A 57,671-nucleotide genomic window follows, 5' to 3' on the forward strand; every position below is an offset into this window, starting at 1 on the left:
TGCCAGATCTGCGAATCCGAGGCATTCGACAAACGTGACCGGCGCAGGAGAGACCAACTGAGTAGAATTGACAGAGACAGCAGGACGGCGAGCCCTTCTCCATGATGAGACGTCCACTGCGGATAAATCCAGATCCATGTGGGGATCTGTTTTTGCGGTTGCCGGTTCCAGACGGCCAGCGCGAGAAATGGATTCTCATCAGCCACGGAAATATCACCGCCGAACCAGGTTTGTATTTCTGCAGGATTCAGTGAGCCTCGGAAGACCATAGAACCGGCGGGAACGATCAATAGAGTGACCAGGAAAACGAGACCACAGACAGTCAACTTGCGACGTGCAGACCACCCGGGGGAACATAAAAAACGAATCACGATGAAGACCGCCGTTCCATAAAGAACGGCGAGCAGCAGTGAAACCGGGATGAACAATGCAAGGGAAGCGTGTAGCCAGGACTGTTCCACAATTGTCTGCAGGGGTCTATATTGAAAACAGATCAGGACAGGAATCAAGAGAACCAGCAGCAGCGAAATTAATGGGATCCAGGTAATCTTTCCTCGCTTACGGATCATTCGTAGAGAAAAGGTTAATATCAGAATCAGACTGACCCAACCGAGCGTCAGCAGCAGGATGTTCCAGACACGTTCCGGAAGGGCATCCGCCGGGATTACTCCCCAGAGAAACAGGCTCAGGCCCACTCCAGAAAACCAGGCAACCAGGGTTCGCCACCAGCCCGGTCGAGACGCGGTACCTGTTTCACACCAGCCAGCCCAACGAGCAGTCAACACCAGCAACAGTGAGAGTAGAAACAACAAGAGAATAAAAGGTTGACTGAGTTCAGTCAGCGTTGTTGCGAGGGGCGCCTCGAATGCGGGTTGTGTGTCCTGCTGGGCATGATAACGGTCCAGGGCTTCCATAAAGATATTTCGCTGCAGCCACGCCTGATGCAGATCCTGCTTCAGTTTAACAGCTTCCTCAGGAGTGAACGACTCCGGATGTGTCTGCAACACCTGGAATGAATGTCCCAGTCCCAAAGTGCGGAAGCTGTATTTAAAGAATGTCAGTTCATACAGATTGTCACGGCCCTGCAACTGCTCTGCGATTCGCAATTCACGGTCTGCATTCCGTATCACTGAGGCGTACTTTTTTTGCAGCAGATCGGATTTGCAGGAATTGTCCAACCAGCGTAGCAGTCGAATGGCAATCATTTCAGCGGGATAAATGGCATTCCGCCCTTCTGCAGCTTTGATCTGCTCGCCCCGCGGGAGTGATGTCTGTTCTAAAAAGGCCAGGGTCGCCGACCAGGTAATCGCCCCCACGTTCAGGCTTGTTTTTTTCTGTCCTGCCTCCAGTCGTTGTTCAGCCTGTGCATAGATTTTGGGGTTCGTGATTTTCAGAGTCAGACGATATTCGTCATCCCAGACCGGTTCGGCGGACTGCTGATAGAACCTGATCGCTGCCAGGTAGTCGTAGAGTGCATTCTCCGGATCATGGGCCGCACACTCCTCCAGCAGCGACAGCCAGTCCTCGGTGGACGGTTCCCACTCTGATTCATCGCTCAGCACAAACAGCAGTAACGCGCGCTGTCTCCAGAAATCGACATCTTCCGGGGCAAGTTGTGTGGCGATCGCAGCCTGTTTCAGACAGGCAGCGCGACACAGAGCCTGATATTCTGCTTCTGCCCGATCTCTGAGTTCAAACAGGTTTCCAGAAAGTTCCCTCGCGTCTTCAGTCGTTAAGATGTCCCGCTTGAGGAACTCATACTGCGGCTCGGTGAGCATCCAGGCTGCCCCCAGCGCGACCTGGGCGTCGGTCCGGGTTGCGGGGATTTGCTCAACCTGCTGCAACCAGTATTGCGCCTGTTCCTCGGGAAGTTCCTCGCTGACTGACGTCGTTTGCCCCAGCAGACGCCAGGCTTCCGCTTTCCAGTCATGCCACAGCGAATGCCAACCTGAAGGGGACCCGCTGACGACAATAGCCAGACGCAGGCCGAGCACCACGATGACCAGGCACAAGATCAGCCGGGGCCACTTTGATTTTCCTTGCCGGTCTGTTTCCACTGAAACGCTTTGCATATCGAAAGACTAACGTCTGCAATAGCAGAGAGGATCAACGGGTTCTTACTGTTTTCCCCGTGATTTCAGGATTTCTTCAATCAATGTCAGTTTCTGCTGCTGGTATTTAAGCACGCGCCCATCACCATAAAGACTGAGCAGTGAAATAGGAAACGCAATCAGAGCACAGACGGCCATCCAGAGTGGAACCCAACCCGGAAACAGATGCAGGCTGAAAATGCCTGCAGACACGAATGCCATGATCAGGTGACTGCGGACGCGTAGTTGCTGAATGCGAATCTGCTTCCGAACCTGTGGTGCCACTCGTGCCGGGTTCTTTCCGGCCAGTTTCTGTTCAATGTCAATTTCCATCCGGATCACTTCATCCTTCCTGGAAGAGTCCATTTAAGTCCAGGCTTCAGCCTGTTCCCTACGCTGACATCGATACTGCATGCCCAGCAGGACAAAACCGATGATGGGCAGCACGATGTCCGTGTAAAAAATCAGCCCGGCATTTCCGGGGGCGAAGTTATGGGCTGTGATCATCTGGTAGATATGGCCACCCGCAGCGCCCAGTAGAAACATCGACGGCCCGACCACCGCGGCGGCCCGCATGCCCAGACTGCCACGGAATGCCAGAAAGCCCACCACAGCATAACCCAGGCTGGCGGTCCCCACTTCAAACTGAAACGGACTCTGGGACCACCCGATGAAACTGGCTGCCATCTCGCCGAAGAACGAATGCATGATGAAGTTATAGAAGAAAGAACAGCCTATGGAAAAGAATAGAAACCAGGCAAACAGGGACTCAACAATGTTCGCTCGTGACAATGGTCGCGGTTTTCTCAAGAGAGAAAATCCGGAAACGATCAGCCCCAGGATCAGAAAGGTGAGAGTAAAATTTTCCATGACAAATTGAATCAGCTTACCCATAGATCACTCTCTGTTGGAGAAAGTTGTGATAATCACATTAGTTTACATCGTCTCAGCATTTATACAGTTGTTATCTATCGGCTATTCTATTAGGGTTGCTAAGCATCAGCCCGGTTTTTGAGAAATCAAAAGCGATTTCGCAGGATTCAGGCACAGAGGAATGTAACTGATAATGCGAACTAAGCATAAAGATCACAGTTACTTAAGAAAAATTTATTCAATCTGGTTGAAAAACGAAGAGGAAGCCACGAGGAAGCCCCCCGAGTTTGTTAACCGCGTGCAGGCTGCATTGAAGCCCGCCGGGTGAGAACTCATAAAACAGGGGGGAACATACAATATGACAAACAGTGTAGTCTGTAAATTTGGTGGAAGTTCCGTAGCGAACGCTACTCAAATCGAAAAAGTCCGTCGCATTGTCGCCGACAATCCCCAACGACGGTTTGTGGTGGTCTCGGCTCCGGGGCGAGTCCAGAAAAACGAAGAAAAGATCACCGATCATCTGCTCAATATCGCGACCCGGGGGCAGCATTTTCGCGACTCCCGCAAGTCGATCTCCGCAACCGAGAGCAAACAGGCGGTCATCGATCGTTTCAGTGGCATCATCTCTGATCTGGAGATCGAAGGCAAAGACCTGATCGAGTCGCTGAAAACCGATCTGGAGCCCAACCTGGATGGCGACAAACGGATCGCGTTCCTTGCTTCGCGGGGCGAGCACTACAATGCCCGCATCATCGCGCGGTATTTTCAGAGAAAAGGCATGGAAGCCCGCGCCTGTCTGCCGGAAGAATTTGGCTTCCTGGTGACCGACAGTTACCTGGATGCCAAAGTCGAAGAGCCCGCCTACGATAACATTGCGGTTCTCGATCAGGAAGAGACTGACATGGTCACCGTCATCCCCGGTTTCTACGGCGTGACCGAAGCAGGAGAGATCGCTGTCTTCTCCCGAGGCGGTTCCGATCTGACCGGAGGCGAAATTGCCTACGCGATCGATGGCGACAAGTACGAGAACTGGACCGACGTGAGCGGCGTGCTCGAGTCTGACCCTCGCATCATCTCTGCCGCCCGGGCGATTCCCCGCCTGACGTTCAAAGAAATTCGTCTGCTCTCCTCCAAGGGAGTCAACGTTTTTCACCTGGACGCGATGCTCAACTGCCGGAAACGCAAAATCCCGATTCATGTTCGCAATACAAATCAGCCCGAAGCCGCTGGTACGCAGATTCTCAACGAGCGTGTGCCGGAAGAGGGCGTGGTCGGCATCGCCCGGCTGGACAACATGGCTTATATCTACCTGGAAAAGGACATGCTCTGCGAAGAGGTTGGCTTCACCGCGACATTATTAAAGATCTTCCAGAGCTACGGGATCAACACCTACCATTATCCGACGGATAAAGACGACATCGCTGTTCTGGTCAAACAGGATGACCTGAAAGGAAGCATCAACGACTTGCGGCGGGCAATTGAAAAACAGCTCAAGCCCGATTTTATGGACGTGGTCTACAATCTGTCGGTCATCACACCGGTCGGCCTGGGGCTCAAACGCAACTCCTATCCGCTGGTCGATGCGATCAACGCGCTGGGTGAGCACCATATCCCGATCGAAATGATCGATCAGAGTCCCTCACAGATCTGTTTCCATATCGGCGTCAGTCAGGCCGTCGCCGACGATGCCTTGAACATTCTGTATCGGGTCCTGATTAACGACACCCGCGCCTGAGTCTGAGGCCGGTCTGCCTGCTTCAATATCCCGGAGGGAACTGGCCCTTCAGGGCTTCCGCCACCATTCATTCAGCACCTGATCGTTAAACTCGTAGCGCACACGGCCTGCAAAGGCCCGCGCTTCGGGACTGCGATCGTTGTGGATCAGCAGAGCAATGAGAACAGCGGCGTGCTGATAGAAGGATCGATTAAAGTCGCTGTTATACCAGAAGCGGGACTGTTGATGGAGATGCCGAGGCAGATTCGTATGAGAGGGACGCTGGTGCAGGAAGTTCAGTGCCGACAAATGGATTTCCAGTGTGTGCTCGGGATCAATATATTTCCCGCACACCTGATATTCACCCGCGCGAATTAATGACGATTCAGCATAGGGATAACATTTGAAAGCCAGATCCGGGTCTTGCTCGTCCAGTGTGAAAAACAGGGAGGCCGTCTGTTGTACTTCGTCCAGTTTGCGATTGATTTTAGTAAACTCAGCAAACTCGTTAACGTCACCCTCTCCGTTCAGCAGTTTTGCTTTTGCCAGATCACGGAAATCCTTGAGCTTCTGCAGAGCAGGGGGATATTTTGCTCCCAGTTCGATCCATTTTCTCAATACGGATGATCGACGAATCTCAGGTAACGATTCATTCTGATGAAACCAGACATGCTTGGCCAGTGCTGCCGCATAGCGACCCGCACGCCGGTCAGCCTGGGCTTCTCTGAGAACTTTCCGCGACGACCAATCGTCGGGAGGCTGCCAGTTCTCGAAATCATCTGCGGAAGTGTCGGTCATGCTCACGTTCCTCGCAATACAGGTCAGGGTTCTACCTGGATCAGTTTACCATAAATGGACTGAAAGTACTCCACCGGATATCCCCGAAGGCAATTCGGGATCCTCCAGGGCGACAGGAAATTGTCAGGGCAGACAGATAAATCAGCAAGACAAATCAAACCCTTTAGAAGTAGAGAGGCCATATGTTGGCCTGCCTGATGAGTAATGAAACAGTTTTTCGTTACTGGAACTTTTGTTTATGTTACACTTACAGCCAAGCCATAGTGACCTTTCTCTGTCCACTTCGATAATTCAAGAGTCAGAACATGATCTTCTCACGAAATCTAATTCTTTTAACCTTCATGTTTGTATTACTTGCAGCGCCTGCAATCGAGTCGAGTGAGCAGAAGGAGAATGCACAGAAGGACAAGCCCTTTAGTATCCCGGATAAAATTAAAAAGAAACAGGTTGGTAAGTGGGAAGCTTCGAAAGCCATGTTACTTCGGTCTGGTAAGCAGCCGGCGGTTGTTATCAATGCGAAAAGAACGAATTACGAATTAAGTGATGGTTCAGAAAAATTTACGACACCAGTGAAAGTATTCTCCGATTCAGAATCAGGGAGTGTCTGGGCGGGACGCGAACAGGTTGGATACCTGGAAACTGATAATAAAATTCTGGGTTTTCAGATCATCGAATATATGATTTTTTGGTCTGAAAGTAGCCTGAATCATGACCCGAAATCGACTTCACCTGATATTACCAATCGTTTCGAGAAAGATATCACGGGCGGCTCTTTTTACCTGGATATGGACGCAGCTAATGAAGGACAGACAAATCTGAAAGATGTGATCAAAAACCCAGAAATGTGTTCCAGGGGTTCTGGAGGTTCGACCCCCATTGTGACAGGATTTCAATGGGACAAAAATTTATTAAAGCTTAGGTTAATAGACCAGACAAAACAGTATGAAGCGACTGTATGGATTGACATGAAGTCCCGAAAGGCTAAGAAAGCCGAGGAGAAACGGACTAAGTATGGTGAAAAGATATTCCAGGAGCAAGTAGAGGCAGCAAGAGTGAGAGCGGACAAAATGGCAAAAGAGAAAAATAATCAATAACAGAGTTCAGCATGCCTGTCGTTCACAAGCATCCCTGATTCGAAAATGATTAATGTGAGTTTCTGGTTCCGCACGTAGCAGGTCAGGGTTCTACCTGGATCAGTTTACCATAAATGGACTGAAACGTAATCCAGCCGTTGATCCGGCCGATGTTATTGCCGATCTGGAAGCGTTTGCCCTGTATGGCTTTGATCAGATGCAGGTACTGACTGCCATTCACTTTACAGAGCACGATGTCTCCCTTCTGGAGCTCATCTTCCAGAACGGGGGCGACCGTGCAGAGTTGCCCGGATTCGATTTTCCCTTTCATGGAATTACCCCGTGGACGGAAAGAGACGGTCTCACCTGCCTGCAGTTGTTCAATGTAGTGTGTGGCCCAGCCGATGGGAGGCTCTCCTTTATTACAGCCTGGTCTGCAGGTCAGACACCGCTTACAGGTGGAACTGTGATTGATCTGCTTTTTCTGATACGTCCCCGGTCCGGTATCCCGAGATCATTAATCCATTGGACAATTTTAATGAGCTCTGGTTCGCTCAGACAATGAAAATCAAACTGCACCCGGATGTAGAGGTGGTCTCGCCACTGTGAGCGGAGATAGTGTATGCGTGCTGCAGGCTGACTTTCCAGCGTGATCAGCAGCAGGTCGGTCCCATTGTGTACCCAGAAATCAAACTCGTCGCCGGTTTCAATCTGGTCCGGAATCTGATGCACCGGTTCGATTCTCAAGCGTCCCGCCTGAAATTCTCCCGCGCCATAAACGTGGCTGAATCTCCACCATTCTTTTTTTCGGATCCGCGCTCGCACGCTCATCTGTTTCTCTGTGAATTATGTTGCATGTTGCCGGTTTCAAAAGACCGGTTGCACATTCTCTGCGATTTCAATGCCGCCATCAGAAATGATGGTAACGTCGGCCTCTGCGTCATAGATGACGTAGTGACCGTCGGCATTGAGTTTCACCTCCAGGTTTGCAGGAGACCATTCCACTGGACCACAGATATGGACCGGGCTGAATGTGAGTTGCAGATTCCCTATTACATCTGTCTTTTCCACTCGGATAGTGAGACTGCGGTGGCTGTCCGTGAGATTGTAAAGACGGGCACGACCGCCGTGCCAGCGATGCAGCAGGGTCGGAAAGTGCCGCAGTATAGGATGGGATCTGAGCGATTCATTGTCGTATTTCGTATCAGGAAGTGTCATGGATCCCGCTGCTAATACGGCCACGAAGGTGGCACTGTTCCGGCCAGGGCGGAATCGAGGGCTTTGTGGAAGTCGGCATTATCCCACTCTTTGCGGGCCTTTTCTGCGATGCTCCGCGCTTCTTCCCGACGGTCATTGACTACCAGCAGGGCGACCAGGATGGCGGTCTGGTTCGAGAAATGCTTATCGGAGAACTCCAGAATGCCAGGGCCGATCTGTGGGTTTTTAGCTAACTGCTGATTGGCTTCTCTTGTGCGAACCAGTAGCTGGTAAGATTTTTCCGGTTCCAGATACTCGCCACAGATTTTGTACTCTTTCGCTTTGAGCAGTGCCGGCTGAGCCAGCCTGTATGCAAGTTTTACCTTTTCGGGATGCTCTTTGTGGAGCAGTAAAAACGTATCGACCGTCATGTTGTTTTGATCGAGCGTGCGGTTCAGAGCTTCCAGTTCCTGGAATGAAGTCGCGACATCCTTTCCATCCAGCACCTGTTTTGTAGTCTGGTCACGTATCTCTTTCAGTTTTTCCAGTGCGGGGGGATAGACCTGAGTCAATTGATCCCAGTAAGCCAGAGCAAAAGAGAGCCGGACCCCTGTGAGCGCGGAATTATGTTTGAGTGCGTTCTCATGGAACCAGACGTGTTTGGCGAGAGCGGTCTGGTAGTCTTTCGCCTGCACATCACTGCGGATGCTTTGCAGAATCTCCTGCGGATTGGGATTCTGCGGTGGCTGCCAGTCCGCTGCGGGGACCGTTACGGGAATCAGGCACATTAATACGAAAAGCATCAGTTTCATGGGACTAAACCTGTTTTAAAGAAAAGTGCGGAGTGCCTGCACGTTTTTGATTATACAGCTTATGATTGAAATTGATACCGCTAACGCAAGTACATGCCCGTTTCACGGTGCGACGGTAAACTTCTGAATGCGGTGGTTATAGGCATCGACCACATACAGGTTACCCTGACTGTCGAACGCCATGCCGTGCGGGGCGTAGAATTCGCCTGCAGCGGTCCCCTGTTTTTCACCACAGCCGCGGAGATACTTTCCTGCTGACGAAAACTGCTGCACGCGGCCGCTGACGGCGGAAATCCAGAGACGATCTTTCTGATCGATACAGACGGCGATCGGGCCGGTGAGACTTTTCACCGGCTGACCACCAAAGCCGCTGAAATAACCACCCAGCCCGCCCGGGGTGTCGGCGTCGGTCCCCCAGTGCTGGAGCAGCATTCCTTCCGCAGTAAACTGCTGGACGCGGCAGTTGGCTCCTTCGGTCGTCCAGAGGTTCCCTTCGGAATCGAAGGCCAGGAACTGTGGACCGCCGACCCGCGAGTTGGGCGTCGCCTTGCCTCCGAATTCGCCCGGCTGACTGCCGTGCTTGCCCCACTCAAACAGGAACTGGCCCGTGGGATCAAAAACCTGTACCCGGTGGTTGGTCTGGTCGGCGACATAGATGCGACCATTGTCCGCCACCGCGATGCCTCCCGGGCAGTTAAATTCTCCTGGTCCTTTCCCCGGCTTCCCCCAACGGCGAATGAGCTTACCTTGAGGGGAATAGATCGAAATCCGATCGCCGATTTTATGCTTGCTCGATCCCGAAGCCACGATGTGCGAGATCACCAGATTCCCCTGCTTGTCGAGCGCGAGCCCACCCGGATTGGGAAGTACGGGAAACTGTGCCAATAATTTGCCTGTTCGATCGAATTTCTGCACGCGGTCATTCAGGTGATCGGTCACATAAATTTCATCGTGAGCATTAATCACAATATCGATCGGAAAATGGAATTCGCCCGGCTGCTCTCCCTGCTGTCCCCAGGTTTTCAGAAACTGAATGGGAGCGGGTTCTGCGGCGTTGATAATCGGTGGATGTATCAGAGCGTGCGCTGCCAGAAGACACAGGCAACAGAGCAGGCCATTTCTCAAAATCTGATTTTTCAATGAGCCAGGCAATTCAAATACCTTTTAGATCGGGAAAGGGATGGGGCAACACTCGATCATAGTCGACTTGCTGATCCCAGGCAAAGAGATTCGGGGACCACTGAATATCCTGTAAATAATTCTGCAGCGCGGTGGCCTGCCTGTATAGAATAGAGACAGACCTGAATTTCCATGAAAATTAGCATCACCAATGTCAATGCGCGAATTTGAATCACCGTCCGAACCCGAATTGTCCCGTCGCGGAGTGCTGGGGGCAGCACTTGGTAGCGCCCTGGCGTTCCTGCGCCACTGGTGGCGTGATACTCCGCTGCAGGCAGGTCTACCTGCGTCTCCAGAGCATGTCACTCCGCAGACTCAGGCAACCATTGAAGGCGGCTTGAAATGGCTCGCTGACCGGCAGGTGGCAGATGGTGGATTTGGCAGCCGGGGTTCGTATGCGCGGAACGTGGGAGTCTGCGCATTGGCGGGGACCGCATTTCTGGCACACCGCGGTATGACCGGCCCGTATCGTCGTGCGATTCAGGAATGCATTCGTTATCTGCTCGGCAGAGCACAGGAGAATGGTTTCATCGTGGAACAGGAGGTCCGCACGCATGCGACGCTGTATGGTCATGGATTTGCAACGATGTTCCTGGGACAGGTCTTTGGGGAATCGTTCAATCCGAACGTCCGCGGCAAATTGAAAGCGGCGACAGAGTTGATTCTGAATCGGCAGGACGGGCAGGGGGGCTGGAGTTATACTTCCGATCCGAAAGACGCGGATGTGTCGATCACCACCTGCCAGCTGCTGGCATTGTTCTCGGCCCGCCAGGCTGGTATCGGCGTGCCGCGGGAATCGATTGAGCGGAGTGTCGAATTTCTCAAGCGGGCGCAGAACGAGGACGGCGGATTCCGTTATCGGCTGGATGATCCCCCCGAATCGCTGTTTCCCCGCTCCGCAGCCGCGGTGGTGGCACTCACCTGTGCCGGGTTGGGAGAGGATCCCGCAGTACAGCGCGGACGGGAATACTTACAGCAGCCACATCCTCCGCTGGAGCTCTCCCCGGGACAACTGGCCGAGTACCATTTCTACGGGCGTTTCTACGCGACGCACGCCGCCTGGCAGGTAGGACAAAAGGAATGGGATCGCTGGTATCCCTCAGTCCGCGACGAGTTGCTCGCACAGCAGTCAACCAGCGGTGTCTGGCACGACGCCAACATCGGCGATGAATACGCGACCGCGATGTCGCTGATCGTACTGCAGTTTCCCTATGGTAATGTGCCCCTGTTGGCGATGCGCTGAATGACAATATTTCGAGATCACAGTGCGAAAGGAAACCATCTTTAAAAGAGATGGGCACGCAGATTGACGCTGTGCTCCGGAGCCTGGGTCAGAAACAGGTTATCGTGAAAGCGATCGACGAATCCCAGATTGACAGAATGGGATGCATAATGCTGGCCCTGATCTGAAGAAAAGCGGCCATTGATTGAGAACGCTCCGGTCTGGTTCTGCTTCAGATTAAACAACGGGCGTGTGTAGGATCCCCGGTCAGGCGCACCATGCTCGGTCCAGCTGAAAGTAAACCAGACCTCCAGCTGATCCGCCTGCTGTTGAAACTGGAATGACCAGTACTGGGCCTCTGAGGTGGGGATCAGCGTTGTCTGTTGCAATTGAAAGTCAGTTTGTTCTTCAGCGCTGACTTGATGCACGAATATCGAGGGCTGGGGACGCGGCTCAGCAGGTAAGAGCAGCCTGTGCGGAACGGCGTTCCTTTTCGCCGCGGCAGGCATCCCTCGCGATTTTTTCGTCCAGAGAGTCGTGATGTGTTGGATGATGATCATGGTCAGTCAGGCTGGGAAAAAATCAATTGAGAGAATCGCCGTCTTCCGCTTCCTCCGTGAGCTCCGCATACGCTTCCTGGAACTCTTCGATCTCATTCCGCAACTGGTCAAAAATAGATTTGAGCTGTGCATTCTGTTCCAGTTCGGGTAGCAGGGGCTGCATGCAATACAGTTGTGCCTCGTAGCGGATCTGAGGGAAGTTGGTTTTGATTTCTGCGAGAATTTCTTCGGTCCGGATGCCCTCTGCGGCAAAGCGGAGCAGGAGTTCGATCGCGTTTCCCTGCGTCCAGTCATATTCGCCCCAGGCGATTTCTCTAATGAAGGGAAGGGCGTCTGCACCCAGGTTATAGATCAATTCGAAAATCGCGAACTGACACGCACTTAACCAGCCACCCAGGCCATGCTGTTGTACGTCGTAGGCATCAGACTGTGGCGGCGGATCATGAAACATTGTTCTGAGCTGATCTAGTTGAGCAACAGAGACTTGTTGTGACTCCTCGCGGGCCAGTTCACGAAACCGGTCATCGATTCCCTGCGTGAGCAGATGCTCGGCCAGTCGGGAAATGATCGCGTTCAGTTCATTCGGTGTCATCGAGTGGTTCGAATTCATGCTTGGCTTTTTAAAGAGAGCGGTAAGTAGATTTTTATTTCAGGACAGTGAATGGAGCCAGAAGGTTCCTGCCCACAGTTAGCGGGCGCCCAGATTCACCGGCGAAGAGGAAGACCGGTCAGAATAAAACGAGGATAACTCATTCAGTCTGATTCCGGTGTTTTTTGCAGGGGAGAGCGGACGCAGATCATAGTCCTGTCTCTGCAGCCGGCCAGCATTCTTAAACTGCGGGTTCGCGCGAATATCCCCCGTTCCCCGGACCGCTGGTTCAGGAACACCGCCGTACCAGAGATTGTGATCGAACTCGATCTGGTCCACCGGGCCTGCGACGTCTGTCAGTGAGGCACGTCCGGTCTGCTGAAAGATGTTATTGACAATTCGCGACTGCCGATGTCCCGTGTCGGCATCAATGTGGAGCAGGGGACCGGTCGAACCACAGGCCGTGTTATGGGCAATCAGGGTCTGCTTCAGTCCGCCTCCCCGCTGATAGTTGCCGGAATAAATGGCATAGTAATTATTCACCAGGATATTGCCGACGATGGTATTATCAGCACTGGGATTTTGATAACCGCCATAATTTTCATTGGCGATCTGGATTCCAGATGCAGGCTGATTGAACCGATAGAATTCCCGCTTACCGGTAGAATAGACCAGGTTGCGACTGACAATTGTATTTGTCGTGTTATCGAGATAGATATTAACAGAAAAATTGTTTGAGACGGTGTTCCCCTCAATGGTCCCTTTATCTGATAGATAAAGACCGATGCCTTCCCCATAGCAGCGTGAAACGGTGTTGTTTCTGATCGTCACATTCTTCGACAGCCCGGCACCAACGCCGAAACTCCACCGCTGATGTGGTTCTCTTTGATTCGACAGCACACAGTCAGTGACGGTGTTGTCTTCAAACAGTAGATCATGAACGGGATCATCCAGGCGATTATAACCGGCGTAGATCCCACTGCTTTGACAGTTTTGAATCTGGTTGCCTGAGACCGTGCCATGATGAATTCGACTCCCCGGCCCCCAGATTGAGATACCGATTTTCTGTGCGTTCTTGATTGTCAGTCCCTGAATCCGGACATGATGCGCGAGGACATTGATCAGACTGGAGTCAGCAGGAGTGCCGCGACCGTCAATCACAGCCGTTTCACCCTGCATCGCACGTACGGTGATCGGGTTCCCCTGAGTCCCGGATGAAATCAGATTTAAAGGGCGGGACTGCGGGTAATTGCCTGCGCGGAGAATTAGAGAATCCCCCGGTTGGCGGGCGGAGTTCAAACCGCGGGCGATACTGCGAAAAGGCTGATTCAGCGTGCCGAGGTTCTGATCGTTGCCATTTGGCGCGACATAGTATTCGGCAGCAGTCAGCTTTCCGGCAGACAGCATCAACAGCAGGATCGCAATCGACGGTAAGCGGGCGAATGAATACACGGCAGAACCTGTTTTGAGAAGGGAGTCAGAGAGGGTGACGGCTTTACTCTCAGATTAGTCTCCCCTTGTCAGAAATACAAACAAATAATCGATCAACTGTTCCTGAATTGTGCGCCCGGGGTGTTCTGGTATGCTGTATGATAAACGTGTCTGTTAGACTTTTGACCGGGGCATCGTCATTCCTTGATACGAGAACACTCTCGATGAAAATATTATCTGATCAGCACACCGCTTTTGAACTGGAAGCACACCAGCCGGAGCTGGCGTTTCTTCCCATCGGGGCAACAGAGCAACACTCACGGCACCTCCCACTTGCCACGGATACGATCCTCGCCGATCAGCTTTCGACAGCCATCCTGGAACAGCTCGACTGGCCCGGACATGTCTTCCTACTGCCGACATTGCCTGTCTCTTCCTCCGAGGAAAATACCGGCTATCGCGGGACGATCAGTTTTACCCCGCTGACCATGCGAAGTATTGTGCGAGATATCTGGGATTCACTTACACGGGTCGGCATTCAGAAGTTAATTGTCTGCCCCTGGCATGGCGGTAATTTTATTCTCAAACCCATCATCCGGGAATTGAATTGTGAGAAACAGCAGTGCCACCTGTTTTATCTCAATCCCTGGGAACAGGTGCCCGCTGCTGTATACGATCAGTTCGCACACGGGTTTGAAGTGCACTGCGGCGATGTGGAAACGTCATTGATGTTGGCACTCTGTCCCGAACATGTGAAAGCGGAGCGGGTCGATAACCCGACGCCCCACTTCAAGGCACCGTTGCAGGACATGTGGTCGATGAAAACGCTTTCCGGCGGAGAAGGACATACGGGGCATCCGACACAGGCGACTGCAGCTAAGGGGGAGATATTCAAACAGGCGGTTATTGAGAACTCGGTGCGTTATCTCCAGGAATTATTAGAACTGTCGCAGCAGTATCCTGAGTATTGATTGATATCGATCGTCGCCTTTGTCACATTTCTCCAAAAATCAAAATGATTTCAAAAAGTTCACAATTCGAAGAAATAAATCGCGTTCCTGGCGCATCTGAAAAGATATAGAGATTTCTCAAAAAACTGCGAACCGTTTTTAGGGAAACGTCTCTTAGTTAACAGTCAGTACAACTGACAGACACGTTGGCATATTTTTAATCACATTCAAAAACGGAAATTTACTCCGATGGTTTCTTATCTGTGGACAATCAGTTTCAAAGGCAAACCCGCAGGCAATCTCGAAGCCGGCCTCCCGGCTGAAGATACGCTCGCGCTGAATTTACGCTGTTGACATCTGGTTGATCCTCAGGTCTCTGAAATCACCCGGTGTCGTCAGGCAGCGGGTTTTTTTGTGTCTTCACCAAATCCAATGACTAATTTACTGCAGTCAGGTGTCGCCCTGTTGGCCTCGCGCTCAGGGTACGCACTTTACTTTGGCCCGTTCAACTTCTGGTGAGGTTACCGGTCTTTCAAGCCGGGCAGGTCGGGTTCGAATCCCACACGGGTCATTTATCTAATATTGAAGGAGCTTTGATCATGGTGAGTTTAACTCGTTCTAAACGCACGGCCCCCGTTTCTATTCGGGGTCGTAGTGTAACGGTCGCATTGCTGGCTTTTAACCAGGCAGGTGGGGGTTCGAATCCCTCCGGCCCCATTTTTGAATAAGAATCAATGGTATCTCACTAATCGTGACAGATCAGACATACCGACGACGAGCAATGAATTTAGCGAGCGCCATTATCCAAAGGGCAAATGCCAGTTGGAGGCCATATGGACGCTATTGTTTACTGATCAGGGGTGTGCCTCCGATTCCCAAACCGACATCGCTTGAAGGGAAAGGACTGATCCTGTCGGCAATTAAATTTCTCGACAAAACTGAAGGGACTGAGAAACAGGTAAGTGAGGAACTCATGCATTGTGAAGTGGGTTCGATCCTGATTCAGAATAAGTATCAGAAATATGATCGACGAAAAATCGTCGTTCTGTTTCTGGATGAAGAAAATTCAAACGCACCGGTCGTCTAACCTGGTAAGTCACTGCCTTTGTAACGCGGAGATGTGGGTTCAAATCCCACCTGGTGCTCTGAGAACGGAAATCACAGAAGCATAAATAACAGCAAACACGCGCCCATGATGTAACGGTAGCCTACTGTCTTGCCATGGCGGAAGTGCGGGTTCGATCCCCGCTGGGTGCTCTTTTTAAACAGGGTGTGGGGAAGTCTGGTCTAACCCGCGTGCCTTGGAAGCACGAGATCGCTGGTTCAAATCCAGCCACCCTGACTTCTTATAAAGAGGATGAGGAAAGAAAAATAATAATGCGGTGGTACTCGTGCTGGTACGGGTGGGCGGCTGTTAACCGTCTTGACGCAGGTTCGATTCCTGCCACCGCAGCTTGAGTGGAAGGCATCGTCTTCTTTCTCAAAACAGACGCCTCTGGTGTAACGGCAGCATGACCGGTTCCAACCCGGTCGATCGGGGTTCAAATCCCTGGGGGCGTGCTTAATCTAATCTGGCTCGGTAGGCAACTGGCAGACCACTTTGGCTTAGAACCAGAGATGCTGTGGGTTCGAATCCCACCCGAGCTACTGAAATTCATTATGTCCTCGCGGAGCAGTCCGGAGTGCTCACCTGGTTGTCAACCAGGAGATCGTGGGTTCAAATCCCATCGGGGACGCTTAAGTCAAGGCACGGTATGCAAACTGGTAAAGCAACGAAACTTAAAATTTCGTGATTGTCTGCGGGTTCGACTCCCGCCCGTGCTACTGGATAGAAGACACACGCGTTGGCTGGGCATTGGCGAGCCCAAGTGGCTGTAACCCACCCGCTTCCTGCTGTGGCGGTTCGACTCCGTCCCAACGCACTTTTTTAAACCACCCGGCCAGGTGGCGGAACTGGTAGACGCGCGACTCTCAGAAAGTCGTTCCTTCAAGGAGTGCGAGTTCGACTCTCGCTCTGGCCACTTTTACTTTACTGCTGACATTACTTTATCCGAGTCCAGGTAACGATGAGGATCATAAGCCGGCAGGTAATAGATCCAGTCAGCCGCTTCATAGAGAATCACTTCTTTAATCGATTCCTGCTTGAGTAAATCGTCGATGATCTCTTCCCGTCGACGTGTGGCCTCTGTTTTATCCCGGGCACGCAACGATTCCTGTGCCTCGTAGAAAAAACTCTTCGCTCCCCGATAGGTCGATCCATGATTGTCGGACTGATCTGCCAGATACGTCTCCAGTTGCAGCCTCGCAGGACCCGAGTCAGGCAACAGTCGAAATCCCAGCAGGGCCGGTTCCACACGCAAACCATGTAAATCGAGCAGCGCAGTGCCCTCGGTAATGGAAGGAATCTGATTCAGCCCGCTGGTCAGATAGCGGTAGTAGCTCGCATCATAAGCTTCCCCTTCCGGTTGTTTCAGTCCGGGAAGTGCAGCGGTTACCTGCTGTTCAACGGCAGCCCTGGGAGGAATCACGGCACGGATTCGTGTTTCCGGAAACGTGTTTTCCAGATCCTGCAACAGGGCACGCAGTCCTTTGGCGACAGTAACGTTCCGGGCGTACCGCCAGACATATTCCGTATCGGGACTCTGACAGGTCTCTGTCCATTCTCCGGCTGGCCAGGTGGTAATCTTTTCAACCAGTTTGGGATCATCCGATTTAAGCAATGGTTGCAAAGCATCCAGCTGCGCTGCTGAGACGGGGGCATAAGCACGATCGAGAGTGAGCCGCCGGAACGATTTGCCTTTCCGCCGATAGTGTCCAGTGGTCTGCACGCCAGACTCACCATCGCCTGAAGTCCCGGCCAGATGCGTGTGCGAACGGGTATTGAGCATGATTTCGTCAAAGGCGGGTTGCTGGAGAATCGTCTGCAGTTGCTTGACGAACATCGCCCGCGTCGCACTCCGGTTCAGGTCCATGATCTCGGGGAGCCAGTCCGGTCCATAATCGATGACAATTTGATCCTGGCCCAGGGGACGCACCGCAGGTCCCTTACCCACAATGCGAAAGCTGTTCTCGATCGTCTGGAAGTCAGTGCGGTATCCGCCCGCGGGAGTGATGCCGGCAATGCGGGTCGTCGCGTTTTCCGGACTGGTTTCCTCCAGTGCCCAGTACGCATTGAAACGACCCACACGGTTGCCTGCTTTCGCATGCGCCGAGATCGGTAACTCTGCCGGTAACTGGACCTTTCCGGAAAACGGACTTCCCGACTCAATCACCAGGTAGCGGCTGCTCGGCGGTCGCTGAAGGCCGTCGATCTGAATCGCACCATCTTTTAATACGTTTAGCGTCCAACCCTCAAGCTCCCGCCGTTGCGCTGTCACCCGCTCAGCGATGGTGGCGTAGGTCTGCAATTGGAATTCACCTTTCGCATTCCGCACGAGCACAAACGAATCGTTCGCGATTGGCGGCGCGTCAGTTGCAAAAATCTTCAAATCGCCTTTCGTCAATTCCTGCGGCTTCGATTCGGGAACACTCTCGAAGGTCAGACTCACGAATTCAGCTTTGTCCGCATTCCCTGCCGCTTCAAACAGTTTGCGGTAATGCGCGAATGCCGTTGTTTCGGTACTGAAATTGGCGGTCGGTGTCGCGTAGGGTAGAAAGTTCCAGAGAAACGCGCCCTGCTCATCGAAGGCAGGGATGACCAGATATTTCATGAGTCCCTGCTCAAAGGGCCTGAAGGTCGCGGTCAGGGAGATCCCGTGGTCCGCAGCGCTCTGGGCATACCAGTTTCCCCACTCGGGATGCAGCCGAAACTGCATGATGAAACCGTGCCATTGATACGCCACCCGATGCCCGCGGCGTCCATACATGACCCGGTTCAACGCTTCACTGTTCAGGATGGCCCGCGCCTGTTTCGCATGCAGCTCCCAGTCGGCGGCTCGATAATTGTCAGGGTTTTCAATGACAGGGTAAGCACCGAGCCAGACAATCAGCCGAGAGACTCCGTGTGCCTGCAGGCGGCGGAAGTATTGATCAAAGGCACTTTTATCGACAGGTTTCCACTGATTCGTCTCATTGTCCCAGAAGATGCGAATCAGATCATCTAACTGATCGGACAGATAACTGATGGGGCGGTCGGGCGGAGCAGGGTAGACCTGAAGCGTCTGTCTCTGCACGATCTTCTCTTGCTGTTTCAGTATGACGGTGAGCTGAAATGAGTCTTCGTCGGCAGTGTTGGCAGAGATGATGTGCAGTCTGCCATCCGTGGAGACCGAGATCTTGTAGCCCTCAAAGTCCAACTGGGGACCTTCCGCCAGCAGTTTACCTTTCTGTTCTGCCTTGAGCAGGATCTGATTGTCCGCGGTCAGCTTACCTGAGATCAGTGGCCAAGTACGCTGGCCGCCGGGCCGGTAACAGAAGGGAGCTTCAGTGTTCCGCTCGGAGAGCCATACTGCCGATTTTTCCGCTTCTGCATTTGTGGCGGAGGCAATCACAAGAAGCAGGCAGATCAGTTTCAGGACTAATTCAGTAGCGATACGCATTCTCTGATTCTCCATCTCTCGTTACTGTGGTCCAGGATCGGTACTGTCTGCTTCTTCAGAGCGTTTGGTAACCGGAATGAATTTCTGTGCGCGTTCGCCATAGATGTCTCCAACATAAACGTTGCCTTTCGAATCCTGGGCAATGCAGTGCACGCCCACTGCTTCGCCGGGCTTGAGTTGTGAGACTTTGGGATTATTTTTGTCCTCGCCGATATCGCCCAGGGGAATCGTCCACAGGCTTTTCACGTGTCCGTCGTTTGCGAGTTTCAGGAAGAGCTGGTCCTTGTACTCCGGGTATTTACCATGTCGTTTCCACCAGTGCGGTGATGAACCACAGATCCAGAGATGGTCATCCGCAGTCACCGAAAGTCCCCAGGGCATCAACAAGCCACTCCACTGGTCGAGGAATTGACCCTCTTGATTGAAAATCTGGATACGGCCGCTGTTACGATCGGCGACATACAGTTTTCCCTGGGAGTCAACGACGATCGCATGAGGTAGAATGAATTGCCCTGGTTGGGATCCATACTCTCCCCAGGCTTTGATGAACTTCCCGTTTTTGTCGAGGTGTACGATCCGCCGGTTGCCGTAGCCGTCCGTTACGAAAATGTCGCCTGACCTGGTGATGGCCATGTCGGTCGGCATATTGAAGTGCGTTTCATCCTGTCCCTTCTCACCCCGCACACCCAGCGTCATCAGCAGTTTTCCTTCCGGAGTATATTTCTGCACGATATGCAGGCCGAAGTCGGTGACCCAGATATTTCCTGCATGATCAATTCGCAACTGATGCGGGTTAACAAAATTGTCTTTGCCCCAGGTTCGTACAAACTTGCCGTCGGCGGTATAGACCTGCACCGGATCCGGACCTTTCTTGAAGAACCAGATCTGATCCTGATCATCGACAGCCAGCCCTGATACCCAGCCTTTTTTGCTGACATGCTGGGGGTAATGCGGCCAGGCGGGATCGACATCATATTCGACAATCACCGGCTCTTTGGCAAAGCCGGGATTCTGAGCCAACAGTTCAGACTGACTGACAACAGCGAGGCAGAGGGTGAACGTACTCAGAAAAAAGAAGTGCAAACCGGTTCGAGGACGAAGCTGGAACATGGCGAATGAAGGTCCTTTCTCATCAGTTGGAAGCAACGCAGACTCAGTAGTCCTGAAACTGCAGGAGCGAGGAACAGGCATCAAAAAGTCCTGCACTCCGGTAATTCAAACTAGCCTATGGCACTATCTGATCTCTATGATAAAATGCGCAAAAGTCTTTAGGATATGCGCAGTCAGCAACAGGTGACGACATGAGTGCGGCTCCCCGCGTGGCATTGCAAATTAATACGTCGACCGGTTTCAGCTCTCAGTTGATTCGAGGCGTGGTGCAATACGCGCAGGAGCATCAACGCTGGAGTCTGCTCGTCCAGCCACGCGGCGTGCGGGAACGCTGGAGGATTCCACAGCACTGGAAGCCGGACGGCGTGATTGCGCGGGTGACTCAGCGTTCCCAGGCCCGTGAATTGCAGAAACTGGGTGTGCCGGTGATTAACGTCTCACGGAGTGTGGTTTCCGGTTTTCCTTTTTCTCAAGTCGTTGCGGATGAGCGTCTGGTCGGTGGCTGGGCCGCGGATTATCTGCTGGAACGCGGCTTCAATCATTTCGCCTACCTGGGACTGGTGACACAACCGCATTACACCGATACCTGTGGTCTGGGATTCACGGAACGCTTGAAATCACACGGACACACCTGTGCCATGTTGCACACACTCAGTGCAGGCGGACGTGCACGCAAACAGCCGACGTTTTCTGAAATGAAACACTGGCTCAATTCGCTGCCGCTGCCGGTGGGGATTTTTGCAGCCGATATCGAGAGTGCCTACGCAGTGACCGATGCCTGCTGGTCGTGCGGTTTGAATGTACCTGAATCGGTAGCAGTACTCTGTGGCGAAGACGATCCGCTGCTGGCTGAGATTTCGAATCCGCCACTCTCCTGTATCGATGCCGATCCTCGACGGGTGGGGTATGAAGCCGCGGAGCAGCTTGATCTGCTATTGAGTGGAAAAAACGTCTCTCGTTCGGTCCGGCTGGTTCCAGCACTGGGCGTGGTCGAACGCAGGTCGACGGATACAGTTGCCTTCGACGATCCACTGCTGGCCGAAGCGGTCCGTTATATTCGGGAATCCGCGACGACTCCCATTGATGTTTCCGACGTACTCAAAAAAGTGCCTGTCTCACGACGTGCACTGGAGCAGCGTTTTCAACGTCACCTGGGCCGCACGCCAGCCGCTGAGATCCGGCGTATTCGGCTGATACGCGTGCAGGAACTGTTGCGTGATACCGACTGGCCCATGCCTCGCATCGCGCGAGCTGCGGGATTCTCCAGTACCGAAGTCATGAATCAGGTCTTCCGTCGCGAACGGGATCAGACCCCCACAGAGTACCGGCGTCAGTCACGTTCCCACGCTGATTGATATTTAATTCTGAAAATCGGCCGCTGACTGCGAACCTGAAAGTGTGTCCCTGCGTCTTTCTGCTGGATTCTGAACAACCCGCGGGTTGTTTTGATTTCCAGCCTGTTGTTCGTTGTGGCGTCTGAGAGCCACTCTGTTCCGAATTCCTGTTCTCTTCTGGCGAGTTGCGATCTTCATCGAGACTGATTCATCATGATCACGCACATTGACGCAGAGGGGCAGGTGCCCGGCCGACTCTCATAAGGTTGGAATACCCGGTTCGATTCCGGGCTCTGCTATTTCTATTTCCAGGGCTGGCATGTACCAAGGGCGGCGATGGACTTTTGCAAAGTCTATGTGATGGGTTCGATTCCCCTCCGGTCCATTCTTTTTAAGATAATCAGAGCCCATTCACCGATCGAGAAAGCAAAATGAGAGAGACCGATGAGACGCATTATCCAGGTAAGAAACTTCCTCAGCGCGACAGAATGTGCTGCGCTCATCGAACGTCTGGAACAGCAGGGCTTTAAAGAACAGCTCTCTGGCGATCGAGACCGCGTGGTCCGCGCCCGTTGCGTCTTCACGGATCAGGAACTGGCAGACACTTACTGGCAGCGTCTGCAGCAGCATGTTCCCGCTTTGACAGACGTTTATACGGATGGATTCACCCCGTATCCGCATCTGAGTTCACCCCTGGCTGAGTTTCAGCCGTGCGGTCTGAATGAAGTACTGCGCTGTTACAAATATCTGCCGGGCGAACAGTTCCGTCGGCATGAAGACTTTGCCTACGAATGGAGCGAAACCCGCCGGACGTTTTACACGGTGCTGTTTTATCTCAACAACGAGTATACGGGTGGGGAAACCACTTTTGATCACAATCAGGTCGTACCCGAAACCGGGCTGGCCGTGATCTTTCCGCACGAACTTTATCATTCAGGTAACATGGTGCAGACGGGCATCAAGTACGCGATGCGTTCGGATGTCATCTTTGCCGTGCCTGAAGTCTGTTAATTCCACTGCTATTCTCAGGGACATTACGATGCAGGAACACGTCTGTCTGATTGGATTCGACGAACCCGAAATTACCGTTTTAAAACAGCGGATTTCAGGTCGCGTCACTGCGCATCCCTCTCTGCCCGGTTACCGGGTTGAGGACGGGCAGCTGTACGTCGATAACGAACAGGGGGGCTGGCAGTCCCGCGTAGATCGTGTGATTTTTCATGGGATCTTCGAAGAGGATCAGGAACTGTTTGTGGCGCTCGCTCTGTGGGGCGGCCCCTGTTTTCCCAATCCACTGGGAATGCTCGCCTGCCGTGATAAACAGGCCTGCCTGGTGCGTGCGCTGTCACAGACACGCTATCCCGGCAGGGGACGAGGTTATGTCCCCGCAGGAAGTGTGGTGAATCTGCAGTCAGATCAGGTGGCCAAGTGGGGCAACTGGCATTGCGGTGAGAATAAGGCGCGAATCCAGGGAGAGTGGCGGGCCGAATTCAGCAGTACGCTGGAACCCTTTTATCCGGGGGACGCGGTGCGTGTGGTTCTGCTGGGCGAAGAAGTGTTACAGATTCGACTCGCTGGAGACGACTGGTTGAAATCGATCCATGATCCGACGGCCGACTTCATGGAAGTCGACGTGGAACTCGCGGACGACACCCGGGCACTGGCCCGGTATTTCGATCTCCCCATGATTGCCAATGATTATATCGTTGGTGATGACGGACAGAAGTATCTGTTGGAAGTGAATCATATTCCGAATGTCACCCGCTTCCCGCTCATCTGGGAAAGGTATGCGGCACTGGTGACTGACTGGTGTCAGACATGAAATAAGCAAAAACCAAACAGGAAGTAACATGCGATCAACACGCGAACTGGATCTGACGAAACTGAACAGTGCGACGAAGTACCCTTCGATCCCCACGTATCATGCGCTGGGAGAACGGGGCGCTCTGCTGCCAGAGACCGTCGACTTCAACGGAGAACCGCTGATCGCAACGGAAAAAGTGGACGGCACCAACAGCCGGATCATTCTGATGCCCGATGGATGCTACCTGATCGGCAGCCGCGAAGAACTACTGCATGCGCGGGGCGATCTGATTCACAACCCCGCCCTGGGCATTGTGGAGACGCTCAAGCCGACTGCCGACCGGATCGTGGAGACGGTTTCCACGCCCGCGGATGTCATCACCGTAGTCTATCTGGAAACGTACGGCGGTAAAACGACCGCAGCTGCGAAACAGTACACGAGTCAGCGCGAGTATGGTTATCGTGTGTTCGATGTGAGCCGGATCGCGATGGCGCACCTGGATGCCAGCCGGGAAGCGATTGCCGCCTGGCGTGAGAACGGCGGACAACCGTTTCTGCAGGAACAGGAATTGACTGATCTCACTGCGTCCCTGGAGCTGGAGTTGACGCCGCGGATCGAACTGCGGGAACCACTGCCGACCTCTATTTCGGAAACGCATGCGTGGCTGGAGTCAATGCTTCCCACGACGCTGGTCGCTCTGGACACAGACGCCGGCGGCAGACCCGAAGGTCTGGTGGTCCGTACTGCAGACCGCAGTCGGATTGCCAAAATCCGTTTCGAAGACTACCAGCGGCATCAGAAACGGGCGGCTGATAAAAAGTAGCTTGTAAAGAAAACTCCCCTTCCGATGGGAAACTGTCGGGAGGGGAGTTTCAGTTTTATGGACATCTCATAATCAGGAAGCGTTCAATGCTGCCCGCACGCCTTCGGCGTAGGCTGGGTCGACCAGTTCAAAGTGTTTGAGCTGGCGGTCGACAATTTCCTGGGGCACGCCCTGCATGGCGGCGGCGATGTTGGAGAACAGTCGCGATTTCTGTCCGTCGTCGAACAGTTGGAACAGGGCGCGGGGCTGTGAGTAATCGTCGTTGCCTTCGCGGTGATCGTAGCGGTCTGCATCTCCCGAAATCTGCAGAGGTGGCTCGGCGACATCGGGACGCTCGACCGGGCCGTTGAAAGAGTTCGGTTCGTAATAGGCATCCACGGGGCAGCCGTTCGATTTGAAGTGCATTGCACCGTCTTTGTGATAGTGATGCACGGGGCACCGCGGCTCGTTGACGGGCAGGGCTTCGTAATGCGTGCCCAGGCGGTGCCGGTGGGCGTCTGCATAGGAGAAGACGCGGGCCTGCAGCATCTTGTCTGGGGAGTAGCCAATGCCGGGCACCACGTTCGAAGGAGAGAACGCCGCTTGTTCGATCTCCGCGAAATAGTTTTCGGGATTGCGGTTCAGTTCCAGCGTGCCGACATGGATCAGCGGGTAATCGCCGTGTGGCCAGACTTTTGTCAGATCGAACGGGTTGTAAGGCGTTTCATCCGCATCAGTCTCGGGCATGATCTGTACCTGGAAATTCCATTTAGGGAACTCACCCTGTTCAATGGAATAGAATAAATCTTCCTGCGTACTTTCACGGGTTTTGCCGACCACCTCTTCCGCTTCCTCGTTGGTCCAGTGCTTGTGTCCCTGCTGCGTTTTGAAGTGGAACTTGACCCAGAAGCGTTCGTTTTTCTCGTTGATGAAACTAAAGGTGTGGCTGCCGTAACCGTTCATGTGTCGTACGTCGGTGGGCAGACCCCGGTCTGAAAACAGAATCGTCACCTGGTGCAGCGATTCGGGTGAGAGTGACCAGAAATCCCACATTGCAGTGGGAGACCGCAGGTTTGTTTTGGGATGCCGCTTCTGGGTGTGGATGAAATCGGGGAACTTGTAGGCATCGCGTACAAAGAAGACCGGCGTGTTATTGCCGACCATATCCCAGTTACCCTCTTCGGTATAGAACTTGAGAGCGAAGCCGCGGACGTCCCGTTCCGCATCAGCGGCACCAGCTTCGCCGGCCACCGTGGAGAAGCGGGCCAGCATCTCAGTTTTAGTTCCGGGCTGCAGTACTTTGGCTTTCGTATATTTGCTGATGTCGCCTTCGATGGTCAGTGTGCCATACGCACCCCAGCCGTTCGCGTGTACGACGCGTTCGGCGATCCGCTCCCGGTTCTGATGCGCGAGCTTCTCGAGCAGCTGGTAGTCCTGCAGAAGCACTGGTCCGCGCGGTCCTGCGGTGAGGGAATTCTGATTATCGGGAACAGGGGCACCGCCGGTGGTAGTCAGCGTCGGCTTCTGATTCATCGTGTCACTCCTTGAAAGGATTTTAATAGCGATTTTGCTGCTGAATGACTCCGGAAGTGGTTCAACAGAATTCTCATTACTGAACTATAGGGGGCTGTGATCAGCATGTCTAATACTATCTGCGTATAGTTGCGATAACCGGCGTGCATGATCTGTTGTCTGAGGTGAATGCCTTGACTGACTTTAACTGGGACAGACATCCTGTTGTCTGGCATATGCTCTGAGATGTTCCTGGAACGCCTGCAGCAGGCGACTTTGAAAGCGATACGGATTCCAGACCATCGCGATTTTACGCACCGGTTTGATACCGCTCATGGAACGATAGACGCGGCGGTCACTCTGGTCCAGTTTGCGTGCCATCTGCGGTACCATTGAAATGCCATGCGAAAGCGAGACCAGTTCCTGCACCATCGCCAGCTGGCTCGTCTGTTCGACGGCCACCGGATGAAATGAGCGCTGCCGACAGAACGAGACAATGTTGTCCGACAGGCAGTGTGCTTCATCGAGCAGCACGAACGGGAGCGATTTAATATCGTTCAGCCGAATCTGTGGTTTGTTGACCAGTGGATGATCGGGGGGCAGAACCAGCAGCAGTTCTTCCTGAAACAGTTCTTCGATCTCCAGATATTTCGCCGGGACCGGCAACGCCAGAATGGCCAGGTCGATTTCTCCCTGGGTACACCGCTTCAGTAGATGGTCTGTGGTGTCCTCCTGCACGATAATTGAGGCCGCCGAGAATTCAGTGGAAAACTGTCGCAGCAGGTTCGGTAAAAAGAACGGTGCGATGGTCGGGATTGCCCCGATGCGAATCTGGCCACTGCGGCCATCGTCTGAGATCTCGGCTTTGGTATCTTCGATCAAAGTCAGAATCTGCTGCGCTCGTGACTGGAGCAGGGTGCCGGCGTCGGTGAGGGCGACCGAGCGTGTCCTGCGTTCGAAGACCGGCTGGCCCAGTTCTTCTTCCAGTTTCTGGATCGAGCGGCTCAAGGCCGGCTGGGAAATATTCAGTTCTTCCGCCGCCCGGGTAAAATTTCCCCGCTCTGCGACCCTCAGAAAATAGCGTAACTGATCGACTTCCATTGATGCATGTCTCCGCACGTTAATGTGATATTCGCATTGTATGGTATGTCGACTATGAATGAAATGCATGAAGAATCGGCTGGATCTTTATCGCTGGTAAACCGGGCGAACTTTCCGGACGGAACTGCATAAATCATGGTATAATAGTGTGTTGAGGTTCGATTCCACTGGGGAAGTTCGTCGATATTAATGGATGGTCTGCAGCAGATGAACATATCAAGATCATTGCATGTTATCCGTCTGTGAATTACTATTAATAGAGAGATCCCACCTTGCGTAAGCGAGTTCCCACCATGCTCACTCCAACGGAGTTTTTGATGACTACTGGATTGAAACGCATCTGTCTCATTCTGCCATTACTGACGGCTCTGGCGACGACCGTTTCTGCAGAGACGAAGCAGCCGGAACAACTGACGTACGAAGAACACATTCGGCCCATCTTCCGCGCCCATTGTTATGACTGTCACGGTGCGACGAAGGACCTCAAAGGGGGCCTCGATTTACGGCTGGTCCGTTTCCTGATCAAAGGCGGCGATTCGGGAGAATCGATCATCCCCGGGAAACCGGATGAGAGTTATCTGATGGAGCGTATTGAAAGTGGCGATATGCCTCCCGGCGAAGCCCGCGTTCCGGAACACGAAATTGAGATCCTCAAACGCTGGATCGCCGCCGGTGCGAAGACCGCGCGTCCCGAACCCGAATCGATTGGGGTCGGGTTAGGCATCACACCTGAAGAACGTGCCTACTGGGCCTTCCAGCCGATTAAGCGTCCCGAGCTTTCTCAGGAAGCAAAAGAGAATCGCCGAGTGCGGACTCCCATCGATGCATTGCTCTTACAGGCGATGCCCGAGGGACTCACTTTTTCGCCGGATACCGATCGACGCACGCTGATCAAACGGGCTTACTTCGATCTGCTGGGATTGCCCCCCAGCCCCGCGGAGATGCAGAAAGCACTCGCGGATCAATCGGAGGGCTGGTATGAACGTCTGCTGGATGAACTGCTCGCATCGCCTCACTACGGGGAACGCTGGGCGCGTCACTGGTTGGATGTCGCCGGCTATGCAGACTCAGAAGGCTACACGGTTAAAGATGATGTCCGACCCTGGGCCTGGAAGTACCGCGACTATGTCATTAAATCATTGAATGAAAACAAACCCTTCAATCAGTTTATCACCGAACAGTTGGCGGGAGACGAACTGGCGGGCAAGCGGGAAGGGGACCTGACTCCACAGCAGATCGAACTGCTCAGTGCGACCGGTTTTCTGCGGATGGCCGCCGATGGAACCGGGAGCGGCAGTAATAACCCGGAAGCACGCAACCAGGTGATCGCCGACACGATGAAAATTGTCGGCTCTTCACTGCTGGGGTTGAGTGTGGCGTGTGCGCAGTGTCACGATCACCGCTATGATCCCATTCCGCAGTCTGACTACTTCGCACTGCGGGCGATCTTTGAACCCACCTTTGACTGGCAGAAATGGCAGACACCGCAGCAGCGACGGATCTCGCTCTACACCGCAGCTGATCGTGCTGAGGCAGCCAAGGTCGAAGCGGAAGCACAGAAGGTGCTGGCTGAGAAAAATGAAGTCCAGGCCAAGTATATGGCACAGGCGCTGGAGACGGAGCTCAAGAAATATGAATCACCGCTCCGCGAACAGTTGAAGGCTGCCTACGACACGCCCAAGGCCAAGCGGACCGCAGAACAGAATGAGCTGCTCAAGAAACACCCGAGTGTGAATATCACGCCCGGCGTGCTCTATCAGTATATTCCGAAATCGCGAGAAGAGATGCAGGAGTTTGACAAGAAGATCGCGGAGATTCGCCAGAAGAAACCGGTCGAAGAATTTCTGCGGGTCGCCGTTGAGCCTCCTGGACATGTTCCGGTGACAAAGCTCTTCCATCGGGGCGATTACCGTCAGCCTCAGCAGGAGATCAAACCGGGAGGTTTGAAAGTGGTCTCCCCGCCGGATCAACAGCAGCTGTTCCCCGAGAACGATGCGTCTCTTCCGACGACGGGGCGGCGGCTGGCCTTTGCCCGCTGGCTGACCAGCGGCGAACATCCCCTGGTGGCCCGCGTTCTGGTCAACCGTTTCTGGATGCATCACTTTGGACGGGCGATTGTGGCGACCCCGGGTGAGTTTGGAAAACTGGGAGCGAGTCCCACTCATGAAAAACTGCTGGACTGGCTGGCTGCTGAGTTCATGACTCAGGGCTGGGATCTGAAGAAACTGCATAAAACCATCATGCTCTCCACTGCGTATCGTCAGGAGGGAGCCCCCGATCCCAGTAAAGAATCGATTGATCCGGACAACCATTACTACTGGCGGAAGCCGATCCTGCGACTCGAAGCTGAAACGATCCGCGACCGGATGTTGAAGGTGACCGGTCAACTCGACGAGCAACTGTATGGGGCGCCGGTCAGTATTAAAGAAGACGACTTCGGCCAGATCGTGGTGTCGGGTGAGCAGCATCGCCGCAGCCTGTATGTCATGGCCCGCCGCAGTCAGCCGGTCGGCATGCTGCAGACCTTCGATGCGCCCGTGATGGAAACCAACTGTGAGCGTCGTTCCAGTTCGACCGTGGCGACTCAGTCGCTGATGCTGATGAACGGCAGCTTTATCCTGTCACAATCCGGCAAGCTGGCAGAAAAACTGACCAGTGAAGCACCCGAACTCAAGCCAGAAACGCTGGCACAGCTGCCGGCACTCCCCGCGACGGCGAAGCCCGTCTGGAGTTATGGCTATCGCAGCCTGGCTGATACGAAATCGTTGACCAGTGAATTTACGCCACTGCCACACTGGACCGGATCCAGCTGGCAGGGAGGTCCTAAGCTTCCCGATCCACAACTGGGCTGGGTCACTCTAAATGCCGGCGGTGGACATCCCGCTACGAAATATGCCGCAGTCCGTCGCTGGACCGCGCCTGCAGCGGGCACACTGTCTGTCACAGGCAAGCTGCAGCACGGGAACGAAAACGGGGACGGCGTCCAGACGCTGGTTCTCTCCAGTCGTTCCGGTCTGGCTGGTGAGTGGAAAGTGCATCACAGCGCCGCCGATACGAACGTGGCTTCACTGGCTGTACAGCAGGGGGACACGATCGATTTCATCACAGGCTGCAATGGTAATACCGGCTTCGATTCTTTCTCCTGGGGGCTGCAGCTGACCCTCAAGGCTGAAGGCGGTCCGACTTTCAAATGGGATTCGGCAGCCGAGTTTCGGGGGCCGGAACCACCGCAGAAAAGTCTGCCCGCTCAGGCTTCGTATGCGTTTGAGCTGGCTTATTGTCGCAAACCGACGGACGACGAATTGCAGATGGTGATCCGCTTCATTGGAAACCAGCTGGCCTGGCTGCAGCAGCATCCCGATCAGTTGCCCAAGGGAGTCACCCCGGTTCGGCAGACGATGACCAATCTCTGCCAGACTCTGATGAGCTCCAACGAGTTTTTATACATCGATTAGTAAACTACTGCTGCATCGCGGTACATAATGTTCGCGCGATGCCAGTACAGATACTCCTTTGAATCAGGTGAGTTACTGATGACACAGTTTTTCAGCAGACGACAGTTTCTGGCAGAAAATGCAATGGGGATTGGCTCGGTCGCTTTGGCCTGGCTGTTGAACCAGGAGCAGGCCCAGGCCCGCCCCAAAAGCGTGACCGCGGAGCAGGAACACTTCGACCTGAAGCCAAAACCCGCACCAATGGCACCGCAGGCTAAAGCGATGATTTCGCTGTTCCAGCACGGCGGACCGGCGCACATGGATCTGACTGATCCCAAGCCGGAGCTGTCCAAGTACAGCGGCACCGATTTTAAAGGGGATATTCACTACAGCTTCGTAAATGAAGCCAGTAAGAAGCTGCTGGGCAGTCCCTGGAAATTTCGCAAACATGGTGAATGTGGCACCGAGCTTTCAGAACTGCTGCCGCACCTGGGAGAGGTCGCCGACGATATCTGCCTGATTCGTTCGATGCACACCGGAGCCAATGGTCACGAAGTTTCCATCCGTTATTTTCACGGTGGCATTCCCGGCGTTGTCGGGCGACCGAATCTTGGGTCGTGGCTGGTTTACGGTCTCGGATCGGAATCGCAGAACCTGCCGGCATACATGGTACTCACCGATCCGGGCGGACTGCCTGTGGACGGCGTGACCAACTGGTCCAACGGGTTCATGCCTTCGCTGTTCCAGGGAACCGTACTGCGTCCCAAAGAGCCGCGGATTCTGAACCTGGATGCACCCGCGCATCTGCAGGGAGATCTGCAGGCCCAAAACCTGGAACTGCTGCAGTCTTTGAACCGGAAACATTATGAACAGCATCCGCATGAGTCCGATCTCGAAGCACGCATCGCCAGCTACGAACTTGCAGCGCGGATGCAGACCGCGGCCCGCGAAGCACTCGACCTGTCACAGGAAACGCAGGCGACTCAGGAAATGTACGGCTTGAACAATCCCAAGACCCGCGACTACGGTACCCGCTGTCTGATTGCCCGCCGACTGGTAGAGCGGGGCGTTCGGTTCGTGCAACTGTTCCTGGGAGGGCAGCCGTGGGACAATCACAGCAGTATCATTACCGGGCTGCCTGCGATTTGTGGTCGCACCGATCAACCTGCGGCGGCACTCGTTAAAGACCTCAAACAGCGCGGGATGCTGGATTCCACACTGGTCCACTGGGGGGGCGAAATCGGTCGTCTGCCTGTGACCCAGGATCATGGCGATCCCAAGAAAGCGGGCCGCGATCACAACGGGCAGGGCTTCAGCATCTGGCTGGCCGGCGGCGGAATCAAGCCGGGGATGACCTTCGGCAAAACCGACGAATTCGGGCACAAGGCAGTTGAGAATGTGGTCACCCCCAATGACTTCCAGGCAACCATCATGCGGCTGTTTGGGCTCGATCATCAGAAGCTGTTGTTCTTCTATAACGGACAGGAGCAAATGATTACTAATAACCGTCCAGCTCGCGTCGTATCCGAAATCCTGAACAAACCGGTGCCAACTGTCGGAGGAGACGCCTGAAGTTGAGGCGTTTCGGCAACATCTCGTTAAATCCGTACGTGAGCGGGAATATCGATCAGCGGGTCGATTTTTTCGCTCATTTTCCGTTTGCCTCAGTGACGGAAAGAGGGGAAAGTTCAAGTACTTAATTAAACTTAAATATTGACAGTGTCGATTCACATTAGTAAGGTTTTATATAGAGATAGCGCTATATTAAGCATCCCTCCATCACTCAATCCCACCCCAATCAGAGCCGCCATGAATATCTTGCCTCAAGCAGTATCGACGCGTCGGTTATTTTTCGGTTTGACTCTTCTGCTGGTCTCACTTTATCTCAGTAATGCCACCCATGCCGAAGACGTGAAACAGCCGGTCAGTTTTGTGAATGATGTGATTCCCGTCCTGACGAAAGCAGGCTGTAACATGGGAACCTGTCATGCGAAAGCAGGGGGAGGCCAGAACGGTTTTCAGCTCTCGCTGCTGGGATTCGAACCGCTCGAAGATTACGACAGCCTGGTCAAGGAAGCACACGGACGACGTCTGTTTCCTGTTGCTCCGACTCAGAGTCTGCTGCTGACCAAAGCGACCAACGAAACACCACATGGTGGCGGCAAGCGGCTGAATCGGGATTCCGAAGGTTACCGGCTGATTCAGCGCTGGATTGAAGAAGGCGCGCAATGGAAGACCGGCGCTGAGCCGGAACTGGTCTCCGTCGAAGTGCAGCCCGAACGCGGCCTGGTTGAGATGGGCGAAAAACAGCAGCTCAAGGCCATCGCCAAATATTCCGACGGCTCGACCCGTAACGTGACACACACTGCGTTATATGAATCCAACATTAAGTCGATGGCGGACGTCGACGAAGAGGGACTTGTCAAAGTCAAAGACATCCCGGGGAAAGTCGCCATTATGGTTCGTTACCAGGGAAAGATCGCGGTCTTCACCGCAGCCATTCCCCTCAACGCACCGATTCAGAAAGTACCCAGCGAAAAGAATTTCATCGATCAGCATGTGTTCGCGAACCTCAAAGAACTGGGGATTCCTCCTTCGCCGGTCTGCGACGATGCGACCTTCCTTCGCCGGGTGACGATTGATATCTGTGGTCGTTTCCCCACAGAGGAAGAAACAAAAACATTTCTGGCCAGCACCGAAGCCGACAAGCGGGACAAACTCGTGGAGCGTCTGCTGCAGAGCCCGAACTATGCGGATTACTTCGCTTCTAAATGGACGCCGCTCCTGAAAAACCGTCGGGACGCCGCCAGTGATATTACATCGAACTTTGCTTTCCACGCCTGGATCCGCGACAGCATGCTGGCCAACGTGCCCTACGATCAACTTGTTCGTGAACTGCTGGGTGCAACCGGAACCGTTGTCAGCAATCCGCCTGTCGCCTGGTATAAACGGGTGACCGATCCCAAGGAACAGCTCGAAGATATTGCCCAGTTGTTCCTGGGAGTTCGTATGCAGTGTGCCCAGTGCCACCACCATCCGTTCGAACGCTGGAGCCAGGACGACTATTACGGTCTGGCAGCATTCTTCTCGCAGATCGGACGTAAGCCGACCGGTACACGGGGCGAAGACCTGATCTTCCACGAACGAGGTGTGGCCCAGGCGAAGAATGTCAAATCAGGTGAAATGCTGAAACCTGTCGCGCTGGGAGATTCTGTGGGTGAGATTTCACCCGATGAAGATCCCCGTCTGAAACTGGTTAACTGGATGAGTTCTCCGGAGAATCCTTTCTTCGCGAAGGCCCTGGTGAACCGCTACTGGAAACATTTCTTCAAGCGGGCCTTGATTGAACCCGAGGATGACATTCGGGACACCAACCCCCCTTCGAACCCGGAACTGATGGCTGCTCTGGAAGCACATTTCATTAAGTCCGGATTCGATCTGAAGGCACTGGTCAAGGTGATTACCCAGTCGCACACGTATCAGTTGAGTTCGATGCCCAACGAATACAATCTACTTGATCGCCAGAATTACTCGCGGTTCTATCCGCGACGTCTGCAGGCTGAGGTGATGCTCGATTCCATCGATGATCTGGCCGGGTCGACCAGCTCGTTCGCGAACCTGCCACCGGGGACCCGGGCGATTGCCTTACCCGATAACAGTTACACCAATTCCTCAGCGTTTCTGAAAGTCTTCGGTCGTCCCAACAGTGCATCCGTCTGTGAATGCGAGCGGGAACAGACTTCCAGCCTGGCTCAGAGCCTGCACCTGATGAATTCGAACGAGGTCAAGTCGAAGCTGGCAGCCGGAGGTGGCCGGGCCGCCCAACTCGCGAAAGAAGACGAGCCCATCGAAGCCCAGGTGAAAGAGCTCTACATGGCTGCTTTTTCACGTGAGCCTCGTCCCGAAGAATTGAAAACCGCAATCGAATTTCTGACGACTCCGGTCGAAGATGGAAAAACCAAAGCGGATGCAAAGAAAAAACCGACCAACAAAGATTTTCAGGATTTGATCTGGGCCTTGATGAACACGAAGGAGTTTCTGTTCAATCACTAGGCAGCCGATTTTTATCAACTGGTAATCTGTCAGCAACGCGACCTGAAAACGACGAATCAATTAAAACCTTCTATCCAGAGGCTGTGAATCATGAAAGCTCTTCGACCGCAACTTTCTCTCGTTGTGGGGATCTGTCTCATCACTCTGGGGCTGTCTGCTTCCACCGCGAACGCACAGTCCGTCTGCCTGCCCGCTCCGCGTCTACTGACCACGATGCCCATGGGCGGACAGGTCGGCACAACGTTCGAAGTCAAAATTGCTGGTGAAGATATTGATGATGCTGAAGAACTCAACTTTTCCCATCCTGGGATCACTGCGGAACCCAAGCTGGATCAAAATGGCCTGCCGATCGCCAATCAGTACGTGGTGACAATTGCCAAAGACTGTCCGGTTGGTGTTCATGAAGCACGCGTGATGACCCGGCTTGGCCTCTCGACTTCCCGTGCCTTCAATGTGGGAGACCTGACCGAAGCCGTTCAGACCCCTGGCAAAAATTCTTCACTGGAAACGGCGATGCAACTGGATCTGAACTCGATCTGTAATGCCATCATGACCAGCCGCAAGATCGATTACTACACCTTCGAGGCCAAAGAAGGGCAGCGGGTTGTCGTCGATTGTGCTGCCAAGGGCATTGATTCCAAACTGAATCCGGTCGTCATCATTGCCAATGAGCGCGGCATGGACCTGGTCGTTGAACGTCGCGGCGGCATGCTCGATTTCAAAGTTCCCCAGACCGGAAAATATGTGATTAAAGTGCACGGTCTGACTTACGATGGTGGTCCGCATCACTTTTATCGCCTGGCCGTCAAAGCAGTACAGCCAGATGAGCTTGTAAAACGACTGCCTTCGATTCAATCCGTGAGTGCGTTTTCCTGGCCGCCCGCCGGTCTGACTGATGCCAACATCCTTCCCGAAGCGGAACCGAATAACAAACACGCCGAAGCCCAGAAAATCACCCTGCCGTGTGACATCACCGGTAATTTCTATCCCGCAGCCGACGTCGATACCTTCGAGTTCAACGCGAAGAAAGGGGAAGTCTGGTGGGTGGAAGTTGCTTCCGAACGTCTGGGGCGACCTACCGATCCTTCGATCGTCGTTCAGCAGGTCACCGGCACTGGTGCTGATGAGAAACGGACCGACCTGGTCGAGCTGAAAGACATTCCCAGTCCGGTCAAAGTTTCCAGCAACGGCTATTCTTATGACGGACCTCCCTACAATGCCGGTTCGTCCGATATCCTCGGTAAAATGGTGATTAAGCAGGATGGCGTCCATCGGCTGCAGATTCGAGACCTGTTCGGGGGAACCCGCAACGATCCGAAAAACATTTACCGCCTGGTGATCCGCAAAGCGGCTCCCGACTTCGCAATTGTCGGCTGGGCGTTGCATATGAATCTACGTAATGGAGACCGCAACGCACTCTCCAAGCCCATCGCCCTGCGGGGGGGAGCGACGATGCCTTTCGAAGTGGTTGTGGTACGCCGCGATGGCTTTGATGGTGAGATCGAACTTTTCATGGATAACCTGCCTGAGGGAGTGACAGTGAGTGGAGTGAGAATTCCCCAAGGCAAATCCCGGGGCATTATGCTGATTACGGCTGAAGAAAATGCACCCCAGGGATACACGAGTGCCAACTTCTATGGTAAAGCGACCATTGATGGTAAAGAGGTAACCCATCCCTGTTACCTGGCTTCAATGCAGTGGCCGGTCAAGAACGCCTGGAGTGAAATTCCCAGTCCACGGCTCATGGCCGACGTTCCGGTTTCGGTGACCGAATCCGAACAGGCCCCGATCACGATTACCCCCGCGGAAGATAAAGTCTTTGAAGTCACCGCTGGCGAAAAACTGACCATTCCGCTCAAGCACATTCGTCGCAGTGATTTTTCAGGGGCGAATATTACTCTGAAAACCTTCGGCGATGGCTTTGATCGCAATCCGGCCTTTGATGCCACTCTCAAAGGGGACAGTTCCGAAGCCGTGCTTGATCTGGCAAAACTGAAGCCCGCTCCCGGCGAATACAACATTGCATTTTACGGATATGCAGTTGCCCGCTATCGGGAAAATCCGACTGGCGTCGCCCTTGCAGAAGCAGGGCTCAAGCAGGCGAAACTGGAAGCGGAAGCTCTGTCCGCCAATGCAGACAAACTCGCAAAAATTGCCGAGTCTGCTCCTGATGCCGAACGTCCCGGTGCGAAATCTGCAGCGAAAGAGGCGGCAGCCAAAGCAAAAGTAGCTCAGAGCGACATCACAAAAGCCGATAAACAGTTAAAAGCAGCCGTTGCTCGCGCCAAGCCCAAAGATATCGTCGACATCATCGTCTCCACTCCGATTCGTGTTCGTGTCAATCCAGCTAAGAAGGCCCAATAGAGATGACAGACAACTTTTATGCTTCATCGATTCAACCCTGTCCGGGACCGGTCAATCGTCGTGGCTTTCTCCGCATGGGACTCGCTGGCTTTGCTTCACTGAGCTTGCCTGGAATTCTGCGTCTGCGGGCCGCCAGCCCGGTGCAGAAGAAAAAAGATAACACGGCCGTCATCATGGTCTGGCAGCCGGGTGGGTGCTCGCACATCGACACGTACGATCCGAAACCGACTGCTCCCGTTGAATATCGCGGCCCGTTTAATACGATCCGTACCAGCGTACCGGGGATTGATTTCACCGAACTGCTGCCCATGCAGGCGAAGATTGCGGATAAATTCACGGTGCTGCGTTCCATGCGTCACGGCAGTCCCGGCCATCCCGCGGGAACACTGCGGATGCTGACCGGCGATACGGACATTCGCGATAAAACCAATCCCAAGTATCCGGACTGGATGTGCGTCACGAATTATCTGCGTTCCAAGCAGGGACCGCGGGAAAATCCATTGCCACCATATGTCGGCATCAACTTCTCTTCGCAGAGAGTCGGGGCGGCTTACCTGGGCGATGCCTACGGTCCGTTTACGGTATCCGGAGATCCGAACAGACCGAATTTCAGTGTGCCTAATATCGGTCTGTCCAATGCCTCTGAAGTGAAGCAGCTGGATCGCCGGGCTGATCTCCGTGCAAAACTGGATACTCTGGAACGCTCTTTCGACCAGGCCGGGGAACTTGAAGCACTGGACGAATTCGAAGCACAGGCGTTGACTCTGCTGACCAATCCCAAGGCAAAAGACGCATTCGATCTTAGTAAGGAAGATGATAAGACACGCGATCGCTATGGTCGTAACTCCTGGGGACAGCAGTTGCTGATGGCGCGTCGTCTGGTCGAAGCGGGCGTCGATGTGATTTCGACCAGCCTCAGTGGTCCTCTCTGTGGTCGCGTCAATAACTGGGATGACCACGCCGTGAATCACCATGTGTTTGATGCTCTGCGTTTCCGTTCACAAGCTTACGACCAGGCCGTCTCGGCTCTGATCGAAGACATCTACGACCGGGGCCTGGATGAACGGGTGCTGGTTGTGGTGACAGGTGAATTTGGCCGGACTCCCAAGGTGAATTACCAGCCCAGTACCGGGGAAGGAAACGCGAGTGCTCCCGCCGGAACCAAGCAGCCCGGTCGCGACCACTGGCCACGTGCGTTCTCTAATATCTGGGCCGGTGGCGGTATCGAAACCGGACGCTTCATCGGTGCCAGCGACAAGCTGGGTGAAGATTCCATCGAACGCATCTGCGGTGCGGGTGATTTCCTGGCGACGATTTACCACCATTTGGGCATCGATTCCTCGAACGTCTTCATCGAAGATTTCAACGGACGTCCGACACCCATTATCGCCGACCAGGGCAAACCGATTCCGGAACTGCTGGGTTAGTTCCCTGCTATAGAGTCTGTCGCTGGAACTGCACGTTCTTCGCGAAGTAGCGTCTGCTGACTCTGTCGTCAATCCTGCGCAGTGGGTAGACTTGCGACTTGTGATCATCCTCTCTTCTCTGTTCTGAGGGAATCGACAAGTCGCATGAGTACCTATGTTGTTCTGGTTTACATCGCCGTCTATTTAAGCATGCTGCTGGGGGGCATCCCCGGCCTGCGCGTTGACCGTACTGGTGCTGCGCTGCTGGGAGCGATTCTCCTGCTGGCCGGACAAGGCATTACGGAGCAGCAGGCGCTCAACTCGATCGACGTACCAACACTGGCGTTACTTTTCGGATTGATGGTCGTCTCGGCCCAGTTCCAGCTGGGAGGCTTTTACGGCTACGTGTTGCAGCGCGTGGTGCTGTATGACATGGCTCCCGCGACACTGCTGGCAGCGGTGATTGCACTGACCGGTGCACTCAGTGCGATTCTGACGAATGATGTTGTCTGTCTGGCGGTTGCACCACTGCTGGCTCGTCTGTGTCTCAAGAAACGGCTCAACCCGGTTCCATTTCTGCTGGCCCTGGCTTGTGCAGCGAATATCGGCAGTGCAGCCACGTTGATTGGCAATCCACAGAATATCCTGATTGGTGAATCACTTCAGCTGTCTTTCAATCGATATCTGCTGATTGCGACGCCACCCTGTCTGGTCGGCCTGTCACTGGTCTGGTGGGTTATTGTCAAAGTATATCGAGATCAATGGACGGTCGCACCCGGGGAGAGCATTCCGTCTGAGGAGCCCCCTTTCAATCGCTGGCAGACTCTGAAGGGAACCGTGATTCTGTTGGTGCTGGTGGTGTGCTTTATGTTTGCTCCCTGGGCGCGGGAACTGTTGGCACTTTGTGCGGCCGGCGTCCTCCTGCTCAGCCGTACTTTTTATTCCCGGAGCGTGATGGGACTGGTCGACTGGCCTTTGCTGGTCCTGTTTATCAGCCTGTTCATTGTCAATCAGGCATTCCAGCTGGCGGGAGGCATGGACTGGGTGATGTCTCATACCGAAGCTGCCGGGATCTCGCTTTCTGAACCGGTGCCGCTGTTTCTGGGAACGGCGGTGTTGAGTAACCTGGTTTCCAATGTCCCGGCAATCATGTTGCTGTTACCGGTCGTAGAAGGCAGCAGTCTGGGGGCGTTACTGGCCCTGAGCAGCACCCTGGCGGGTAACTTCATCATTGTAGGAAGTGTGGCGAATATCATTGTTGTGGAAGCAGCCCGGCAGGTGGGAATCAAAATCAGTTTCCGCACACATGCGAGAGTCGGGATTCCCGTCACGCTGGGCAGCCTGTTGATCGCGGGAGGCTGGCTCTGGCTGGTGACCTGAACTGGGGAGTTCATCCCGGAAATTCAGGCGTCGCTCACAATACGGGGCCAAGCATTGCGACCGTGTTGTTCCAGAAACGCCGCGGTAATGACCAGTTGGTGACATCTTCCAGGGTGATTTCCTTCGCACCGGCCAGGTATTCTTCCTGGCGCCCCCGGACTGCGGTCGTCAGCTTCGGATCGTACAGCAGGATGTTGTTTTCGTAATTCAGATCGAAGCTGCGTCGGTCCATATTCGCTGATCCGATCAACGTGATCTCCCCGTCGAAGGTCAGCGTCTTGGCGTGCAACAGACCGCCGGTATATTCGTAAATCTTCACTCCTGCTTCCAGGAGTTCCCGATAATAACTGCGACTGGCGGCGGCCACGAAACGGGAGTCGTTGCGAGCCGGGAAAATAATCCGGGTATCGACGCCCCGATAGGCGGTCGCGCACAGGGCTTCCTGCAGCGGTTCGTTAGGCACGAAATAGGGGGTCGAAATGACCAGTTCGCGGCGTGATGTGTGAATCAGGGCTGTGAACATTTCGGGCATCGCCGAATTGCGCACGGTCGGACCGGTGCCGATTACCTGGGCGGGAAGACCGTGTTCGAATGAGGTTACTGGTTCAGAGAGCAGGTCAGACAGGTCTTCATCGACATAGGTCATCCAGTCACTGAGAAACAGGTATTGGTTTTGTCGGGCAATGGGACCTTCAAACCGGACGACCGCATCGACCCAGGGAGCAAATTTCGCTTTGATCCGAAATTCCGCATCGGAACAGTTCTGGCTTCCGCAGTAGGTAATGCCTCCATCGATGACGACGATCTTGCGGTGATTTCGGAGATCGATGCGGCCAATCAGCATGCGCTTCAAAGGATTTCCAATGGGCAGGGCTACGGCCACATGGACGCCCGCCTGACTCATTTCGCGCCAGTGCGCAGACTTGATCATCAGGCGTGACCCCAGACCGTCCGCCATTGCCCGGCACTTCACGCCCCGGGCGGCAGCCCGCTTGAGGGCTTCGACGACCTTGCAGCCGTTATTGTCGGGGAGCCAGATGTAAAACAGCAGATGCACATGATCCTGAGCAGCGTCGATATCGCGGATCATTTCATCAATGACCGTATTCGAGTCGGGCAGCAGTCGGGCCCGGTTGCCTTCGGCCGGTTCAAAATTGCTGATGGAACGGCCCACGCGGAACAGATGCTCGTAGCGTTCGGGGACAGAAGGCAGTACCGGGTGATGACAGGTGTCTTGGGGCGCAGAATAATGGGGCAGACCCGCGAGGACCCGCTGCATACGGGCAACGCGGCGGTGACCAATATTAACTTCACCGAGCAGCAGATAAGCCAGGATGCCGCCGACCGGTATTGTGGCGATCACCACGATCCAGGCCAGGCGGGACGTTGGTTCGCGATGCGGTCGCAGAATGACGCGAATGATCACCAGGATCTCGATCAGGATGTGAATCTCCACCACGATTCCGGTGATGCTCATCGGTGTCTCTTTCTCTCAGAGATAAGTCAGTCAGCGCGTCGGGAAAGGCATGACCGCTGTCGGTCACATCTGGACAGGCACAACTTACCGCATTCAGGGCAGCAGATCAAGACTCGACTTATGTTCGAGGATATTGACAGATTAGTGAGAACGTGGCCTTTGAATCTGACTTCTCGATTGGGTACTGATCTGACAACTTAGACAACTCCCCGGAGATCCACTATGATCAACGGGTATGCTCGGGTGTTCAAACTGAGCCGTCTGATTGATTCGTCCTGGAGAATGGTTGATGTTGTCACCTCGATTACTGTCTCGCTCTATTTGTTTACTGCTTTGTCTTATCGTCTATGAGGGCGACGCGCATGTCTTTGCGAGTGAACCGCGGGCGCAAGGGCTGGTGGAGTTAAAACGATTTCCTGCACGCGAAGCACATCAGGCGGTCGCCGTGGATGAGCATGCGTTTTATGCGATTTCCAGTCGCGAGATCGGCCGGTACGACAAACAGAGTGGTCAGAAACTGAAGCTCTGGTCGCCGCCGCGGGATTCGCATATCAAGCATCTGAACAGCGGGATTGTGATTGACGGCAAGCTGTATTGTGCTCATTCTAACTGGCCCGCATCCCCGCTGAAAAATACGATTGAGGTGTTTGATGCGACGAGTCTACGTCCACTGCAGACATTGAAGTTTCCCAAAACAACCGGAGCGATCAACTGGGTTGACCGCCGGGAGGGAAAGTGGTGGGTGGTCTTCGCCTTTTACGGAAAAGCAGAGACTGTTAAGCAGACCCGACTGGTACGCTACAACGATCAATGGCAGCCGGAAGCGGAGTGGACCTTTCCGGAACAGGTGGTGCAACGCTTTCTGCCCAACAGTAATTCCGGTGGTGCCTGGGGGCCGGGAGGACTGCTCTTCACGACCGGTCACGATCATGGGGAGCTCTATGTCTTGCGGGTTCCCGAGCAACCGGGAGTGATGGAGTACGTGGAAACGCTGGCTGCTCCCCTCGCAGGGCAGGGGATTGCCTGGGATGCGACAGATGCAGGTGTCCTGTATGGCATCGTTCGCAAGCAACGCGAAGTCGTCAAGATGCGACTCAAGCAGGCTGAATGAGGGAACGCGATCCCTTCAGGCTGCATTCAGGGCCCCGTCTACTTCAGACAAGTTGACTGACTTGCACAATCGGGAGTGACTCAGGACAATAAGCGGCCCTTACGTAAATGAAGTCTGGAGTCCCCATGAGTGAACACATTATTTTATCCCTGTCCTTTATTCTGCTGGCCGGTATTGTCTGCCAGTGGCTCGCCTGGCGGGTAAAATATCCCGCGATCATTTTCCTGCTGGCCACAGGGATTTTCGCCGGCCCGGTGATGGGCTGGCTGGATCCGGATGAACTGTTTGAAGATCTGCTGTTTCCCTTCGTCTCACTGGCTGTGGCGGTGATTCTGTTCGAGGGAAGCCTGACACTGAAGCTGCAGAACATACCCGGGCTGGAGCGGGTCATCCGAAATATGATTACCATCGGTGCCTTCATCACCTGGATGGGAACGACCTTGGCGACACGACTGCTGCTGGATTTTTCCTGGAATGTGTCGTTTTTGTTCGGTGCCCTGATGGTGGTCACCGGGCCGACTGTCATTACACCACTACTGAGGACCGTGCGACCCAAAGAGAATGTGGCCCATATCCTGCAGTGGGAGGGAATTCTGATCGATCCCCTGGGAGCGATTCTGGCGGTTCTGGTGTTCGAATTCATTCTGGCAGGGGGGGCCGAAGGGGGCTTTGCCGCGGGGCTGGTCGTGTTCGGTAAAATGGTGTTGATTGGGGTGCTGTTTGGCGCAGTGAGTGGTTACCTGTTTGCATTCCTGCTGAAGAAATACTGGATCCCTCAGTATCTGCATAACTTCGCCTCGCTGGCTTTGGTGTGTGTCGTGTTTGCTGTCTCCAATATGTTCGAGGCGGAATCCGGCCTGCTTTCGGTGACGGTGCTGGGAATCTGGCTGGCAAATACCAAAGGTCTCGATCTGGATGACATCCTGGATTTCAAAGAAAGCCTGAGTATCCTGCTGATTTCCATGCTGTTCATCATGCTGGCAGCCCGTATGAACCTGAGTTCATTTCGTGATTTAGGCTGGCCTGCGGTGGCGGTGTTCGCGGTAATTCAATTTGTGATTCGCCCGGTAAGCGTGCATCTTTGTGCCCTGGGATCCAAACTGTCGATGAACGAGCGGCACCTCCTGTCGTGGATTGCTCCGCGCGGGATTGTCGCAGCAGCAATCTCGGCCCTGTTTGCCATTAAACTGCAGGCGGTCGGCTATCCATTTGCTGCGGCGATGGTTCCCCTGACATTCATGGTGATTGTAGGGACGGTGGTGTTACAGAGCACGACTGCCGGCCCGCTGGCCCGCTTTCTGAAAGTCGCTGAGCCTGAACCGAACGGTTTTCTGATTGTCGGTGCAAACCGTCTGGCACAGGTGATTGCCCTGGAATTGAAGAAAAACGGCATTCGGACATTTCTGACCGACCAGAACTGGTCTTCCGTGACAGAAGCCCGTCTGAAAGGGCTGCAAGCATACTGGGGAAACCCCGTGTCGGAACATGCGGAACGCCATATTGACCTGATCGGCATTGGACACCTGCTGGCGGTCTCCCCCCAAATGGAACTGAATGCACTGGCGGCACATTATTATCGACTGGAGTTTGCCAAGGAGAATATCTTCACGATCCGGATTTCGGAACCTACGGCTGGGAAGGCCGAAGCAAAGACTGCTTTTAAGTATGGTGGGCGCCCCGTGTTTAGTGAATCGCTGAACTATCAGGATCTGAGCCGGATGCTGGAGCAGGGGGCAGAAATGAAAACGACTGTGTTGTCAGAAGAATTTACCTTTGAACAGTTTCAGAAACAGATCGACGCGAGACGTATTCCGTTATTTGCCATCGATACCAGTCACCGTGTGCAGGTCTTTACAGCAGAACCTAAATTTCAACCAAAGGCAGGCTGGAAGATCATGAGTCTGGCGGAGCAGGTACCTGTCGAAACCGGGTAATTACTTTGAATGGAGCTTTCACTCACCGGTAAGCTTTAAAGCTTAAGACTGGTCGGCTGCTCTGTTTGCTGTGGAATACGTACCTGTGTCTATTTTAAAGCCTTTTCAGGGTTCGTAGTGGCCATTAGAGTTAACTGGTGCCAATGGTCTGCCTTACCCGGAAGCTTCTTTGAATGTGAATCGATCCATTTTATGCCTGACGCGATCTGTCCTCTGGTTGATCAGAGGATAATGCTCATGTCGTCGCTCAGGTCGGCAAAGAACTGATCGGCTTCGTTTTCCCAGGCCGGTAGCTTGCGGACTCCGGGAACCAGGCTGTCTTCCATCCAACCGCTTTCCTCGTGATCGTAACCTAACAGGTGCCCCAGTTCGTGCATGATCACCGACCAGAGATCCACTTTCTCGGCGGCATCGCTGTCCGGCAGGGCAATCAGTGTCAGGTCAGAGGATTCAGTGAACTCGTCGTGACTGGTGGGAGTCGCATCAATGAACCAGCCATACCCGGCGGCATTGCTGTCGATATAGATGGTGTTTCCGGCAGCGCGTCCCAAGGTGTCGCCGGACAGGTCGGTTACCTGAATATTGATCGATTTCAGTTTCTGACTGTTGACTGGTGAAGCTGGAGAACTGACGTCATCGACTGCGCTGTCGAGCATACTCTGAGCTGTCGTCTGCTTGAGTGGCTCGACGATCAACGGAGGTTCAGCCTGGGACTCGACCGTCAGCAGATTATTCCAGACCTCGGGATAGCTTGATGCATAATTGACCTGATCTCTACCTTCCCTGGTTTTATTGTAATTCGAAGCAAAGAGGAGCAAGTCTTTGAATTCGACACGATCATTCTGGTTCAGGTCTGCAAACCAGGCGTAGTCGGAGTCAGATTGACTGGGGATTGAATTATAGACGCTGGCAAACAGCAGCAGATCGCGGAAGTTAATCCGATTGTCATCATTGAGATCGTAGGGGTTTGCCCAGATTTCTGTTCCAGCGAATGCTGCGGGAACGGTATCGAGAGCGATATCATCGACTAACGTCACCTGCGGTGTATTGATCTCGAATTCCAGATCGTACGGTCCGATGCTCTTGTTTTCCAGGTCGAGTAATATCTGATCTTCACTGGCGGGTTCGAACTTGATGCGTGCGAAGAGCAGATACCTGTCCGACCCTCGTTGTGTCTCGGTGGTTTCCGCGTAAAGGTTACTGATTGTGCCACTCGCGTCATCGATCAGCCCCATCTGGTTTTGAGTAAAGGCTCCTCCAAATTCGATTTCACTCGCGGAAGTGTATTGTGTCTGATAGCTGAATTCCAGACTGGTGGAGAAGATGCCCTGGGAGGTTGGGTTGAGTGCATCGACCCAGATTTCAACCCAGTAGGTAGACCATTCATCAACCCATTCCCGACCTGCGGGAAGAGTCAACACTTCTCCTGTGCTCGTCGTATTCGATGGCTGTCTCACAATTCGCAGGTGTAGTTCTGCAGTCACGCGGTCATCATCCCTGATGGTGGCCTGACCCTGGCTATCCGCCAGGATGACATTCCGACCAGCCGACTGCAGACCTGAGAGATCGACGAGCAATGTTTCATGTGCTTCGATCAATGGGGAATCGACGATGGAGATCGTAATAGTTTTGCTGAGCTCACCCGGATTGAAATTGAGCGTGCCGGTGGTGTTCTGGTAATCGTCGGGGGCACCAGCTGTCTGGTCGGACGTGGCATAATTGACGGTCACAGTGGTGTCGACTGGTTGGTCGAGGGAGACGGTGAGGGTGGCGGTGCCTGCATCTTCGTCTACTGTCACATCATCGATGGTCATGGCGGCCTGGTCGTCGTCCTGAATGGTGACCTGCGCCTCGGAGTCAGAGATGCTGACGTCACGTCCACTTGCCTGAAGTGCAGAGAGAGTAACCAGGAAGGTTTCATCGAGTTCGACGAGGTTTGAATCGACGATGGGGATGGTGATTGTCTGACTTAGCTCTCCCGGATTGAAGGTCAGTGTGCCTGCGGTGGTTTGATAATCATCGGGAGCACCGGCACTCTGGTCGGAAGTTGTATAATCCACAGTTACAGTGGTGTCGATGGGTTGATCGATTGAGACGGTAAGGGTGGCAGTACCAGCGTCTTCGTCGACGGTCAAATCATTGATGGAGATGGCTGCCTGGTCGTCGTCCTGAATGGTGACCTGAGCCAGGGAGTCCGTGATGATAACATCGCGTCCGCCCGCCTGGAGACCTGAGAGTGAGACCAGGAAGGTTTCATCCAGCTCGATGATGTTTGAGTCGATAATGGGGATGGTAATCGTCTGACTTAGCTCTCCCGGATTGAAGGTGAGTGTGCCGGTGGTGGTTTGATAATCATCGGGAGCACCGGCGCTCTGGTCGGACGTGGCATAATTGACGGTTACAGTGGTGTCGACCGGTTGATCCATCGAAACGGTGAGGGTGACAGTGCCGGCGTCTTCAGCGACGGTGACATCATCGATGGTGATAGCAGCCTGATCGTCGTCCTGAATGGTGACCTGAGCCAGGGAGCCCGTGATGATGACATTACGTCCGTCGGCCTGAAGAGCTGAGAGCGAGACCAGGAAGTATTCATTCAGCTCAATTGTGTTTGAGTCGATAATGGGTATCGTAATCGTCTTAATCTGTTCTCCCGGATTGAAGGTGAGTGTGCCCGAGACGCTCTGGTAATCGTCAGGGGCTCCTGCAGTCAGGTCGGAAGTTGCATAATCGATATACACATTGGTGTCAACTGGCTGATCCAACGAGACGGCGAGAGTGACAGTGCCCGCATCTTCATCGACAGTGACATCATCGATTGATATAGCCGCCTGGTCGTTGTCCTGAATGGTGACCTGAGCCTGTGAATCGGTGATGCTGACATCACGTCCGCTTGCCTGAAACGCAGAGAGCGTAACCAGGAAGGTTTCATCGAGCTCGACGAGGTCTGAATCGACGATGGGAATGGTAATCGTCTTGCTCTGTTCTCCCGGATTGAATGTCAGTGTTCCGGTGGTGGTCTGATAATCGTCGGGGGCACCAGCTGTCTGGTCCGAGGTGGCATAATCGACGGTTACCGCAGTGTCGACGGGTTGATCCATGGAGACGGTGAGGGTGGCGGTGCCTGCGTCTTCAGTGAATGTGACATCATCGATGGAAATGGCTGCCTGGTCGTCATCATGAATGGTGACCTGTGCCTGGGAGTCAGAGATGATGACATTCCGTCCGCTTGCCTGGAGTGCAGAGAGCATGACCAGGAAGGTTTCATCGAGTTCGACGCGGTCTGAATCGACGATGGGAATAGTAATCGTCTTGCTCTGTTCTCCCGGATTGAATGTAAGCGTACCGCTGGTGTTCTGGTAATCTTCGGGAGCAACGGCTGTCTGGTTGGAAGTCTCATAGTCAATGGTCACAGTCGTATCGACGGGGTGATCCATCGATATGGTGAGCGTGACAGTGCCCGCATCTTCATCGATGCTGGTATCGTTAATGGAAATGGCGGCCTGGTCATCATCCTGGATCGTGACCAGAGCCTGATCATCGGCGAAGACGACCTGGTGGCCATTGGATTGGATTCCCGAGAGGGTTACCAGAAATTCTTCATCTACTTCAACCACACCGTTATCGACCAGAGGAATGCTGATATTCTTGAGTTGCTCGCCAGGATTAAAGGTCAAGGTGCCGAAAGTGGTGATATAATCGTCGGGGTTGTCGGCAGTCTGACTGACTGTTGTGTAGTTGACCGTGATGGTCGTCTGAACCGATTTATCAAGAATCACGGGGATGACAACTGTGCCATTGTTTTCGTTGACGTTTCGGTTTGAAATCTGGATAGAAGCGACATCATTATCAGCAATCGTAACTGTTCCAGTATCCTGGATGAGGCTGGCTTCGACGGAGGGGTTCGAAATCACAACCGAAAACGTTTCCGTAGCCTCGACATTGGTATCGCCGATGATATCGATCGAGATGGTTTTTGTTTGTGTGCTTGAGGCCGCGTTATTATCAAACAGGATAGTGCCTGAGTATGCCAGGAAGTCTGAGCCTGCCAGTGCAGATCCGGAGAGGGTGTCGATGTCGAGCGAAATAGGGTCGGCGTGCAGGCCAGGGATGATACCGGTGGCAGTGACGGTGAGTTGGAGTGTCTGAGTACCGTTGTCATTCTCGGTGATGGTTGCATTGTCGATCGAGAAAGTCGGAACCTGTCGATTGAAGCTGAATACGTTCCCTCTGTTGTCGTATTCATTATACAGAGCTGCTACTACAAGATTGTTGTTGTTCAACGCAACGGTAGCACCAAATCCAAGCCCGAGCAGATCAGAGGAGGGTGGATAGCTGAGTTTGGTTTCATGGTCGAGATCCCAGCCAGCTGAACCATCGAAGAGGAATACGGAAGTCTTATTCGTTCCTACGGCAAGCAGATTGCCATCCAGGGCGAGACTGGAACCGAACAGGAAATAACTGTTCTGATCAGCTTGTGTCAATTTGATTTCTGATGGATTATTCCAGCCACCACTGCCATCAAACAGGTATACGGCTCCTGATTTTTCGTTTGCTCCAGAATGGTAAGGCGCAGAGACGGCAATCGTATTTCCATCGATGGCAACGGAGGAGCCGTAGCGATCTCCGGTTTGCAGGTCAGAGGCGTCGAGGATGGTTTCTGTTGCCGAATCCCAGCCGGTGACGCCCTTTTCATAGAGATAGGCCCCACCCCGATTTTGTTTCGCTTCAGCACCGACAACCAGTTTGTCACCATCCAGGTCGATGGAATAGCCGAAATGGTCTTGCGCACTTCCGTCTGATGCTGCCAGAATCGATTCTGTGGGCAGGGAAGTGGACCAGTCAGATCCGTTTCTCGTGTAGACATAAACCGCTCCGGAGGAGGGGGCGTTCCCGTTTGCCACAGTACCACTGACCACGATGGTATCGCCCTGGATCTCTAATGCCGTGTTGGCCGTAATTGAGTCCTGTGGAATCGAACGCGATAATCGTGATAACAGGGGAGTGACTGTCGGGGCAGTGGTAGTCCAGTCAGAGCCATTCATTTCATAAATGTAAACCTCTGCTGTGGAGTCGTCCATAATGGCATTAATGAGAATTGTACTGCCATCGATGGCGAAGGTTTCGCCGAAGAGACGAGTCTGTTCGGGATCTGGTGCGGTGAACGCCGTGGTGTATTCCCAGAAATCATCGTTTTCATCCGCAGGAGTTCCTGCGTCGTTCCGGGTGTAGAGGAAGACCACTCCCTCGGGCGAGAGGGGGGAATCAGAACGTGGCGCCGAGATCAACATGTATTGATCTGAAGTTACAATCGATTCTCCGAAGTAATCACCAACATTGTGTGCGGTCTGGGAGTCGGTAGGACTGAGTTCGCTTGCCAGCGTCCAGGTGTCAAGAGGCGATGGCTGGTAAACAAATACGGCACCACTTTCTATCCCATCCCGACTGATTCCCGGAACTCCTGTCGCAATTGTGCTACCTGAGATCGCTACCGTATCTCCAAAACTGAGCGACTCTGTAGAGTTGATGGATTCTATCGTCACGGTCATGGTGCTGGTGTCCCAGTCGGCGCCACCTTTGGAATAAATGAAGATAGAACCTGCATCACCGGCGCCGGGAGAGCCGACAACCAGTTGCTGATCGGAGAGAGAGACCGAAGTCCCGAAATAATCATAAGCGGCTGAGCCTGTGAGTTTGATTTCGTCGGGGGGAAGGCTATTCCAGTCGGCTCCATTACGGGAATAGAGATAGGCGGCGCCGGTACCGGTGCCAAATTCGTGAGCCTGATGTGAGCCAACTACGATTTCAGAACCATTGGTACTGACTGAGCCTCCAAAATATGTGTTGCTGCTGGCATCAGAGGCGGTCAGTTTTACTTCAATCGGAGGACTGTCGATCCAGTTGTCCCCGCTTCTGGTATAGACGTAGGCGGCACCTGAGTTGGTACCGTTGGCCCCATTACGGGAATCACCTACAACAATCAGGTCGTCATAAATGGAAACTGCGACTCCGAAATCCGTATTGGCAGCAGAATCAGAGGGAATCAGCTTGCGGACATCTGCCGTCGACCAGTTACTGCCGTTCTTTTCGTAAATATAAGCGGCGCCACCACTGGAAGCACCGGAGCTGTCTCCCGGAACGCCGACAACGATTGTGTTTTCGTAAATCGAGACGGCATCTCCAAAGTAAACGGCATTAGTATTGATCGGGTCTGCCAGAATTTCCATTTCTGGCGCTGCGGTTTTCCAGTCAGAACCGACTCTCGTATAAACGAAAACCGCTCCCGTGTGATAATTATTGAAACTGGCCTGCCGGGCACCAATCACGATCGTGTCACCGTCGATGGCGACGGAGGTTCCGAAGCGTGCCCCAACCGAGTAATTCGTGAGCTGTGACATGTCGGGTAGTAAGCTGGTTTCGTATTCCCACGTGTCATCGCTCTGGTCTTCCGAGGTGCCCTGGTCGTTTCTGATATAGATATAGACCGCACCGTTGTCTTCACCGCTTGCTGAGTTCCGTGGCGATCCCACGACCATTACATCACCATCAATGGCGATGGCATCATCTCCCAGGCGGTCACGCGTGTGATTGCTGAATTCGGGGGGAGTGAGGAAATCCTGATTGAAGCTGAAATCGGAATCATCGTTGATGAGTACCGCTGTGCCATCCAGAGCAGCAACGTCACCAGCCAGAGTGCTGCCACCTGTTGGATTGGTCAAACGTCCCAGGATGGTTTCTGACAGTTCTTTAATTGTGTCCGCGTTCACAGAAACCAGGGTTGAAGCGGTCTGCTCCAAGGCGGTCGGACTGGCTGAAAAATTAAAGGTATAGGTTTTGGGAGTGTAATCTTCGCCGGCAGTCGCTGTGCCATCGGCGGTGGTAAAGCTGACCGAAGACGCAAAATTCAGGTCACCAGCGATGCTGCCGGTCCGGGTGATCACGAAGCGGACGTTGCGGGTCCCTGAATCTCCTTCGAAGAATAACTGATCTCCCGTGATACTGAATACAGAATCAGGAGGATGATTGATAATTGTTACAACCCCCTGACTGTCGCCGATGATGACATTGCGTCCCTGATTTTGCAGATTGGTCAGGTTGACGACAAACGTTTCCTCGGGTTCGAGCAGACCAGCATAGATCAGGGGGACGGTGATCGTTCTCGTTGATTGTCCCGGATTAAAGGTGAGCGTACCTGAACGGGTCTGGTAGTCCTCCGAACTGACAGCAGTCTGATCGGCGGTTGCATAACTTACGCTGATCGCGGTGTCGACCTCTCTGTCGAGAGAGACGGTGAGTATGGCGGAGCCGGCATCTTCGTCTATCGTAACATCGTCGATCGTGATCGATGCCTGATCATCATCCTGAATGGTGATCTGGCCCTGAGCATCGTCAAACACAACGTTCAAATTAGGGGCCTGTATGTTTGACAGGGTGACCAGGAAGTTTTCATCTATTTCCACCAGGTCAGAATCAATGATGGGAATAGTGAAGGTTCCCGACAGATCACGCGAATTGATAATCAGCGTGCCGGATGTCGCCTGGTAATCTTCAGGACTGCCGGCCGTCTGGTCCGATGTTGTATAATCAATACTGATCTGCCCATCCACCAGCTGGTCGAGGGTGACGGTAAGCATAGCGGTGCCGGCATCTTCATCTACAGTGACGTCATTGATCGAGATCCGCGCCTGGTCATCGTCGAGGATGGTGACTTCGATCGTATCTTCAGGGATCAGGACATCGCGACCACTGGCTTCCAGACCACTTAAAATCAGATAGAAGGATTCCGTCGTCTCCACATTAGCGGAATCGACGATGGGGATGGAAATGGTCTTTTGTACTTCACCCGGGTTGAAGGTGATAGTGTTGACGGTGAACTGGCCGATGAAATCATCGCTGTCATTCGTCGATCTGTCATACAGGGAATAATTGACAGTGATACTGGTATCTACGGGTTGATCGAGTGTCACAATGACCTGTGCATTACCGACATCTTCGTTGACTGTCAGATCATTGATCAAAATGTGTGCCTGATCGTCATCCTGAATGGTGATTTCTCCCTGGCTGTCGGTGATGACGACAACGCGTCCATTTGCCTGTAATCCGGAAAGATTTACCAGCAGACTCTCATTGAGTTCCACGAGATCTGTATCGATGATGGAAACCGTAATGGACTGGGACTGCACTCCCGGGTTAAAGGTCAGGGTACCTGCGGCTGTTGTATAATCATCCGGGCTGACAGCGGTCTGATTCACCGTGGTGTAATCGACGGTTATGGTCGTGTCGATAGGATTGTCGAGCGAGACGGTGAGCGTGGCGGTACCGGCGTCTTCGTCTACTGTCACATCATCGATCGTGATCGCCGCCTGGTCATCGTCCTCAATGGTGATCTCGCCCTGGCTGTCAGAGATGATGACATTCCGTCCAAAAGCCTGCAGACCGGAAAGATTGACCAGCAATATTTCATCGATTTCGACCAGATTCAAATCAACAATCGGGACCGTAATCGATTTAGACAGCTCTCCGGAATTGAAAGTCAGCATGCCGGAGGTGGACTGATAGTCCAGCGATTCCAGCGCTGTCTGATCTGCAGTGCTATAGTTGACACTGATGGCGGTATCAACGGCAACGTCGAGAGTGACGGTCAGGGTTGCGGTATTGGCGTCCTCGTTAACTGATACATCATTGATGGAGATGTTGGCCTGATCGTCGTCCTGAATCGTGATCTGTCCTTGAGAGTCAGTAAAGACGACATCCGCTGTACCAGCCTGGATGTTGCTGAGATTGACCAGCAGAATTTCGTCTAACTCCACGAGTTCCGAATCGATGATGGAGACCGTAATGGTTTTCGATAGATCGCCTGGATTGAAAGTCAGGCTACCTGATATTGCCTGGAAGTCGTCCGGGCTGAGGGCTGACTGACTGGCGGTGGCATAGTTGACAGTCACCGTGGTTGCCACAGGCTGATCAAGCGAAACCGTGAGTGTGGCGGTCCCTGCATCTTCATCCACTATGGCATCGTTGATCGACAGTGTGGCCTGATCGTCGTCCTGAATAGTGACCACTGCCTGGTTTCGAGAAATCACGACATTGCGTCCATTGGCCTGCAGCCCGGAAAGGTCGACCAGGAACGACTCATCACCTTCTACCAGAGCAGAATCGACGATGGCGACCTGAATTTCTCTGGTCTGCTCACCCGGGTTAAAGGTCAGTGTTCCCGAGGTTCCCAGGAAGTCATCGTTGAGGGCGGCACTTTGCGCGGTGGTATTATAATCAAGGCTGATTACCGTATCGACGGGGTGATCCAGCGAGACGGTCAGGGTGGCGATCCCGGTGTTCTCATCGACGCTGATGTCAGCAATCGAGATGCCGGCCTGGTCATCGTCTGTAATCGTAACTGACCCCTGGGTATCGGAGAGAATCACATTGCGACCCACGGTCTGCAGGTTGGAAAGATTAACAAGAAAGCTTTCGCTGCCTTCAACGAGATCTGCATCGGTGATCGGAATTGTAATGGTCTTTAACTGTTCTTCCGGATTGAAAGTCAGTGTGCCTGAGGTCGCGGTATAGTCATCGGGGCTGATGGCAGACAGATCTGCGGTTGCGTAATCGACGCTGATTGCAGTATCCACGGGTTGATCGAGTGAAACGGTCAGGGTGGCGGTACCGACATCTTCATCTACAGTGATGTCATTGATCGTGATCGCGGCCTGATCATCATCCTGAATGGTGACCTGCCCCTGGGAATCCGTGAAAATGATATTATAGGCAGGCCGAATGTTGGTCAGGCTGACCAGGAAATTTTCATCGAGTTCGACCAGATCCGAATCGACAATGGGAATGGAAATGGTCTGGGTAGATACACCCGAACTGAAGGTCAGGGTTCCTGAGGATGACTGAAAATCAGTCGGGCTGGTCGCAGACTGGCTGGTGGTATAGTAATCGACCTGGACGGTACCCGCGACTTCTTCATCAAGTGTCACGGTCAGTGTGGCGGTCCCCGCATCCTCATCAACGGAAATGTCGTTGATGGAGAAACGGGCCTGGTCATCATCGTGGATTGTGATTTCAGCATAACCATCGCTGATAATGATATCTCGTCCTTTATTGTCCAGTACACCGATGGAGAAGCTAAAGCGTTCGTCCGCCTCGACGAGTGCGGAGTCGATGATTGAGACTGGGACCGTTTTCGACAGTTCACCGGGATTGAAGGTGATGGAACCGTTGGCGTAAACGTAGTCGAGCCCTTCAGTGGAATTGATTTCCATTGTGATATAGGTCACGTCGATCGCAGTGTCGATGGGTTTATCGAGCGTGATGACGACAAACGCGGTTCCCACATTTTCGTCAACCGCAAAATCAGTGACTTGAAAACCAGCCTGATCGTCATCTTGAATCGTGATCTCGCCCTGGCTGTCAGCGATGACGACATCGCGTCCATTCGTCTGTAATCCGGAGAGATTGACCAGCAGTTTCTCGTCCAGTTCCACCAGATCGGTGTCGATGATGGAAACGATGATTTCCCGGGACAATACACCGGGGTTGAATGTCAGAGTGCCTGATGTCGCGGTATAGTCATCGGGGCTGACGGCTGACAGATCTGCGGTTGCGTAATCGACACTGATCGCTGTATCCACGGGTTGGTCGAGCGAGACCGTCAGCGTTGCGGTTCCGGCGTTTTCATTAATGGAAATATCGTCAATGGTCAGCGCAGCCTGATCGTCATCCTGAATGGTGACGGTCGCTTCTGCATCAGAGATCCGGGCGTGTCCCGTGACGTTGAACAACTCGATTTCGAAGGTTTCGTCTGCTTCGACAAGCAAATCACCAAAGACGCGGATTGAAATGGTCTGCGTCTGGCTGGTTGCCGTCGGATCGCTTGCAAATGTGATCGTGCCGGTGGTGTTTTCGTAATCGCTTCCTGCGATGGTTGCGAGGCCATCGATTGTGCGGAAGTCAACAGTCGCACCATAGATCAGGTCGCCGGGTTTCGTGGCTGTGCGGGTCACACTGAGAGTGACCATGTGGGAACCATTGTCCGTTTCAGTGACGCTGGCGTCCTCAATGGAAATGGTCGGATTCTGGGGCAACCCATAGACATAGATCGAACCTGCATTGGGCGAATAATCATCGTCATACTTGGCTGCAATCAAGATCGTGTCATTCGAGACGGCGAGGTTACGACCAAAATTGATTCCGGTCGTGGGAGACGGATCACTGAACTTCTGTTGTTCAACCCAGGTCTGATTCTCTTGTTGAAACAGGTAGACAGCTCCGTTATAGAGGACTCCGGTTGGATCGCTGGAGCTACTGATAAAGATCTGGTGATCCTGGATTTTTACACTCACGCCGAATAATGAATCCGCGGCGGCATCAGAAGCCGTCAATGTCTGGATCGGATTCCATAAACCGCTGTTGTGGTCGAGTTGAAATAGAATGGCCTTACCGGCACTTGCCGGCTGACCCGGTAAGGAGATCGCGCCAACCAGCAGCAGATCTCCTTCCAGGCTGACCGAGGTACCAAAGGTTCCCTGATCGACAGGAGTGGGGTCTTTCAGTTTCTGAGTCTGTGTCCAGTTTCCATCCTGTTCTTTGAAAATATAAACGGCACCACTGCGGTATTCCGTCTCCGAGTCCAAACGGGCACCGATGACAATTGTCGAATTTTCAATATCGACTGAACTGCCAAAGTTGGCGACAAGAGCAGCGTCGTCTGCGACCAGTTTTGCGGTTTGCGTCCAGACGTTGTTTTCACGTTTGAAGACGTATGCAGAGCCGGTATAAACATCGGTGGATCTGGCGCCAACTACGATGGTATCATTCTCAATGGCAACCACATCGCCGAAATAGCCGTTACCGATCGTATCTGCTACGTGCAGTTCCTGCTGGAATGACCAGATTCCATTCGAGCGGGTGAATACGAAAACGGAGCCTGCGTTCTCTGCGGTTTCATCGCCATAGAGGGCTGCTACTACAGCGGTCTCACCACTGATGGCCACCACGTGTCCAAAGCGGTCTGAAGTGTTATTGTCGGCATCCGGTGCGAGTAGCGTCGCCTGATACTCCCAGGTGTCATCTCCCGTGTACTCGGGAGTCCCCTGATCATTTCTGACATAGATGAAGGCGCCTCCCTGGTCGGAATAGGTTGCATCCCAACCCGGTGCACTGGAAATCAGCGTGTCACCATCTACGGCGAGACTGAAGCCAAAATGATCATCAGGATGTCGTGATCCGATGGAATAGATTTGGGATTTCAGTTCATAGTCTCCGATGTCGTCATCTTTGATGGTGACCGTAGCCAGATCGTCTGGCAGGATGACATCGAGTCCACCCGCCTGCAGGTTGCTTAACTGGACGAGGAACGTTTCCGGCAGCTCTACCGGGATGCTGTCGACCAGGTCGATTTCGATGATTTGTGACAGCTCACCCGGGGTGAAGGTCAGACTGCCGGTCTGACTGAGATAATCGTTCGTCGCGGTGGCACTCTGGTCAACGGTGGTGTAATCGAGAGTGACAGTTGTGTTGACCGGTGCATCGAGAACTACCGTTAAGCGTGCCTTTCCAGCCGCTTCATTAACGATGACATCATTGATTGAGATCGTGGCCTGGTCATTGTCCTCAATCGTGATCTGCGCAGTATCGTCATCAAGGCGACCGTAACCGGTGAGGTTGGAAAGAGTGACAGAAAATTCTGCGTCGAGCTCGACAATTCTGTCGCCCGGAATTTCGATAGTGATGATTTTTGTCTGTGTGAGGACCGTCGGATCCCCATTGAAGGTAAGGGTGCCGGAACTGGCCAGGTAATCATTTCCGGCCGCGGTTGCGGTTCCATCGGTCGTGGTAAAGTCCACGGTTGCCGGGAGCAGCAGGTCTCCCGCAGTGACAGCGGTCCGGGTGACTTCCAATGAAACAAAACGCGAACCATTATCGCCTTCCGTAATTACAGCATCGCTGACAGTGATGGCGGGGGCCTGGGGAGCGTAATAATAGATGGATCCGGTATTATCTGCCCCTTCATCATCATAATAGGCACTGACGAGCAAGGCACCATCTGTGACGGCGAAGGCCTTTCCAAAGTAATCATCGTCTGCGGCATCCGGAGAGATGAATTTCTGAGACTGAACCCAGGTGGCTCCCTGTTTCACAAACGTATAAACCTTACCGTTGTTGACGGCGGTATCGGCATCTCGCAGTGAGCTGATTACGATCAGGTTGTTATTAATTTGTACGCGTTGACCAAAGTAGGCATTCGCGTTGCCATCGTCTGGAGTCAGGGTCTGTGTCTCGCTCCAGATTCCGGTGTCTGTATCCAGGGTAAACAGGTATGCCTTGCCACTGTAAGGTGCCGTCACGAATGTGGCGGGATTACCGATCACGAGGTTCTCACCCTCAAGCGATAACGCACTGCCAAAAAAACCATTGAAGGTGAGTTGAGCACTTTTCAGTTTTTGGGTTTCGACCCAGTTTCCCCCGAATTTCTGGAAGACGTAAACCGCACCACTCTGGGAGACATTTTCTGAATCCCGGTAGGCGCCAATGACAAGCGTAGATCCTTCGATGTCGATGGCATTACCAAACTGCTGGCCTGTGACGGCATCGGAGGCCGTCAGTTTGGTGACTTCCGACCAGACGCCATTGTCACGCTGGAAGACATAGGCGGCTCCAGTGTAGGAATTGTTGCGTACGGTTCCCACAACAATTGTGTCTCCGTCAATTGCCAGTTTTTCACCAAATGAATCATTGGAAACGGCATCGGAGGCCGTCAATTCCTGTTGCAGGGTCCAGTTCGTACCGGAACGGGTGAAGACATAGACGGAACCGCTGCCATT

At 53.5% G+C, this 57,671-nt stretch carries 35 protein-coding genes and 12 tRNA genes (2 of these 47 only partly in view); 29 read left to right on the forward strand and 18 right to left on the reverse strand.

What is annotated here, in order from left to right; all coding sequences use genetic code 11:
- The 3 genes in view from RID21_RS05700 to RID21_RS05710 are tightly spaced (at most 45 nt apart) and all read right to left on the reverse strand, a layout consistent with a single transcriptional unit that may run on beyond the window.
- Window positions 1-2,072 carry the 5' portion of a hypothetical protein gene (locus RID21_RS05700; protein ID WP_350187643.1) on the reverse strand. 307 nt of this gene lie to the left of the window's left edge, so only the first 2,072 of its 2,379 coding nucleotides appear in the window; it begins with the start codon at window positions 2,070-2,072; its stop codon lies beyond the left edge, outside the window.
- Between the two features lie 45 nt (window positions 2,073-2,117).
- Complete coding sequence (locus RID21_RS05705) at window positions 2,118-2,456, reverse strand: hypothetical protein (RefSeq protein WP_350187645.1); 339 nt, start codon at window positions 2,454-2,456, stop codon at window positions 2,118-2,120.
- Window positions 2,457-2,984: a DUF6790 family protein gene (locus RID21_RS05710; protein ID WP_350187646.1), complete on the reverse strand. Its 528-nt coding sequence runs from the start codon at window positions 2,982-2,984 to the stop codon at window positions 2,457-2,459.
- 337 nt (window positions 2,985-3,321) lie between these two features.
- Between RID21_RS05710 and RID21_RS05715 the strand changes: the two genes are divergently transcribed.
- On the forward strand, window positions 3,322-4,698 hold the full coding sequence (locus RID21_RS05715; RefSeq protein ID WP_350187648.1) for an aspartate kinase: 1,377 nt from the start codon (window positions 3,322-3,324) through the stop codon (window positions 4,696-4,698).
- A gap of 48 nt (window positions 4,699-4,746) precedes the next feature.
- Here the strand turns inward: RID21_RS05715 and RID21_RS05720 are convergent, their stop codons facing one another.
- Window positions 4,747-5,475, reverse strand: coding sequence for a hypothetical protein (locus RID21_RS05720; RefSeq protein ID WP_350187650.1), 729 nt, complete (start codon window positions 5,473-5,475; stop codon window positions 4,747-4,749).
- A 305-nt stretch (window positions 5,476-5,780) separates the two neighbouring features.
- On the opposite strand from RID21_RS05720, the gene RID21_RS05725 reads away from it, so the two are divergent.
- A complete protein-coding gene (locus RID21_RS05725) occupies window positions 5,781-6,569 on the forward strand; it encodes a hypothetical protein (RefSeq protein WP_350187651.1) in 789 nt (262 codons plus the stop codon).
- A gap of 82 nt (window positions 6,570-6,651) precedes the next feature.
- On the opposite strand, the gene RID21_RS30690 is transcribed toward RID21_RS05725, so the two are convergent.
- The 5 genes from RID21_RS30690 to RID21_RS05750 all read right to left on the reverse strand — a co-directional run bounded on the left by RID21_RS30690 (window position 6,652) and on the right by RID21_RS05750 (window position 9,709).
- Window positions 6,652-6,879 carry a hypothetical protein gene (locus tag RID21_RS30690; protein WP_145232550.1) on the reverse strand — a complete coding sequence of 76 codons (228 nt, stop codon included), beginning with the start codon at window positions 6,877-6,879 and terminating at the stop codon, window positions 6,652-6,654.
- Window positions 6,880-6,989: 110 nt separating this feature from the next.
- Window positions 6,990-7,379 carry a hypothetical protein gene (locus RID21_RS05735; RefSeq protein ID WP_350187653.1) on the reverse strand — a complete coding sequence of 130 codons (390 nt, stop codon included), beginning with the start codon at window positions 7,377-7,379 and terminating at the stop codon, window positions 6,990-6,992.
- A 36-nt stretch (window positions 7,380-7,415) separates the two neighbouring features.
- The gene (locus tag RID21_RS05740) at window positions 7,416-7,766 is read right to left on the reverse strand and encodes a hypothetical protein (protein WP_350187654.1); all 351 of its coding nucleotides are present in this window, start codon (window positions 7,764-7,766) and stop codon (window positions 7,416-7,418) included.
- An 11-nt stretch (window positions 7,767-7,777) separates the two neighbouring features.
- Window positions 7,778-8,557, reverse strand: coding sequence for a hypothetical protein (locus RID21_RS05745; RefSeq protein ID WP_350187655.1), 780 nt, complete (start codon window positions 8,555-8,557; stop codon window positions 7,778-7,780).
- 102 nt (window positions 8,558-8,659) lie between these two features.
- Window positions 8,660-9,709 (reverse strand): NHL repeat-containing protein, encoded by a 1,050-nt coding sequence (locus RID21_RS05750; protein ID WP_350187657.1) that lies wholly within the window; start codon window positions 9,707-9,709, stop codon window positions 8,660-8,662.
- Between the two features lie 178 nt (window positions 9,710-9,887).
- Here RID21_RS05750 and RID21_RS05755 point away from each other — a divergent pair, with 178 nt between their 5' ends.
- The gene (locus RID21_RS05755; RefSeq protein WP_350187658.1) at window positions 9,888-10,979 is read left to right on the forward strand and encodes a prenyltransferase/squalene oxidase repeat-containing protein; all 1,092 of its coding nucleotides are present in this window, start codon (window positions 9,888-9,890) and stop codon (window positions 10,977-10,979) included.
- Between the two features lie 41 nt (window positions 10,980-11,020).
- On the opposite strand, the gene RID21_RS05760 is transcribed toward RID21_RS05755, so the two are convergent.
- From RID21_RS05760 to RID21_RS05770, 3 genes are all read right to left on the reverse strand, one after another.
- Window positions 11,021-11,518, reverse strand: coding sequence for a hypothetical protein (locus RID21_RS05760; protein ID WP_350187659.1), 498 nt, complete (start codon window positions 11,516-11,518; stop codon window positions 11,021-11,023).
- Between the two features lie 22 nt (window positions 11,519-11,540).
- Window positions 11,541-12,128 (reverse strand): hypothetical protein, encoded by a 588-nt coding sequence (locus RID21_RS05765; protein WP_350187660.1) that lies wholly within the window; start codon window positions 12,126-12,128, stop codon window positions 11,541-11,543.
- Window positions 12,129-12,206: 78 nt separating this feature from the next.
- Complete coding sequence (locus RID21_RS05770; protein WP_350187662.1) at window positions 12,207-13,559, reverse strand: right-handed parallel beta-helix repeat-containing protein; 1,353 nt, start codon at window positions 13,557-13,559, stop codon at window positions 12,207-12,209.
- A gap of 203 nt (window positions 13,560-13,762) precedes the next feature.
- Between RID21_RS05770 and RID21_RS05775 the strand changes: the two genes are divergently transcribed.
- From RID21_RS05775 to RID21_RS05840, 14 genes are all read left to right on the forward strand, one after another.
- Window positions 13,763-14,509 carry a creatininase family protein gene (locus tag RID21_RS05775; protein ID WP_350187663.1) on the forward strand — a complete coding sequence of 249 codons (747 nt, stop codon included), beginning with the start codon at window positions 13,763-13,765 and terminating at the stop codon, window positions 14,507-14,509.
- A gap of 477 nt (window positions 14,510-14,986) precedes the next feature.
- A tRNA-Glu gene (locus RID21_RS05780) sits at window positions 14,987-15,059 on the forward strand.
- Between the two features lie 74 nt (window positions 15,060-15,133).
- Window positions 15,134-15,205 (forward strand) — tRNA-Lys (locus tag RID21_RS05785).
- Window positions 15,206-15,350: 145 nt separating this feature from the next.
- Window positions 15,351-15,575, forward strand: a complete 225-nt coding sequence (locus tag RID21_RS05790) for a hypothetical protein (protein ID WP_350187665.1) — start codon at window positions 15,351-15,353, stop codon at window positions 15,573-15,575.
- Window positions 15,561-15,633 (forward strand) — tRNA-Thr (locus tag RID21_RS05795). Before RID21_RS05790 ends, RID21_RS05795 begins: the two co-directional genes overlap by 15 nt.
- A gap of 41 nt (window positions 15,634-15,674) precedes the next feature.
- Window positions 15,675-15,745: transfer RNA gene (locus RID21_RS05800), tRNA-Gly, on the forward strand.
- 9 nt (window positions 15,746-15,754) lie between these two features.
- Window positions 15,755-15,830 (forward strand) — tRNA-Pro (locus RID21_RS05805).
- Window positions 15,831-15,866: 36 nt separating this feature from the next.
- A tRNA-Asn gene (locus tag RID21_RS05810) sits at window positions 15,867-15,941 on the forward strand.
- Between the two features lie 36 nt (window positions 15,942-15,977).
- Window positions 15,978-16,048: transfer RNA gene (locus tag RID21_RS05815), tRNA-Trp, on the forward strand.
- Window positions 16,049-16,061: 13 nt separating this feature from the next.
- Window positions 16,062-16,135: transfer RNA gene (locus RID21_RS05820), tRNA-Leu, on the forward strand.
- A gap of 14 nt (window positions 16,136-16,149) precedes the next feature.
- Window positions 16,150-16,224 (forward strand) — tRNA-Asp (locus RID21_RS05825).
- 10 nt (window positions 16,225-16,234) lie between these two features.
- A tRNA-Leu gene (locus tag RID21_RS05830) sits at window positions 16,235-16,312 on the forward strand.
- 17 nt (window positions 16,313-16,329) lie between these two features.
- Window positions 16,330-16,410: transfer RNA gene (locus RID21_RS05835), tRNA-Tyr, on the forward strand.
- A 16-nt stretch (window positions 16,411-16,426) separates the two neighbouring features.
- Window positions 16,427-16,509: transfer RNA gene (locus RID21_RS05840), tRNA-Leu, on the forward strand.
- A gap of 3 nt (window positions 16,510-16,512) precedes the next feature.
- Here the strand turns inward: RID21_RS05840 and RID21_RS05845 are convergent.
- Window positions 16,513-19,026 (reverse strand): hypothetical protein, encoded by a 2,514-nt coding sequence (locus RID21_RS05845; protein ID WP_350187666.1) that lies wholly within the window; start codon window positions 19,024-19,026, stop codon window positions 16,513-16,515.
- Between the two features lie 21 nt (window positions 19,027-19,047).
- Window positions 19,048-20,136 (reverse strand): peptidyl-alpha-hydroxyglycine alpha-amidating lyase family protein, encoded by a 1,089-nt coding sequence (locus tag RID21_RS05850; protein WP_350187667.1) that lies wholly within the window; start codon window positions 20,134-20,136, stop codon window positions 19,048-19,050.
- A 191-nt stretch (window positions 20,137-20,327) separates the two neighbouring features.
- On the opposite strand from RID21_RS05850, the gene RID21_RS05855 reads away from it, so the two are divergent.
- From RID21_RS05855 to RID21_RS05870, 4 genes are all read left to right on the forward strand, one after another.
- The gene (locus RID21_RS05855) at window positions 20,328-21,491 is read left to right on the forward strand and encodes an AraC family transcriptional regulator (protein ID WP_350187669.1); all 1,164 of its coding nucleotides are present in this window, start codon (window positions 20,328-20,330) and stop codon (window positions 21,489-21,491) included.
- Window positions 21,492-21,914: 423 nt separating this feature from the next.
- Window positions 21,915-22,481: a 2OG-Fe(II) oxygenase gene (locus RID21_RS05860; RefSeq protein ID WP_350187671.1), complete on the forward strand. Its 567-nt coding sequence runs from the start codon at window positions 21,915-21,917 to the stop codon at window positions 22,479-22,481.
- A 28-nt stretch (window positions 22,482-22,509) separates the two neighbouring features.
- On the forward strand, window positions 22,510-23,292 hold the full coding sequence (locus RID21_RS05865) for an ATP-grasp domain-containing protein (RefSeq protein WP_350187673.1): 783 nt from the start codon (window positions 22,510-22,512) through the stop codon (window positions 23,290-23,292).
- A 28-nt stretch (window positions 23,293-23,320) separates the two neighbouring features.
- Window positions 23,321-24,097 (forward strand): RNA ligase family protein, encoded by a 777-nt coding sequence (locus RID21_RS05870; protein WP_350187674.1) that lies wholly within the window; start codon window positions 23,321-23,323, stop codon window positions 24,095-24,097.
- 72 nt (window positions 24,098-24,169) lie between these two features.
- On the opposite strand, the gene RID21_RS05875 is transcribed toward RID21_RS05870, so the two are convergent.
- Entirely contained in the window at window positions 24,170-25,609 is a 1,440-nt protein-coding gene (locus RID21_RS05875; protein ID WP_350187675.1) for a catalase, read from the reverse strand.
- Between the two features lie 183 nt (window positions 25,610-25,792).
- Window positions 25,793-26,689 (reverse strand): LysR family transcriptional regulator, encoded by an 897-nt coding sequence (locus RID21_RS05880; protein ID WP_350187676.1) that lies wholly within the window; start codon window positions 26,687-26,689, stop codon window positions 25,793-25,795.
- Window positions 26,690-27,006: 317 nt separating this feature from the next.
- Here RID21_RS05880 and RID21_RS05885 point away from each other — a divergent pair, with 317 nt between their 5' ends.
- From RID21_RS05885 to RID21_RS05910, 6 genes are all read left to right on the forward strand, one after another.
- Window positions 27,007-30,144, forward strand: coding sequence for a DUF1553 domain-containing protein (locus tag RID21_RS05885; RefSeq protein WP_350187677.1), 3,138 nt, complete (start codon window positions 27,007-27,009; stop codon window positions 30,142-30,144).
- Window positions 30,145-30,222: 78 nt separating this feature from the next.
- The gene (locus RID21_RS05890) at window positions 30,223-31,695 is read left to right on the forward strand and encodes a DUF1501 domain-containing protein (RefSeq protein ID WP_350187679.1); all 1,473 of its coding nucleotides are present in this window, start codon (window positions 30,223-30,225) and stop codon (window positions 31,693-31,695) included.
- A gap of 237 nt (window positions 31,696-31,932) precedes the next feature.
- On the forward strand, window positions 31,933-34,176 hold the full coding sequence (locus tag RID21_RS05895; protein WP_350187681.1) for a DUF1549 and DUF1553 domain-containing protein: 2,244 nt from the start codon (window positions 31,933-31,935) through the stop codon (window positions 34,174-34,176).
- 90 nt (window positions 34,177-34,266) lie between these two features.
- Window positions 34,267-36,540, forward strand: coding sequence for a serine protease (locus RID21_RS05900; protein ID WP_350187682.1), 2,274 nt, complete (start codon window positions 34,267-34,269; stop codon window positions 36,538-36,540).
- 2 nt (window positions 36,541-36,542) lie between these two features.
- Window positions 36,543-37,967: a DUF1501 domain-containing protein gene (locus tag RID21_RS05905; protein WP_350187683.1), complete on the forward strand. Its 1,425-nt coding sequence runs from the start codon at window positions 36,543-36,545 to the stop codon at window positions 37,965-37,967.
- A 144-nt stretch (window positions 37,968-38,111) separates the two neighbouring features.
- A complete protein-coding gene (locus tag RID21_RS05910; protein WP_350187684.1) occupies window positions 38,112-39,326 on the forward strand; it encodes an anion transporter in 1,215 nt (404 codons plus the stop codon).
- 34 nt (window positions 39,327-39,360) lie between these two features.
- Here the strand turns inward: RID21_RS05910 and cls are convergent, their stop codons facing one another.
- On the reverse strand, window positions 39,361-40,803 hold the full coding sequence (cls, locus tag RID21_RS05915; RefSeq protein WP_350187686.1) for a cardiolipin synthase: 1,443 nt from the start codon (window positions 40,801-40,803) through the stop codon (window positions 39,361-39,363).
- Window positions 40,804-41,092: 289 nt separating this feature from the next.
- Here cls and RID21_RS05920 point away from each other — a divergent pair, with 289 nt between their 5' ends.
- Both RID21_RS05920 and RID21_RS05925 read left to right on the forward strand, forming a co-directional pair.
- Window positions 41,093-41,914 carry a hypothetical protein gene (locus RID21_RS05920; RefSeq protein WP_350187687.1) on the forward strand — a complete coding sequence of 274 codons (822 nt, stop codon included), beginning with the start codon at window positions 41,093-41,095 and terminating at the stop codon, window positions 41,912-41,914.
- Between the two features lie 125 nt (window positions 41,915-42,039).
- The gene (locus RID21_RS05925; protein WP_350187688.1) at window positions 42,040-43,848 is read left to right on the forward strand and encodes a cation:proton antiporter; all 1,809 of its coding nucleotides are present in this window, start codon (window positions 42,040-42,042) and stop codon (window positions 43,846-43,848) included.
- A 221-nt stretch (window positions 43,849-44,069) separates the two neighbouring features.
- On the opposite strand, the gene RID21_RS05930 is transcribed toward RID21_RS05925, so the two are convergent.
- Window positions 44,070-57,671: the 3' portion of a Calx-beta domain-containing protein gene (locus tag RID21_RS05930; RefSeq protein ID WP_350187690.1), read on the reverse strand. It continues 4,665 nt past the right edge of the window; the window shows 13,602 of its 18,267 coding nt (coding positions 4,666-18,267); its start codon lies off the right edge, out of view — the gene reads right to left on this strand; it ends in the stop codon at window positions 44,070-44,072.

Source organism: Gimesia sp., from assembly GCF_040219335.1.
Classification (GTDB): domain Bacteria; phylum Planctomycetota; class Planctomycetia; order Planctomycetales; family Planctomycetaceae; genus Gimesia.

What these genes read in the sequence shown, in the direction of transcription:
- RID21_RS05705 (WP_350187645.1), bottom strand. Translation starts at nt 2,456, where the DNA reads ATGGACTCTTCCAGGAAGGATGAAGTGATCCGGATGGAAATTGACATT.
- RID21_RS05710 (WP_350187646.1), bottom strand. Translation starts at nt 2,984, where the DNA reads ATGGGTAAGCTGATTCAATTTGTCATGGAAAATTTTACTCTCACCTTT.
- RID21_RS05715 (WP_350187648.1), top strand. Translation starts at nt 3,322, where the DNA reads ATGACAAACAGTGTAGTCTGTAAATTTGGTGGAAGTTCCGTAGCGAAC.
- RID21_RS05720 (WP_350187650.1), bottom strand. Translation starts at nt 5,475, where the DNA reads ATGACCGACACTTCCGCAGATGATTTCGAGAACTGGCAGCCTCCCGAC.
- RID21_RS05725 (WP_350187651.1), top strand. Translation starts at nt 5,781, where the DNA reads ATGATCTTCTCACGAAATCTAATTCTTTTAACCTTCATGTTTGTATTA.
- RID21_RS30690 (WP_145232550.1), bottom strand. Translation starts at nt 6,879, where the DNA reads ATGAAAGGGAAAATCGAATCCGGGCAACTCTGCACGGTCGCCCCCGTT.
- RID21_RS05735 (WP_350187653.1), bottom strand. Translation starts at nt 7,379, where the DNA reads ATGAGCGTGCGAGCGCGGATCCGAAAAAAAGAATGGTGGAGATTCAGC.
- RID21_RS05740 (WP_350187654.1), bottom strand. Translation starts at nt 7,766, where the DNA reads ATGACACTTCCTGATACGAAATACGACAATGAATCGCTCAGATCCCAT.
- RID21_RS05745 (WP_350187655.1), bottom strand. Translation starts at nt 8,557, where the DNA reads ATGAAACTGATGCTTTTCGTATTAATGTGCCTGATTCCCGTAACGGTC.
- RID21_RS05755 (WP_350187658.1), top strand. Translation starts at nt 9,888, where the DNA reads ATGTCAATGCGCGAATTTGAATCACCGTCCGAACCCGAATTGTCCCGT.
- RID21_RS05760 (WP_350187659.1), bottom strand. Translation starts at nt 11,518, where the DNA reads ATGATCATCATCCAACACATCACGACTCTCTGGACGAAAAAATCGCGA.
- RID21_RS05765 (WP_350187660.1), bottom strand. Translation starts at nt 12,128, where the DNA reads ATGAATTCGAACCACTCGATGACACCGAATGAACTGAACGCGATCATT.
- RID21_RS05775 (WP_350187663.1), top strand. Translation starts at nt 13,763, where the DNA reads ATGAAAATATTATCTGATCAGCACACCGCTTTTGAACTGGAAGCACAC.
- RID21_RS05845 (WP_350187666.1), bottom strand. Translation starts at nt 19,026, where the DNA reads ATGCGTATCGCTACTGAATTAGTCCTGAAACTGATCTGCCTGCTTCTT.
- RID21_RS05850 (WP_350187667.1), bottom strand. Translation starts at nt 20,136, where the DNA reads ATGTTCCAGCTTCGTCCTCGAACCGGTTTGCACTTCTTTTTTCTGAGT.
- RID21_RS05855 (WP_350187669.1), top strand. Translation starts at nt 20,328, where the DNA reads ATGAGTGCGGCTCCCCGCGTGGCATTGCAAATTAATACGTCGACCGGT.
- RID21_RS05860 (WP_350187671.1), top strand. Translation starts at nt 21,915, where the DNA reads ATGAGACGCATTATCCAGGTAAGAAACTTCCTCAGCGCGACAGAATGT.
- RID21_RS05865 (WP_350187673.1), top strand. Translation starts at nt 22,510, where the DNA reads ATGCAGGAACACGTCTGTCTGATTGGATTCGACGAACCCGAAATTACC.
- RID21_RS05870 (WP_350187674.1), top strand. Translation starts at nt 23,321, where the DNA reads ATGCGATCAACACGCGAACTGGATCTGACGAAACTGAACAGTGCGACG.
- RID21_RS05875 (WP_350187675.1), bottom strand. Translation starts at nt 25,609, where the DNA reads ATGAATCAGAAGCCGACGCTGACTACCACCGGCGGTGCCCCTGTTCCC.
- RID21_RS05880 (WP_350187676.1), bottom strand. Translation starts at nt 26,689, where the DNA reads ATGGAAGTCGATCAGTTACGCTATTTTCTGAGGGTCGCAGAGCGGGGA.
- RID21_RS05885 (WP_350187677.1), top strand. Translation starts at nt 27,007, where the DNA reads ATGACTACTGGATTGAAACGCATCTGTCTCATTCTGCCATTACTGACG.
- RID21_RS05890 (WP_350187679.1), top strand. Translation starts at nt 30,223, where the DNA reads ATGACACAGTTTTTCAGCAGACGACAGTTTCTGGCAGAAAATGCAATG.
- RID21_RS05895 (WP_350187681.1), top strand. Translation starts at nt 31,933, where the DNA reads ATGAATATCTTGCCTCAAGCAGTATCGACGCGTCGGTTATTTTTCGGT.
- RID21_RS05900 (WP_350187682.1), top strand. Translation starts at nt 34,267, where the DNA reads ATGAAAGCTCTTCGACCGCAACTTTCTCTCGTTGTGGGGATCTGTCTC.
- RID21_RS05905 (WP_350187683.1), top strand. Translation starts at nt 36,543, where the DNA reads ATGACAGACAACTTTTATGCTTCATCGATTCAACCCTGTCCGGGACCG.
- RID21_RS05910 (WP_350187684.1), top strand. Translation starts at nt 38,112, where the DNA reads ATGAGTACCTATGTTGTTCTGGTTTACATCGCCGTCTATTTAAGCATG.
- cls (WP_350187686.1), bottom strand. Translation starts at nt 40,803, where the DNA reads ATGAGCATCACCGGAATCGTGGTGGAGATTCACATCCTGATCGAGATC.
- RID21_RS05920 (WP_350187687.1), top strand. Translation starts at nt 41,093, where the DNA reads ATGTTGTCACCTCGATTACTGTCTCGCTCTATTTGTTTACTGCTTTGT.
- RID21_RS05925 (WP_350187688.1), top strand. Translation starts at nt 42,040, where the DNA reads ATGAGTGAACACATTATTTTATCCCTGTCCTTTATTCTGCTGGCCGGT.